53 protein-coding genes and 1 pseudogene (1 of these 54 only partly in view) are annotated in these 55,166 nt (G+C 76.0%); 18 read left to right on the forward strand and 36 right to left on the reverse strand.

Annotated elements, in window-relative coordinates; translation table 11 throughout:
- Positions 1-31: 31 nt before the first annotated feature.
- From H505_RS0110005 to H505_RS0110015, 3 genes are all read right to left on the reverse strand, one after another.
- Positions 32-1,255 (reverse strand): uroporphyrinogen-III synthase, encoded by a 1,224-nt coding sequence (locus tag H505_RS0110005; protein WP_026401862.1) that lies wholly within the window; start codon positions 1,253-1,255, stop codon positions 32-34.
- On the reverse strand, positions 1,239-1,730 hold the full coding sequence (nirD, locus tag H505_RS41015) for a nitrite reductase small subunit NirD (RefSeq protein WP_084550051.1): 492 nt from the start codon (positions 1,728-1,730) through the stop codon (positions 1,239-1,241). Before nirD ends, H505_RS0110005 begins: the two co-directional genes overlap by 17 nt.
- A 101-nt stretch (positions 1,731-1,831) precedes the next feature.
- Positions 1,832-3,949 carry a molybdopterin oxidoreductase family protein gene (locus tag H505_RS0110015; protein ID WP_034517327.1) on the reverse strand — a complete coding sequence of 706 codons (2,118 nt, stop codon included), beginning with the start codon at positions 3,947-3,949 and terminating at the stop codon, positions 1,832-1,834.
- A gap of 293 nt (positions 3,950-4,242) precedes the next feature.
- Here H505_RS0110015 and H505_RS41020 point away from each other — a divergent pair, with 293 nt between their 5' ends.
- Positions 4,243-4,746, forward strand: a complete 504-nt coding sequence (locus H505_RS41020; protein WP_034517329.1) for an NUDIX domain-containing protein — start codon at positions 4,243-4,245, stop codon at positions 4,744-4,746.
- Between the two features lie 14 nt (positions 4,747-4,760).
- Here H505_RS41020 and H505_RS0110025 read toward each other — a convergent pair whose 3' ends face one another.
- The 4 genes from H505_RS0110025 to H505_RS0110040 form a co-directional block, all read right to left on the reverse strand.
- Complete coding sequence (locus H505_RS0110025) at positions 4,761-5,009, reverse strand: hypothetical protein (RefSeq protein WP_026401864.1); 249 nt, start codon at positions 5,007-5,009, stop codon at positions 4,761-4,763.
- A 146-nt stretch (positions 5,010-5,155) separates the two neighbouring features.
- On the reverse strand, positions 5,156-6,577 hold the full coding sequence (locus tag H505_RS0110030; protein ID WP_341849559.1) for an MFS transporter: 1,422 nt from the start codon (positions 6,575-6,577) through the stop codon (positions 5,156-5,158).
- Between the two features lie 101 nt (positions 6,578-6,678).
- On the reverse strand, positions 6,679-7,425 hold the full coding sequence (locus tag H505_RS41025) for a maleylpyruvate isomerase N-terminal domain-containing protein (protein WP_084550053.1): 747 nt from the start codon (positions 7,423-7,425) through the stop codon (positions 6,679-6,681).
- Positions 7,426-7,725: 300 nt separating this feature from the next.
- Positions 7,726-8,163 (reverse strand): plectin, encoded by a 438-nt coding sequence (locus H505_RS0110040; protein WP_233617482.1) that lies wholly within the window; start codon positions 8,161-8,163, stop codon positions 7,726-7,728.
- Positions 8,164-8,413: 250 nt separating this feature from the next.
- Between H505_RS0110040 and H505_RS0110045 the strand changes: the two genes are divergently transcribed.
- Positions 8,414-8,983, forward strand: a complete 570-nt coding sequence (locus H505_RS0110045; RefSeq protein WP_026401867.1) for a TetR/AcrR family transcriptional regulator — start codon at positions 8,414-8,416, stop codon at positions 8,981-8,983.
- 27 nt (positions 8,984-9,010) lie between these two features.
- Here the strand turns inward: H505_RS0110045 and H505_RS0110050 are convergent, their stop codons facing one another.
- The 3 genes from H505_RS0110050 to H505_RS0110060 are packed head-to-tail and all read right to left on the reverse strand — an operon-like array spanning position 9,011 to position 11,864.
- Positions 9,011-9,652 carry a LutC/YkgG family protein gene (locus tag H505_RS0110050; protein ID WP_084550081.1) on the reverse strand — a complete coding sequence of 214 codons (642 nt, stop codon included), beginning with the start codon at positions 9,650-9,652 and terminating at the stop codon, positions 9,011-9,013.
- A complete protein-coding gene (locus H505_RS41030; protein WP_341849560.1) occupies positions 9,649-11,139 on the reverse strand; it encodes a lactate utilization protein B in 1,491 nt (496 codons plus the stop codon). Before H505_RS41030 ends, H505_RS0110050 begins: the two co-directional genes overlap by 4 nt.
- Entirely contained in the window at positions 11,136-11,864 is a 729-nt protein-coding gene (locus H505_RS0110060; RefSeq protein WP_026401869.1) for a (Fe-S)-binding protein, read from the reverse strand. Before H505_RS0110060 ends, H505_RS41030 begins: the two co-directional genes overlap by 4 nt.
- Before the next feature lie 353 nt (positions 11,865-12,217).
- On the opposite strand from H505_RS0110060, the gene H505_RS0110065 reads away from it, so the two are divergent.
- Positions 12,218-12,421: a DUF5999 family protein gene (locus H505_RS0110065; RefSeq protein ID WP_026401870.1), complete on the forward strand. Its 204-nt coding sequence runs from the start codon at positions 12,218-12,220 to the stop codon at positions 12,419-12,421.
- A 140-nt stretch (positions 12,422-12,561) separates the two neighbouring features.
- Here H505_RS0110065 and H505_RS0110070 read toward each other — a convergent pair whose 3' ends face one another.
- Entirely contained in the window at positions 12,562-13,176 is a 615-nt protein-coding gene (locus H505_RS0110070; RefSeq protein WP_026401871.1) for an alpha/beta hydrolase family protein, read from the reverse strand.
- Positions 13,177-13,226: 50 nt separating this feature from the next.
- Between H505_RS0110070 and H505_RS0110075 the strand changes: the two genes are divergently transcribed.
- Complete coding sequence (locus tag H505_RS0110075) at positions 13,227-13,652, forward strand: PPOX class F420-dependent oxidoreductase (protein WP_026401872.1); 426 nt, start codon at positions 13,227-13,229, stop codon at positions 13,650-13,652.
- Positions 13,653-13,746: 94 nt separating this feature from the next.
- Here the strand turns inward: H505_RS0110075 and H505_RS0110080 are convergent, their stop codons facing one another.
- Entirely contained in the window at positions 13,747-14,316 is a 570-nt protein-coding gene (locus tag H505_RS0110080; protein ID WP_026401873.1) for a TetR/AcrR family transcriptional regulator, read from the reverse strand.
- A gap of 82 nt (positions 14,317-14,398) precedes the next feature.
- Between H505_RS0110080 and H505_RS0110085 the strand changes: the two genes are divergently transcribed.
- Positions 14,399-14,794, forward strand: coding sequence for a nuclear transport factor 2 family protein (locus H505_RS0110085; RefSeq protein ID WP_026401874.1), 396 nt, complete (start codon positions 14,399-14,401; stop codon positions 14,792-14,794).
- 26 nt (positions 14,795-14,820) lie between these two features.
- Here H505_RS0110085 and H505_RS0110090 read toward each other — a convergent pair whose 3' ends face one another.
- Positions 14,821-15,615, reverse strand: coding sequence for an MBL fold metallo-hydrolase (locus H505_RS0110090; protein ID WP_233617483.1), 795 nt, complete (start codon positions 15,613-15,615; stop codon positions 14,821-14,823).
- A gap of 69 nt (positions 15,616-15,684) precedes the next feature.
- On the opposite strand from H505_RS0110090, the gene H505_RS0110095 reads away from it, so the two are divergent.
- The gene (locus H505_RS0110095; RefSeq protein ID WP_051300495.1) at positions 15,685-16,437 is read left to right on the forward strand and encodes a maleylpyruvate isomerase family mycothiol-dependent enzyme; all 753 of its coding nucleotides are present in this window, start codon (positions 15,685-15,687) and stop codon (positions 16,435-16,437) included.
- Here the strand turns inward: H505_RS0110095 and H505_RS41035 are convergent.
- The 3 genes from H505_RS41035 to H505_RS0110110 all read right to left on the reverse strand — a co-directional run bounded on the left by H505_RS41035 (position 16,434) and on the right by H505_RS0110110 (position 21,597).
- Positions 16,434-17,129, reverse strand: a complete 696-nt coding sequence (locus tag H505_RS41035; RefSeq protein WP_051300496.1) for a Crp/Fnr family transcriptional regulator — start codon at positions 17,127-17,129, stop codon at positions 16,434-16,436. The genes H505_RS0110095 and H505_RS41035 overlap by 4 nt on opposite strands.
- 82 nt (positions 17,130-17,211) lie before the next feature.
- On the reverse strand, positions 17,212-21,087 hold the full coding sequence (locus tag H505_RS41040; RefSeq protein ID WP_034517331.1) for a tetratricopeptide repeat protein: 3,876 nt from the start codon (positions 21,085-21,087) through the stop codon (positions 17,212-17,214).
- A 3-nt stretch (positions 21,088-21,090) separates the two neighbouring features.
- Complete coding sequence (locus H505_RS0110110; protein ID WP_026401877.1) at positions 21,091-21,597, reverse strand: hypothetical protein; 507 nt, start codon at positions 21,595-21,597, stop codon at positions 21,091-21,093.
- 206 nt (positions 21,598-21,803) lie between these two features.
- Here H505_RS0110110 and H505_RS0110115 point away from each other — a divergent pair, with 206 nt between their 5' ends.
- The gene (locus tag H505_RS0110115; RefSeq protein ID WP_026401878.1) at positions 21,804-22,469 is read left to right on the forward strand and encodes an MBL fold metallo-hydrolase; all 666 of its coding nucleotides are present in this window, start codon (positions 21,804-21,806) and stop codon (positions 22,467-22,469) included.
- Between the two features lie 163 nt (positions 22,470-22,632).
- Positions 22,633-23,163: an ATP-binding protein gene (locus tag H505_RS0110120; RefSeq protein WP_233617484.1), complete on the forward strand. Its 531-nt coding sequence runs from the start codon at positions 22,633-22,635 to the stop codon at positions 23,161-23,163.
- A 32-nt stretch (positions 23,164-23,195) separates the two neighbouring features.
- Here the strand turns inward: H505_RS0110120 and H505_RS41045 are convergent, their stop codons facing one another.
- On the reverse strand, positions 23,196-24,509 hold the full coding sequence (locus H505_RS41045; protein WP_051300497.1) for a hypothetical protein: 1,314 nt from the start codon (positions 24,507-24,509) through the stop codon (positions 23,196-23,198).
- A gap of 237 nt (positions 24,510-24,746) precedes the next feature.
- Here H505_RS41045 and H505_RS0110130 point away from each other — a divergent pair, with 237 nt between their 5' ends.
- Entirely contained in the window at positions 24,747-25,832 is a 1,086-nt protein-coding gene (locus tag H505_RS0110130; protein ID WP_026401880.1) for an S-(hydroxymethyl)mycothiol dehydrogenase, read from the forward strand.
- The gene (locus tag H505_RS0110135) at positions 25,832-26,461 is read left to right on the forward strand and encodes an MBL fold metallo-hydrolase (RefSeq protein ID WP_026401881.1); all 630 of its coding nucleotides are present in this window, start codon (positions 25,832-25,834) and stop codon (positions 26,459-26,461) included. The genes H505_RS0110130 and H505_RS0110135 overlap by 1 nt, the downstream gene beginning before the upstream one ends.
- A 52-nt stretch (positions 26,462-26,513) precedes the next feature.
- Here the strand turns inward: H505_RS0110135 and H505_RS41050 are convergent, their stop codons facing one another.
- Positions 26,514-28,136 carry an adenylate/guanylate cyclase domain-containing protein gene (locus tag H505_RS41050; protein WP_084550056.1) on the reverse strand — a complete coding sequence of 541 codons (1,623 nt, stop codon included), beginning with the start codon at positions 28,134-28,136 and terminating at the stop codon, positions 26,514-26,516.
- 160 nt (positions 28,137-28,296) lie between these two features.
- Here H505_RS41050 and H505_RS0110145 point away from each other — a divergent pair, with 160 nt between their 5' ends.
- Positions 28,297-28,635 carry an SPW repeat protein gene (locus H505_RS0110145; RefSeq protein ID WP_026401882.1) on the forward strand — a complete coding sequence of 113 codons (339 nt, stop codon included), beginning with the start codon at positions 28,297-28,299 and terminating at the stop codon, positions 28,633-28,635.
- Positions 28,636-28,702: 67 nt separating this feature from the next.
- Positions 28,703-29,323, forward strand: a complete 621-nt coding sequence (locus H505_RS0110150) for a TetR/AcrR family transcriptional regulator (RefSeq protein WP_026401883.1) — start codon at positions 28,703-28,705, stop codon at positions 29,321-29,323.
- Positions 29,324-29,333: 10 nt separating this feature from the next.
- Here the strand turns inward: H505_RS0110150 and H505_RS0110155 are convergent, their stop codons facing one another.
- The gene (locus H505_RS0110155; protein ID WP_026401884.1) at positions 29,334-29,828 is read right to left on the reverse strand and encodes a winged helix-turn-helix transcriptional regulator; all 495 of its coding nucleotides are present in this window, start codon (positions 29,826-29,828) and stop codon (positions 29,334-29,336) included.
- A 124-nt stretch (positions 29,829-29,952) separates the two neighbouring features.
- On the opposite strand from H505_RS0110155, the gene H505_RS0110160 reads away from it, so the two are divergent.
- Entirely contained in the window at positions 29,953-31,338 is a 1,386-nt protein-coding gene (locus tag H505_RS0110160; protein WP_026401885.1) for an MFS transporter, read from the forward strand.
- Here H505_RS0110160 and H505_RS0110165 read toward each other — a convergent pair.
- Genes H505_RS0110165 through H505_RS0110175 form a run of 3 tightly spaced genes read right to left on the reverse strand, consistent with a single transcriptional unit; the run spans position 31,335 to position 34,058 of the window.
- A complete protein-coding gene (locus tag H505_RS0110165) occupies positions 31,335-32,726 on the reverse strand; it encodes a vWA domain-containing protein (protein ID WP_026401886.1) in 1,392 nt (463 codons plus the stop codon). The two genes, H505_RS0110160 and H505_RS0110165, sit on opposite strands and share 4 nt — an antisense overlap.
- A 1-nt stretch (position 32,727) precedes the next feature.
- The gene (locus H505_RS0110170) at positions 32,728-33,636 is read right to left on the reverse strand and encodes an AAA family ATPase (RefSeq protein WP_051300498.1); all 909 of its coding nucleotides are present in this window, start codon (positions 33,634-33,636) and stop codon (positions 32,728-32,730) included.
- The gene (locus tag H505_RS0110175) at positions 33,633-34,058 is read right to left on the reverse strand and encodes a hypothetical protein (protein ID WP_026401888.1); all 426 of its coding nucleotides are present in this window, start codon (positions 34,056-34,058) and stop codon (positions 33,633-33,635) included. The genes H505_RS0110170 and H505_RS0110175 overlap by 4 nt, the downstream gene beginning before the upstream one ends.
- A gap of 177 nt (positions 34,059-34,235) precedes the next feature.
- Here H505_RS0110175 and H505_RS0110180 point away from each other — a divergent pair, with 177 nt between their 5' ends.
- Positions 34,236-34,592 carry a hypothetical protein gene (locus tag H505_RS0110180; RefSeq protein WP_026401889.1) on the forward strand — a complete coding sequence of 119 codons (357 nt, stop codon included), beginning with the start codon at positions 34,236-34,238 and terminating at the stop codon, positions 34,590-34,592.
- A 78-nt stretch (positions 34,593-34,670) separates the two neighbouring features.
- Here H505_RS0110180 and H505_RS0110185 read toward each other — a convergent pair whose 3' ends face one another.
- The 11 genes and pseudogenes from H505_RS0110185 to H505_RS0110235 all read right to left on the reverse strand — a co-directional run bounded on the left by H505_RS0110185 (position 34,671) and on the right by H505_RS0110235 (position 48,577).
- Entirely contained in the window at positions 34,671-36,869 is a 2,199-nt protein-coding gene (locus tag H505_RS0110185; protein ID WP_026401890.1) for an acyl-CoA dehydrogenase family protein, read from the reverse strand.
- Between the two features lie 77 nt (positions 36,870-36,946).
- Positions 36,947-37,996, reverse strand: coding sequence for a TerC family protein (locus H505_RS41055; RefSeq protein ID WP_034517334.1), 1,050 nt, complete (start codon positions 37,994-37,996; stop codon positions 36,947-36,949).
- Between the two features lie 235 nt (positions 37,997-38,231).
- Complete coding sequence (locus H505_RS0110195) at positions 38,232-39,473, reverse strand: glycosyltransferase family 4 protein (protein ID WP_211238438.1); 1,242 nt, start codon at positions 39,471-39,473, stop codon at positions 38,232-38,234.
- The gene (gene murJ, locus H505_RS41060; protein WP_034517336.1) at positions 39,463-41,082 is read right to left on the reverse strand and encodes a murein biosynthesis integral membrane protein MurJ; all 1,620 of its coding nucleotides are present in this window, start codon (positions 41,080-41,082) and stop codon (positions 39,463-39,465) included. The genes H505_RS0110195 and murJ overlap by 11 nt, the downstream gene beginning before the upstream one ends.
- Before the next feature lie 51 nt (positions 41,083-41,133).
- A complete protein-coding gene (locus tag H505_RS0110205; protein WP_051300499.1) occupies positions 41,134-42,129 on the reverse strand; it encodes a hypothetical protein in 996 nt (331 codons plus the stop codon).
- Positions 42,130-42,133: 4 nt separating this feature from the next.
- Positions 42,134-43,090 (reverse strand): copper transporter, encoded by a 957-nt coding sequence (locus H505_RS0110210; RefSeq protein ID WP_026401893.1) that lies wholly within the window; start codon positions 43,088-43,090, stop codon positions 42,134-42,136.
- Positions 43,087-44,325 carry a putative cytokinetic ring protein SteA gene (steA, locus tag H505_RS0110215; RefSeq protein WP_084550058.1) on the reverse strand — a complete coding sequence of 413 codons (1,239 nt, stop codon included), beginning with the start codon at positions 44,323-44,325 and terminating at the stop codon, positions 43,087-43,089. The genes H505_RS0110210 and steA overlap by 4 nt, the downstream gene beginning before the upstream one ends.
- Positions 44,326-44,528: 203 nt before the next feature.
- Entirely contained in the window at positions 44,529-46,226 is a 1,698-nt protein-coding gene (gene recN / locus H505_RS0110220) for a DNA repair protein RecN (RefSeq protein WP_026401895.1), read from the reverse strand.
- A gap of 227 nt (positions 46,227-46,453) precedes the next feature.
- A pseudogene (locus H505_RS41065) lies at positions 46,454-47,335 on the reverse strand (NAD kinase); the annotation flags it as partial.
- A 121-nt stretch (positions 47,336-47,456) separates the two neighbouring features.
- A complete protein-coding gene (locus H505_RS0110230; RefSeq protein ID WP_026401896.1) occupies positions 47,457-48,263 on the reverse strand; it encodes a TlyA family RNA methyltransferase in 807 nt (268 codons plus the stop codon).
- A complete protein-coding gene (locus H505_RS0110235) occupies positions 48,260-48,577 on the reverse strand; it encodes a hypothetical protein (RefSeq protein WP_211238440.1) in 318 nt (105 codons plus the stop codon). Before H505_RS0110235 ends, H505_RS0110230 begins: the two co-directional genes overlap by 4 nt.
- Positions 48,578-48,689: 112 nt before the next feature.
- On the opposite strand from H505_RS0110235, the gene H505_RS0110240 reads away from it, so the two are divergent.
- Positions 48,690-49,031: an SCP2 sterol-binding domain-containing protein gene (locus tag H505_RS0110240; protein WP_026401898.1), complete on the forward strand. Its 342-nt coding sequence runs from the start codon at positions 48,690-48,692 to the stop codon at positions 49,029-49,031.
- On the opposite strand, the gene H505_RS0110245 is transcribed toward H505_RS0110240, so the two are convergent.
- Together H505_RS0110245 and H505_RS0110250 are read right to left on the reverse strand one after the other, a co-directional pair.
- Positions 49,028-50,032 (reverse strand): HAD-IIA family hydrolase, encoded by a 1,005-nt coding sequence (locus H505_RS0110245; RefSeq protein WP_026401899.1) that lies wholly within the window; start codon positions 50,030-50,032, stop codon positions 49,028-49,030. The two genes, H505_RS0110240 and H505_RS0110245, sit on opposite strands and share 4 nt — an antisense overlap.
- A 74-nt stretch (positions 50,033-50,106) precedes the next feature.
- Positions 50,107-50,538, reverse strand: a complete 432-nt coding sequence (locus H505_RS0110250; RefSeq protein ID WP_026401900.1) for a tetratricopeptide repeat protein — start codon at positions 50,536-50,538, stop codon at positions 50,107-50,109.
- An 81-nt stretch (positions 50,539-50,619) separates the two neighbouring features.
- On the opposite strand from H505_RS0110250, the gene H505_RS0110255 reads away from it, so the two are divergent.
- Positions 50,620-51,981 carry a DUF1015 family protein gene (locus H505_RS0110255; RefSeq protein ID WP_245592476.1) on the forward strand — a complete coding sequence of 454 codons (1,362 nt, stop codon included), beginning with the start codon at positions 50,620-50,622 and terminating at the stop codon, positions 51,979-51,981.
- Positions 51,982-52,044: 63 nt separating this feature from the next.
- Positions 52,045-52,986 (forward strand): MBL fold metallo-hydrolase, encoded by a 942-nt coding sequence (locus tag H505_RS0110260; protein ID WP_026401902.1) that lies wholly within the window; start codon positions 52,045-52,047, stop codon positions 52,984-52,986.
- A gap of 6 nt (positions 52,987-52,992) precedes the next feature.
- Here H505_RS0110260 and H505_RS0110265 read toward each other — a convergent pair whose 3' ends face one another.
- Positions 52,993-54,156, reverse strand: a complete 1,164-nt coding sequence (locus H505_RS0110265) for an alkaline phosphatase PhoX (RefSeq protein WP_026401903.1) — start codon at positions 54,154-54,156, stop codon at positions 52,993-52,995.
- Between the two features lie 276 nt (positions 54,157-54,432).
- Between H505_RS0110265 and H505_RS0110270 the strand changes: the two genes are divergently transcribed.
- A protein-coding gene (locus H505_RS0110270; protein WP_026401904.1) for a hypothetical protein crosses the window boundary here: on the forward strand, positions 54,433-55,166 show its 5' portion. Its footprint extends 229 nt past the window's final position; the window shows 734 of its 963 coding nt (coding positions 1-734); it begins with the start codon at positions 54,433-54,435; its stop codon lies beyond the right edge, outside the window.

Genomic DNA, 55,166 nt, shown 5'->3' on the forward strand with positions numbered 1-55,166 from the left:
ACGGAGCGGAGGACGGGCGTTCGCGGGCCGCTCAGCCCGCGGGCACCGAGGCGCTCTGGCGGGGGTCGCAGGCGAGCCGGTAGCCGCGCTTGACCACCGTCTCCACGATGCCGGGACGGCCCAGGCCGCGGCGGAGCCGCGCCACCGCCATCTCCACGGCGTGCTCGTCCGCCTGCGGGCGGGCCAGGACGCCCGCGCCGCCGAAACCGGGGACGCCGGCCGCGCCGCCCGCCCCCGAGGCGTCGGCGGCGCGGAGCGGCCGTCCGGGCAGCGCCCCGGACAGCTCCGCCCGCGACACCACGTGCCCGGGGCGCCGCGCGAGCGCCCGCAGGATCGCCATCGGCGCGGGCGCGATCGGGCGCAGCTGCCCGTCCAGGACGACCGCGTGGCCGCGCAGCTCCAGCGCCAGCCCGCGGACCCGCAGCCGGCGCGCCCGCCGGCGGGGCAGGTCCGCGGCCAGGGTCCGCACGAGCGCGCCGAGCCGGGCGCGCTCGGGCTGGACGGTCGGGACGCCGCGGGCGGTCAGCTCCGCCGCCGTGACCGGGCCGACGCACGCCGCGACCAGCGGCCCGCGCATGGCCTCCAGCAGCGGCTCGGCGAGCCCGTCCGCGGCGGCCGCGGCCAGCGTCGCGGCGACCGCCGGGGCGCTGGTGAAGGTGATCGCGTCGACCGTCCCGGCGACGGCCTGCCCGACGAGCCGGTGCAGCGGGGTCGGGTCGTCGGCGGGAGCCCACCGGTACACCGGGACCTCGACGACCTCGGCCCCGGCGGCCCGCAGCGCGCCGGTCAGCTCGGGCTGCGGCTCCCCGTACAGCTGGACGGCGACGCGGGAGCCCGCCAGGTCCTCCGCCAGCAGGTGCCGCAGGACCTCGGCCGTCCCCTCCGACTCGGGCGACCACCGCTCCCGCAGGCCCGCCGACCGGACGGCGCCGCGCGCCTTCGGGCCGCGCGTCAGGAGGGCGGCGCCGCCGAGGCGGGCGACGAGCTCGTCGCGCATCCCCCACCCGTCGGCGGTCTCCAGCCACGCGCGGAACCCGATCCCGGTGGTGACGACGACGTGGTCGAGCGGCGCGGCCAGGCACGCGCGGGTCGCCTCCAGCAGCGCCGTGTCGTCGGCGAGCGGGACCAGCCGGATCGCCGGCGCGAGCACCACCCGGGCCCCGCGCCGCTCCAGCAGCGTCGCGAGCTCCTCCTGGCGGCGGGCCGCGGTCACCCCGACGGCGAACCCGGCCAGCGCGTCACCGACGGTGCTCATCGGGGACCGCCACCTCCACCCGGCCGCCCGCGCGCCGGACGCCGTACGCGGGCAGCGCCACCCGCGGGTCGTCCAGGCAGACGCCGGTGCGCAGGTCGAAGACCTGCTTGTACATCGGCGAGGCCACGGTGGGGACGCCGTCGCGGGTCCCGAGGATGCCGCGCGACAGCACGTGCGCGCCGCTGAACGGGTCCAGGTTCGACAGCGCGTGCAGGTCGCCGTCGAAGGTGCGGAACACCGCCACCTGCGTCCCGCCGACCATCGCGCAGACGCCGCGCTCCGGGATGATGTCGGCGTAGGCGCACACGTCGACCCACCGCCGTTCCGTTCGGGTCTGCGCCGCCGCGTGCTGCGACGACCCGTTGTGCGACGTACCGTTGTGCGACGATCCGTGGTGCGACGTACCGTTCTGTGCCGTGCGGGCGGACTGGGGAGCGCGGGCCTCGGGTGCGAGGGTCGCTTCGGTCGTGCTCATCGTGCGGCAACCTCCTGGCTCTCGATCACTTCCTGGCTCGTGATCGCTTCGATCCTCGGCAGGGGCGGTTTCGCGATTGGGTCCCTTCTGTCACCGGCGTGTTAAAAGACGCTCACGGGGGCCGGGCGGGCGGCGGGCTCCAGCCGCACCGCGCACACCTTGAACTCGGGCATCCTGGACACCGGGTCGAGGGCCGGGTTGGTGAGCAGGTTCGCGCGCCCCTCCCCCGCCCAGTGGAACGGCATGAACACCGTGTCGGCGCGGACCGCCTCGGTGAGCCGCGCGGTCGCGAGCGCCGCGCCGCGGCGGCTGCGGACCCGCACCGCGTCGCCGTCCTCGACGCCCAGGCGTCCGGCCAGGTCGGGGTGCAGTTCGACGAACGGGCCCGGCTCGGCCTCGGCCAGCGCCGGGACGCGCCGGGTCTGCGCGCCCGACTGGTAGTGCGCCAGGACCCGCCCGGTCGTGAGGTACACGGGGTAGTCGGCGTCGACCTCCTCCTCGGGGCCCCGGTGCCCGACCGGGACGAACCGGGCGCGCCCGTCGGGCGTCGGGAACCGGTCCAGGAACGGGCGGGGGGTGCCGGGGTGGTCCGGCGACGGGCACGGCCAGAAGACGCCGCCCTCCCGCTCGATCCGCCCGTAGTCGATGCCGGAGTAGTCGGCGGGGCCGCCCGCGCTCGCGCGGCGCAGCTCGGCGAACACCTCCGCCGGGTCGTCCGGCCAGTCCCCCGGGGCGTCCAGCCGCCGCGCCAGGTCCGCCAGGACGGCCAGGTCGGTGCGGACGCCCTCCGGCGGGGCGAGCGCCCGCCTGCGGCGCAGCACCCGGCCCTCCAGGTTCGTCATCGTCCCGGACTCCTCGGCCCACTGCGCCGCCGGGAGCACCACGTCGGCGCGCGCGGCCGTCTCCGACGGGACGAAGTCGGCGACCACCAGCAGGTCGAGCGCGGCGAGGCGCTCCTCGACGGCCGCGGCGTCCGGGGCCGACACCACCGGGTTCGAGCCGAACAGCAGCAGCGCGCGCGGGCCGGCGGGCCCGCCGAGCGCCGACAGCAGCTCGTGCGCGGACCGTCCGGGGCCGGGCAGGGAGTCGGGATCGACGCCCCACACCCGCGCGACGTGCTCCCGCGCGGCGGGGTCGTCGATGCGCCGGTAGCCGGGGAGCTGGTCGGCCTTCTGCCCGTGCTCGCGGCCGCCCTGCCCGTTGCCCTGCCCGGTGAGGCATCCGTACCCCGACCCGGCGCGGCCCGGCAGCCCGAGCGCCAGCGCGAGGTTGATGAACGCGGTGACGGTGTCGGTGCCGTGGGCGTGCTGCTCGGCGCCCCGCCCGGTGAGGACGTGCGCGCGCTCGGCGCCCGCCAGGAGCCGGACGGCCTCGCGCATCTCCGGGACGGGCACGCCGGTGATCCGCTCGACGCGGTCCGGCCAGTAGGAGTTGACGGCCGTGCGGACGGCGTCGAACCCGGTGGTGCGGGCCGCGATGTAGGCGTGGTCGGCGAGGTTCTCGGCGAGGACCAGGTGCAGCAGCCCGTTGGCGAGCGCCAGGTCGGTGCCCGGGAGCGGCTGCAGGTGCAGGTCGGCCTGCCGGGCGGTGGCGCTGCGGCGCGGATCGACCACGACGAGGGCGCCGCCGCGGTCGCGCATCGCGGTGAGGTGCCGCATGAACGGCGGCATGGTCTCGGCGACGTTCCCGCCGGCCAGCAGGACCGCGCCGGACTCGGCGAGGTCGGTGACCGGACCGGGCAGCCCGCGGTCCATCCCGAACGCGCGCCCGCCCGCCGCCGCGGCCGACGACATGCAGAACCGCCCGTTGTAGTCGATCTGCGAGGTGCCGAGCGCGACCCGGGCGAACTTCCCGAGCGTGTACGCCTTCTCGTTCGTCAGGGACCCGCCGCCGAACACCGCGACGGCGTCCGGCCCGTGCGCGGCCCGCAGCCCGCGCAGCTCCCCCGCGACGCGGTCGAGCGCCTCGTCCCACGTGCACGGCTCCAGCGGCGCGTCCCGTCCCGCGCGCATCAGCGGCGCCGTGAGCCGGTCCGGGACGGTGAGCAGCTCCGCCGACGTCCAGCCCTTGCGGCACAGCCCGCCCTGGTTGGCGGGGACGTCGTCGCGCGGCGTCACCTCGACGGGCGGCGAGGCGGGCGGCGCTCCGGGGGCCGCGAGGCGGAGGGTCATGCCGCACTGCAGGGCGCAGTACGGGCAGTGCGTGGGTGTCCCGATCATGTCGGCGAGCGTGCCCGTGGGCCGTTTCGCGGCCGATTCCCGCAGATGACCGCCGTGTTAAAAGGCATTCACGCAGTGCGCACGGCGGCCGTTCGGCGCCGACCGGAGGCGCGGCGATGGCGGATTCTGACGATCTCGTGTCAAGCGTTGTCGAACGCTGTCATGGCCGTTTCGTCGCCTTTCACCCGATTACCGAACGGATTCGCGGTGACCCCGCGGCGCCCCGGAACGATGCGGCCCCGGCCGCCGACCCCGTCCTGCCGCCCCACCAAGATCGCGCCTAACCTCGGTACATGCCCGACCTTGCCTACTACGCCTCACTGCCGCGCTCCCGCGGCGCCGCGGCGGCCCTGCTCCTGGACGACCTCGGGCGGGTCCTGCTGGTCAAGCCGACCTACAGCGAGGGCTGGTTCCTCCCCGGCGGCGTCATCGAGGCGGACGAGTCCCCCCTGTCGGCCTGCCTGCGCGAATGCGAGGAGGAACTCGGCCTCGTCCCGCGCCTGGACGGCCTGGCCTGCGTCGACTGGGGCTCGCCCCGCGCGGACGGCGTCGACTCGGTCAACGTCTTCGTCTTCGGCGGCTCCATCACCGGCACGGAGGCCGACGCGATCCGGCTGCCGCCCGACGAGCTGTCCGACCACGTCCTGGTCGCGCCGGAGAAGATCCCCGAGCTGGCCCCGCCGCACGTCGCCCGCCGGATGGCGCCCGCGCTGCGCGCCATGGCCGAGGGCCGCGCCGTCTACCTCGAGGACGGCATCGAGCAGCCGTTCGGCACCCCCGCCCTCGGCCGCCGCTGACCGCCGCTCCGGCCTCAGGCCGGAACGGCGTCCTTGATCTGCCTGCCGCGCTCCGGGTCGGCGACCCGCGCGCAGTGGGCGCAGCAGTACCAGTGCCCGTCCACGTCGACGCCGTGCCCCATGATGCGGCACTCGCAGTTCTCGCACACCGGCGCCATCCGGCTCACGGCGCACTCGAACGAGTCGAACGTGTGCACCTGCCCCTGCGCGTGGACCTCGAAGGACATGTCGTAGTCGTTCCCGCAGACCTCGCAGACCGCCATTGCCGTTCCCCTTCCTCCGTCGCGTGGCGTGACGTCCCCCTACCCGCGAACGACGCCCGTACCCGCCGAAGCGCCGGGGGCCGCCCCCCACCCCTGGCGGCGGCCCCCGGCGGGCTCTCAACGGGCCGCGCGCGGCCCCGGCCGGGTCACACCCCGGCCTCCGCCAGGCTCATGTGCCGGTCCCCGAGCCGCACCCGGCGCATGTACACGGCCCAGGTCAGCACCAGGCACAGGCCGTAGAACACCGCGAGCGCGACCAGCGCCGGGGCGATGCCCCCGGTCCGCTCCACCGAGATCCGGAAGGTCTGCTGGATGAGCGCGCCGCCGAGCGCGCCCACGGCGGAGATGAGCCCGATCGCCGCGGCCGCCTCCCGCCGCGCCGCCGCCAGCGCCCGGTCCCGGGCCTCCCGGCCGGCCGCGGCGGTGCGCGCCGCCGCCCGCGTCCGGAAGATCGACGGGATCATCTTGTAGGTCGAGCCGTTCCCGATGCCGGTGGAGGCGAACACCCACAGGAACGCGCCGAGGAACAGCCCCCACGACCCCGTGTTCACGCCGGCCCAGACCGCGACGACGCCCAGCCCCATCCCCAGGAAGTTCCAGAACGTGACGGCCGTCCCGCCGAACCGGTCGGCCATCCAGCCGCCGAGGGGCCGCGCCGCCGACCCGACCAGGGCGCCGATCCAGATGTAGTTGGACGCGTCGACCTCGGGGAACTGGTTCCCGATCAGCACGCCGAACGAGAACGAGTACCCGATGAAAGAGCCGAACGTCGCGATGTACAGCACCGCCATGACGACCGTGTGCGGCCGGGCGGCGATCCGCCCCATCTCCGCCATCGTGTAGGACCGGCTCGCCCCCGCCAGGTTGTCCATGAAGAGGTAGGCCCCGGCGGCCGCCGCCAGGATCAGCGGCATCCACACCCAGCCGACCGCGATGAGGCCGAAGGCGACGATCAGCGGCGGCATCGTCAGCTGCGTGACGCTCACCCCCACGTTGCCGCCCGCCGCGTTCAGCCCCAGCGGCAGCCCCTGCTTCGCCGTCGGGTAGAAGTGCGCGATGTTCGACATCGAGGAGGCGAAGTTGCCGCCGCCGAGCCCGGTCGTCGCGGCGATCAGCAGCAGCGCCCAGAACGGCAGCCCGGGATTGGCGATCGCGAACACGAACAGGCCGCACGGGATCAGCAGCAGCAACCCGCTGACGACCGTCCAGTTGCGCCCGCCGAACCTCGCCGGGCCGAACGTGTACGGGATCCGCAGCAGCGCGCCCACCAGGTTCGGCAGCGTCGTCAGCCAGAGGGTCTGCCCCACCGACAGCGCCGTGCCGTTGTCCGCCAGGTGCAGGACGGCGATGCTCCACAGCAGCCAGACGCAGAACCCGAGGTGCTCGGTGAAGATCGAGAACACCAGGTTGCGGGTGGCGACCCGCCGTCCCGTGCGCTCCCAGAACTCCTCGTCCTCGGGATCCCAGTGATCGATCCACCGGCCGCCCCGCCGCGCCGCCTCCGGCCGCGCGGCGGCCTCGTCGGTCACCGCCGTCATGCTCGGTCCCTCCAGACGTCTCGTGGACACCCGAAGGACGGTAGGAACGGCGGATTACACCGGACGGCGCGGCGCGTGCACGCGCTGCTACATACTCCGCACAACCCCGCCCAGGGGGCTGTGAGGGCGGCTCACCCGGAGCCGGGCCCGCGGGGCGAGCGGACGCGCCGCGCCCGGCCCGGCGCCTGCCGGCCCGTCCGCGCCCGCGCCGCCGCGGCCCCGGGCGTCCCGCCGGTGCGTCCGTCCGGGACGGCGTCGGGCTCCGGCCAGCGCGGCGAGCGGCCCGACGCGCGCAGCACCGCCTCCCACCCCTCGCCCGAGGCCAGCGGCAGGTGCGGGACGCCCCAGTGCCACGCCGACACGAGCAGGTCGGGATCGCGCGGCCGGTAGTCGGTGCCGAGGGCCCGGGCCATGTCCCACGCGTGCAGGTGCCACTCCACGCACGCGGCGCCCGCATGGTCGCCCACGGTGTACTTGGTGCCCCGGTAGATCAGGTGGGTGCGGTCCCACATGTCGGGCATCAGGTCGGCGTACGCGCCCGCCGACACACCGAACGCCATGATCCGGTCGGGGCCCGAGTCGGGCGGCAGCACCGCCAGCTCGGCCGCGTTCTGCCGCGCCTGCTGCCGGATCAGCACGGCCGTCGCGGCCTCCTGGGCGAACAGCTTCGCGAGCCGGCTGTCCGGCGCGTCCTGCAGGTACTCCAGGAAGTTCTCGGCGACGCACCGCAGATGGCCGGCGAGGTCGATCAGCTGCCAGTCCGAGCACGGCGTCGGGACGTCCCAGTCGCCGGCCCGGCCCGCCAGCTCCCGGATCGCCCGCACCCCGTCCTGGTAGGACTCGAGTACGCGGCACCGGTCCGGCGGCGTGCGCTCCACGTGACTTCCCCCCGCGTCCAGAGCACCTGTGCCCTCTCCACCGGGACGTCCTCCCGCCCGCGAACGCGCGGCGGCGGGCGGGTCGCCCCGGTGCTCCCCGAGAGGGCAGACTCTCAAAGTTCGGTGGCCGGTGCCACCCGGTGACGCTGTGTCGCCCCACGTCCGGGCCCCGTCGCCCGCCCCTCCCCCGGGGCGGGCGCCTCCGGACGCGGGCCGACCGCGACCGTGAAAATCTCGACCGTCAGGCCGTACCCGTCAGGCCCGTGCCCGTCAGACCCGTGCCCGTCAGACCCGTGCCCGTCAGACCGCGGCGGTCGGCTGCGTGCGGAAGCCCAGCCGGTGCGCCTCGCGCGCCGTGCGGAGCCGGTCGACCTCGTCGGTCCACGGGCGGACGGACGGCGTCGCCTTCGCCTTCCGCGCCGCGATCTCGGCGGCGCGCTGGGCCTTGGCGTCCTGCGGGTCGGGCGCGTACACCTTCGGGCCCATCGCGGCGCGCTCGGCGGCCTCCGCGGCGGTGAGCGCCTCGGTCAGCGCCCGGTCGAACGCGACGGTCAGCTCCCGCAGCTCCTCCGGCGGGACCGCGCCGCCCTGCGCCTCGCGCAGCGCCCGCTCCGCCTCGTTGGCCGCGGCGAGCCGCTCGGTGTACCCGGCGGCCAACTCCCGGTCGGCCTCGTGCAACTCCGCGACGTCCTTGCTGACCCGGCGGCCCAGCGGCATGGTGCTCTCCCTCAAGCTCACGGTCTTCTGGATCGGTCCGGCCGTCCGGTCCCGCCGATCCGGCCCGTCCGATCGAGGCAAGCGTACGCGGGTGGCGGGCCCGTTGTGACGGGGGACACCGAAGTTCGGTCCTTTACGCAGTAAGGTCAGGGCGGTGGCCGAGGCCGGCACGACAGGGGGACGGCCCCGGGGCGGACATGATCGCCCGACTTTAGGCGCGCCCTGCGGCGTTTCGCCGCCGGGCCGGGCCTTTACGCAGTAAGGTCTGGCCATGGTCCGGCAACCTGCGATCAACGCGCGGAACCGCGCGCCGCTGTCCATCGAGCGCATCATCGAGGCCGCCCTGCACATCGTCGACGGGCAGGGGCTCGGCCGCCTCACCATGCGCCGCCTCGGCGACGCGCTGGAGGTGGAGGCGATGGCGATCTACCACCACCTCCCCCGCGGCAAGGAGCAGCTCCTCGACGGCCTCGTCGCCCACGTCGCCGCCGCGCCCGTCTCGGCGGACGTCCCGGACGGGCGCGCCGGGGACGTCCTGCGCGGCTGGGCGCGCGACTACCGCGCCCGGCTGCTCGAGCACGCCGGCGTCCTGCCCCTGGTCGTCACGCGCCGCAATCCCGCCGCGCTGACCGCGACCGTCGCGTCCCTGCGGGAGGCGCTGCGGCTCGGCGGCACCGCCGAGGACGCCGCCGCCGTCACCGCGCACACCCTGCTCGGCTACGTCATCGGGCACGCCGCGCTCGAGGTGCGCGGCACCGCCGAGGACGGCGCCGACCGCGCGGTGGACTGGGACGCCCGCTTCGACGCGGGACTCGGCGTCGTCCTGGCGGGCGTCCGGTAGGGGTCCGCGGGGGTCCCGGCCGCCGGTTCAGTCCTCGACGACGAGGATCTCCAGGTGGCGGGGGCCGTGCGGCCCCGGCACCCGCACCGACTCGACGTCGCGGGTGGCCGACGGGCCGCTGATCCAGGTCAGCGGGCGCGCCGGGTCGAGCCGCGCGACGACCTCCGGGACCGTCCCGGCGATCTGGTCGGCGTGAACGACGCACAGGTGGTAGTCGGGCACGAGGGTCAGCGCGCGCCGCCCCTGCGCGCGGCCGCCGTCCAGCACGACCGTCCCGGTCCGCGCGACGGCCGCCGCGCAGCCCGTCACGACGCCGTCGGCCGCCGCGAGCGCCTCGGCGTCCAGGGCGGGCGCGTCGGCCAGCGCCCGCACCCCCTCCAGTTCGGCCAGCCACCCGAACGGCAGGTCGGCCGGGACGACGATCTGCTTCGCCTCCCGCCCCCACAGCGCGGCGGCGACGGCGGTGCCGACGTCGTCGGCGGCGACGTGCCGGACCGCGGCGCGGTTCTCGGCGACCCGCTCGGTGAACAGCGCGAGGACGTCCGCGCGGGACGCGGCCTCCTCCCCGGTGAGCCGCCGGTCGTAGCCGCGCGGCACCGGCGGGGCGGTGCCGCGCTCCCCGCCGAGGGCGTCGCGGCCCCGCCGCAGGATCTCGTCGCGGGCGCTCACCGGCGCGCCCACCAGTCGCGGAAGCTCTGCGCGGGCGGCGCCGGCACGTCGCGGGCCTCGGTCCACTTGCCGAGCAGCCCGGGCAGCCGCCGGATGCGGCCGCCGCGCGACAGCAGCCGCGCCCACCGGGTGCCGCGGCGGACCGCGAGGCGGTGGCGGCGGGGGTCCGCCATCGTCCAGGCCAGGCCCCGCATCAGCACCAGCTCCGGCGTGGGGACGGGACGGGCGCGGCGCGACTCCACGACCGCGCCGCGCAGGTGCACCAGGACCTCCGGGATGTCGATCTTCACGGGGCACACGTCGGTGCAGGCGCCGCAGAGCGTGGACGCGAAGGGCAGCGACGCGTTCGCGGCGCTCTCGACGCCGCGCAGCTGCGGGGTGAGCATCGCGCCGACGGGCCCCGGGTACACCGGCCCGTACGGGCCGCCCCCGGTCCGCTCGTAGACGGGGCACACGTCCAGGCACGCCGCGCAGCGGATGCAGCGCAGCGCCGCCCGGCCGACCTCGTCGGCGAGCGCGCCGGTGCGCCCGTTGTCGAGCAGGACGAGGTGGAACGCGCGGGGCCCGTCGCCCGGGTGCACGCCCGTCCACGCCGACACGTACGGGGTCATGCGGTCGCCCGCCGAGGCGCGCGGCAGGAGCTGCAGCAGCACCTCGAGGTCGGTCCAGGACGGGACGACCTTGTCGATGCCCGCGACGGTGATCAGCGTGTCGGGGAGGGTGACGCACATCCGCCCCTCGCCGCCCGACTCGACGAGCACGGCCGTCCCGGTGTCGGCGGCGAGGAACGCCGCGCCGGTGACGGCGGCGCGGGCGCCGGCGAACCGGTCGCGCAGGTGCGTGCGGGCGGCGCCGGCGAGGGCCGCCGGGTCGTCGGACAGCTCCGGCGGGACGCCCGGCAGCGCCCGCAGGAACAGCTCCCGCACCTGCGCGCGGTCGCGGTGCAGCGCCGGGGAGGCCAGGTGCGCCGGAGCCTCCTCCCCCAGCCGGACGATCAGGTCGCCGAGGCCGGTCGCGCGGACGGTGACGCCCGCGCGGGCGAGCGCGTCGGGCAGGCCCGCCTCCCGGACGGTCGCCGACGGGGCCTGCAGGACCTCGCGGGCGCCCGTCTCCCGCACCAGCCCGGTGACGATCCGGCGGGCCTCGGCGGCGTCCACGGCCCAGTGGACCGTGCCACCCGCCTCGGTGACGGCGCGTTCGAGGCGTTCCAGGTGCGTGTCGAGGTCGAGGAGCGCCGCGTCCCGCAGGGCGCGGCCGGCGTCGCGCAGGGCCTCCCAGTCGGCGGGCTCGGCGGCGGCCGCGGCGGCGCGGGCGCGGCCGGCGGCGACCGCCGCGCCCAGGTTGCGCCGCAGCCGGGTGTCGGCGAGCGCGGGCCGCGCCGCGTCGGCGAACCGCGACGCCCGCGCCCCGGCCGCGGGAGCGGCGGGCGCGCCGTGCGCGATCGCCGACGCCAGGGCGTCCGGCGGCTCGGTGCCGGGGGCCGTCACGCGGGCCCCGTCCCGGCGAGGATCTCGGCCAGGTGGGCGACGCGGACGCCGCCGCGCAGCCGCGACAGCGCCCCGCCGATGTGCGCGAGGCAGGAGTTGTCGACGGCGCACACGACGTCGGCGCCGGTGTCGCGGATGTGCCGGATCTTGTCGGCGACCATCGCGACGGACACGTCGGCGTTCTTCATCGCGAACGCGCCCCCGAACCCGCAGCACTCGTCGGCGGCGGGCAGGTCGACCAGTTCCAGGCCGCGCACGGCGCGCAGCAGCCGCTCCGGGCGGTCGGCGACGCCGAGGGCCCGCGCGGACTGGCACGTCGGGTGGTAGGTGACCCGGTGCGGATAGTAGGCGCCGACGTCGGTGACGTCCAGGACGTCCACCAGGAACTCGGTGAGCTCGTACACGGCGAGGGCTTCCGCGGCGTCCGCCAGGCCCGGGTCGCGGACGGTCCGCGCGATCCGGGGGTAGGCGTCCCGGACGGCGGCCGCGCACGAGGCCGACGGCGCGACGACCGCGTCCGCGCCGGCGAAGACCCGGGTGAAGGCGCGGGCGAGGCCGGCGGCCTCCCGCCGGTACCCGGTCGTCCAGTGGAACTGCCCGCAGCAGGTCTGCCCCGGCGGGTGGACGACCTCGTGCCCGAGCCGCTCGAGCAGCACCGTCGCGGCCTTCCCCGTGCCGGGGAACCACGCGTCGTCGTAGCACGCGACGAACAGCGCGACGCGCATACCCGGCCTCCCCCCTCCTTCGGCCCGCTCCCCGGGGGACATCGTAGGGCGCGCGGAGGCCGCCTCCGGCTGAAACGTTCGCATCCGGTGGCCGGAACCGGGCGGGCCGGTGACGGGCGACGGACCTTTTGAAACGTTTGCCGATCTTCGGCGTGTCGTTCTTCATCCGTTATCGAGCGCGGGGGACGCTATGCACGGCACCTCAGGGTGAGGCGGGTCACAAAATGCCCCTGCCCCGGTACCAGAGGACAATCGTCCCAACGGGCTATAGGCGGCAAGGGCGAACCGTTCCACACTGGGGTGCGTCAATTAAGGAAAGTCCACCGACCAGTAGTTGAGACCGGAGGCACGCCATGTGCCCGCACCAGCCGCCCTGTCCCTCGCACGACGCGCCCGACCGCGACGCCGCCCGCACGCTGGCCGCCCACCCCGAGCAGGGGTGGAGCCTGCTGTGCAACGGCGTCGTGCTCTTCGAGGACACCGGTGAGCTGCTGCCCGACGGGGGAGTCATCGCACCGCACCGGCCGACGGACCTGCAGGCATCGCCCGCGGCCTAGGCCGTCCGAGGGCCGGTCGCCACGGGGGGACCGGCCGCACCGATGATCGCTCCGCGGGGGCCCGCGCCACCGCACCGGCCTCTGGGCCCGCCCTCCGGGCCCAGAGGGAACCCTCGCATCCGCCCGAACACCGATTCCGTTCACGGGGAGACGGCGGCCCGCGACGCCGCCCAGCGCCGCAGCCACGGGACCGCCGCCGCCGCGACCGCGGCGGGGTCCTTCTTCAGCTCGTGCCGCTCCCCCGGCAGCACCACCACCCGCGCCGCGTCGGCCGGGTCCGGGACGCCGAACGGGTCCCGGTCGCCGTTCACCACGAGCACCTCCGCGCCCGCCGACCGCAGCTCGTCCGCCCGCGACCGTTCCGGCCTGCGCGGCGGGCGCAGCGGGAACGCGAGCGCCAGCACCCCGGCCGCCCCGGCCGCCCGCGCCGTCCGGCACGCCACCCGGGCGCCGTTGCTGCGGCCGCCCTGCACCAGCGGGACGTCCCCGAACCGCTCCCGCAGCGCCGCGACGATCTCCAGCCACGCCTCGTCCTGCTTCACCGCCGACCCTGGCGCCCGGCGGCCCGCGAGCCGGAACGGCTGCGTCACCCGCGCCACCGCGCCGCCGAGCCCCAGCGCCGCGTCCCGCACCGCCAGCAGGTCCGGGGCGTCCACTCCCCCGTTCGACCCGTGCGTCAGGACCAGCAGGAACGCGGGGCCCGCGGGCTCGTCGAGCGCGGCCTCCGCGGGACCGTGCGCGGTCGTGATCTGCATGCCGCCACCGTAGCGACCGTCCCGATGATCTTGTGAGGCAGACTGGGCGCATGGAGAAGATGACCGACGACGAGTGGCGCGCGTTCGTCACCGCGGGCACCCGCACGGGCAAGTGCGCCGTCACCCGCAAGGACGGCGCCCCGCACGTGACGCCGATCTGGTTCGTGCTCGACGGCGACGACCTGCTGTTCAACACCGGCGCGTCCACCGTCAAGGGGCGCGCGCTGGCCCGCGACCCGCGCCTGTCGGTGTGCGTCGACGACCAGGAGCCGCCGTACTCGTTCGTGCTGCTGCGGGCGGTGGCGACGCTCGTCGAGGATCTGGACGAGATGCGCCGCTGGGCCACCGCGATCGGCGCCCGCTACATGGGCGCGGACCGGGCCGAGGAGTTCGGCGCCCGCAACGCCGTCCCCGGCGAGTACCTCGTGCGCGCCCGGATCACCGGCGTCGTCGCCGAACGCGACGTCGCCCACTAGACCCGCCGGGCCGCCGCCGGCGCGCGGGCCCGCGGGGCGTTCGTCCGGGACGTCCGGTTCCCGGTGGAGAGCGGTGGGGGCGCGGACGCGGCGGTCACTCGGCGGCCGCGGTGCGCGGGCGCAGCGCGTCGACGACCAGGCCCCGGGTGCGGAGCCGGAGTCCGTCGGGCCAGGCGCCGGTGAGGGCGCCCTGCGCGGTGGCCGTCACCAGGGCCATCACCTCGGGCGGCCGGACGTCCGCGCGGACGGCGCCCGCGCGCTGGGCGGCGTCCAGGAGGGCGCCGAACGCGTCCCCGAGGGACGCGATCTGCTCGCCGGGATCGACGGGGACGCCCTCGGCGGCGAGCAGGCCCAGGACGTCGCCGGTCTCGGACGCCGAGTCGACCAGGTACGCGATGTAGTCGAACAGGGCGGTGGCGGGGTCGCCCTCGGCCAGGAGCGCGTCGGCGCGGGCGACCAGCCGGGCGCGGACCTCCTTCATGATCGCGGCGAGCAGGTCGCGCTTGGTCGGGAAGTGGCGGAACACCGTGCCGACGGCGACGCCGGCGCGGGCGGCGACCTCCTCGGTGGAGGCCGCGGCGCCGTGCTCGGCGAACACCGCCTCGGCGGCGGCGAGGATGCGGGCTCGGTTGCGCCGGGCGTCGGCGCGCAGGGGCTTGTCCATGTGCGTGCGGTCCCGTTGACAAGATGAGTGGCGACTCATATTTTCCAAGATGAGTAGCAACTCATCTTAATGGAGGCGGCCCATGACGCCGAGGGATCTGTTCGCGCGGTTCCAGGACAACGTGCTCGCCGGGCGGCCGGGCCTGGACGAGGGCATGCTCGGGGACGGCATCGTGGTCGAGACGCCGTTCTCGCCCGAGGGTCACCGCCGGTTCGAGGGGCGGGACGCGGTGGCGGCCATGCTCGAGGCGGGCCGCGGCCTCCCCGTGGAGTTCGAGGCGTTCCGGCGGGTGGTCGTGCACGAGACCGCCGATCCGGACGTGATCGTCGCCGAGTACGAGCTGGTCGCGCGGATCCCCGCGACGGGACGGCGGGCGGCGGGCGCGTTCGTCCTCGTCCTGCGGGCGCGGGACGGGCGGGTCGCGCACTGGCGCGAGTACCAGGACGTCGGGGCGATGGCCCGGGCCTTCGCCGCCTAGGGCGCCCGGGCCCCCGCCGCCCGGGGTCACTCGTCGTCGAGGGCGTACTCGAGGTAGCGGTCGGCGGAGCGGCGCACGGCGTTCTTGCCGTCGGCGTAGACGATCTTGCGCCACCAGGCCCCGTAGACGCGGTCGAAGTCGTAGGGCTCGAGGAGGCGCAGCGCGCGCCGGACGGTCCGGGGGCGCTCGGGGATGAAGTTCGGGTAGCTGTACATGAAGCTCACCCAGTCGCGGTCGTTGACGACCTGCAGGATGTCGCCGGAGAACAGCGCGCGGGCGTCGCGCCAGTGCAGGACCTGGCCGCCGTCGAAGTGCACGCCCGCGTTGATCAGGGTGACGCCTTCGGCGATCTCGCACGTGTCGCCCGTCCAGAAGACGACGGCGTCGTCGGGGCGGGCGACCCAGCGGCGGTCGGCCTCGTGGATGTACACGGGGGCGCCGAACGCGTGCGCCCACTCGACCATCGTGCCGTAGTAGTGCGGGTGGCTGATCGCGATCGCGTCGACGCCGCCGAGGTCGTTCACCTCGCGGATCACGTCGTTGTCGATGTACGTGACCATGTCCCAGAGCACGTTCCCGGCGGGCGTGCGCAGCAGCAGCGCCCGCTGGCCGATCGCGATGGACGGCTCGGTGCCGATGCCGACGACGTCCAGGCCCTCGTCCTCGATCCGCGCGCGGTGCCCGGCCGCCCCCAGCTCCTCCAGGCTCGTCCAGCGCTGCCCCTCCCAGCCGACGTACTGCCGCTCGTCCTCGCAGATCGGGCAGTCGGGGCGGGGAGCGCCGTACTGGACGCCGCAGGTGACGCAGATCGGGAATTCCATGATCGGCATTGTGAACGGGAGGCGGCCGGGGGTGCAACGCGGCGTGCGGGTGGGCCAGGATGGACGGTCGTGAGCACCTCGGAATTCGCCTTCGACGCCATCGACGCCCTCGACGCGGGCGCGGCGCGCCTCGTCGCCACCCTGTCCGCGCTGGACGAGGCCGGCCTGCGCGCCCCCTCGGCGCTGCCGGGATGGAGCCGCGCGCACGTCGCCACGCACATCGCCCGCAACGCCGACTCGCTCTGCAACCTGCTGGAATGGGCGCGCACCGGCACGGAGATCCCGCAGTACCCCAGCGTGGAGCAGCGCAACGCCGACATCGAAGCCGGCGTCAGGCGGGGGCGCGACGAGATCGTCGAGGACGTGCGCGCCAGTGCCGCCCGGTTCACCGGGCTGGCCCGCGCGCTCCCGGTGGACGCCCGGGACGCGCGGGTGCGGGCGATGGCGGGGTTCGAGCACCCGGCCTGGTACCTGATCCTGCGGCGCTGGCACGAGGTCGAGGCCCACCACGTCGACCTCGCCGCCGGGTACGGGCCCGCCGACTGGCCCGACCGGTACGTCGGGTGGGCGCTGCGCAGCACGCTGGCCGACATGGCGGTGCTGCCCGCCGAGCGGCTCCCCGGCCTGGCCGGGCACCGGATCGTCGTGACGGACCTCGGCGAGGAGGCGGTGCTCGGCGAGGCGACCGGCGCCGAGGCGTCCGGGACGGCCCGCGCGCTGCTCGGCTGGCTGAGCGGGCGGTCGGACGGCGCGGGCGTGGCGGCCCGCGGGGCGCTCCCGGAGCCGCCGCCGTGGCCGCACGCCCCCGCCGGGTTCCGCTAGTCGCGGTCCGCCAGCCGGCGCAGCGCGTCGGCCGACCGGACGACGATCACGTTGCGGGCGACGTCGAGGCCGCCGCGGACGGACTCCGCGGTGAGGATCTGCGCGACCTTGCGGCGGCCCATCCCGGCCCACCGCCCGAGGTCCTGCTGGGACACCGGGAGCCGTACCTCGACGCCCGCGGCGGCCCCGTCCCCGGGGCCGCCGTCCTCGGCGAGCGGGGAGCCGAACCGCGACGTCAGGCGCAGCAGCCGGCCGGCGAGGCGGCGCTCGGGGTCGTCGGGGAAGTGCGCGACGCGGAGCTCGTCGGCGTCGCGGAGCCGTTCGGCGAGGACGGCCGCGACCGCCCAGACCGTCCCGGGGTGGGCGTCCAGGACGCGGCGGAACCGGTCGGCGGTCAGCCTGGTCGCCTCCACCGCGGTGAGCGCCTCGGCGTTGGCGTGCCGGACGCCGCCGTCGACGGCCTCCAGCTCGCCGACGAGGTCGCCCGGCCCGAGCACGTCCAGGATCGCGACGTCGCCCGCGCGGTCCACCCACACCTTCACGGCGCCGCGGTGCAGGACGAAGACCTGGGACGTGTGGGTGTGCTCGCGCACGAGGAACGCCCCCGGCTTCATCATCACGGTCGTCCCCTCGCGCCGCAGCGCCTCCCGGGCGCGCTCGGGCAGCGCGTCCCAGAAGCGGGTGAGCTCCATGTCGCCTCCTCGCGGGACCCGGCGGGGTCACGGGTCCCGGACCCAGTCAACGCCGCGATGCGGCACGAGTCAGCGTCTTCCGTCACATCTCCAGGGATCGGTCCGATTCGAGCCACTTGTCGAGGGCGCGGACGCGGCGGGCGCAGTCGGCGGCGGCGTCCGCGTCGCCGAGCGCCCGGTACGACGCGGCCTGCAGCCGGAGCGCCTCGCGCCGCCCCGGATGGTCGTCCATGTCGCGGCGGATGGCGATCTCGGCGTCGAAGTGCGCGGCCGCCCGCGCGTGCTCGCCGCGCAGCTGCGACGCGCGCGCCATCGCGTGCAGCGCGTACGCCTGCTCGCGGGCGTCGCCGAGCTCGGCCGCGAGGTCCAGCGCCCGCCGCGCCGTCTCGAGGGCGTCGTCGGCGCGGCCGAGGTCCAGGTGGACGGCGGCGAGGTGCACCAGCGCGGTTCCCTCGGCGTACCGGTCGCCCGCCTCGCCGATGAGCCGCAGCGCCTCCAGGCCGACGCGCAGGGCGTCGTGCGGGCGGCCGCTGCGGCGCAGCACCAGCGCGAGGGTGTCGGTGCCGACGCCGAGCCCGTGCCGGTCGCCGGCGGCGCGGCGGATGCCCAGCGCCTGCTGCGCGGCCCGCTCGGCGTCCTCCGGCAGCCCGAGCCGCAGGTAGGTGCGGGCGAGGCTGCCGAGCGTGCCGGCCAGCCTGCCGCGGGCGCCGAGCCGGTGCCACAGGTCGAGGGCCTCCAGGCCGAGGACGAACGCCTCCTGCGGGCGCCCGAGGCGGCGCATCACCACCGACAGCTGCTCCAGGTCGTTGGCCTCGCCGTGCCGGTCGCCGATCTCCCGGCGCACCTCGAGCGCGTGCAGCAGGTGCTCGCGGGCCTCCCGGTGGCGGCCGTGCCGCAGGTGGACGACGCCGATCTGCGCGAGCGTCTCGGCCTCGCCGTGCCGGTCGCCGACGTCGCGGTGCAGGCGCAGGGCGTCCCCGCAGTAGGTGAACGCCTCCGCGAACCGCGCCGCGTCGCACGTCAGCATCCCGAGGGTGGTGAGCGCGCGCGCCTCCCCGTGGCGCGCGCCCAGTGCGCGGTACGTGCGCAGGGCCTGTTCGGCGTCCTGCATGGCCAGGTCGCGCTGGCCGAGGGAGGCGTGCATGCGCGCCAGGAGGGTGAGCGCCTGCGCCGCGCCGAGCTGGTCGGCTTGTTCTTGGCGGATGTAAAGGGCCTCCAGGGCGTACAGGACGGCGTCCCGGACGTTCCCCCAGCGGCGGTGGACCCTCGCCAGGGTGAACAGGGTTCCCGCCACGCCGGGCATGTCGCCGATGCGCCTGCGTATGGCGAGCGCCCGGTCCGCGTGTTCGAGGGCCCGTTCGTGGTCGGAAAGCCCCACGTGCGCGCGGGCGAGCGTGTCGTGCGCCTGGGCGACGCCCGCGTCGTCTCCGAGCTCGCCGTGGGCGGCGAGGGCGCAGCGGGCGTGGTCGATGGCGGTCGGGTACCGGCCCAGGGCGGCGTGCACGTCGGCGAGCGTCGCCAGGGTCGCGGCCTCCCCGTACCGGTCGGGCGGGTCGACGGCGCGGAACCCGCGCCGCGCGTCCTCCCCGTACCCGACGGCCTGCTGGGCGCGGTCGAGCTCGACGTGCGCGACGGCGAGGTCGTGCAGCATGACGGCGGCGGCCGCCCAGTCCTCCTCGGCGCGCGCCGCGCGCAGGCCGGCCTGCAGGACCGCGACGTTGTCCTCGCCGTACCGACGGAGACGCTGGAAGTCGAACAGGGCGTCGGCGAGTTCCCAGCACGTCCGGTGCAGGCCGAGCCGGGCCGCCTGGTGCACGGCCGCGACGAGGTTGCGCCGCTCGGCCTCGAACCAGGCGAGCCCGGCGGCCCGCGCGTCCCGGTCGGGAGCCGGTCGGGACGCCCGCACCCGGGCGCCCGCGGCCGGGCCCGGCGCCGCGGCGGGGCGGGCGGGGGCCCCGAGCCGCCCCCCCGCCGCCCGCGCCCCCGCCAGGTACGCGGCCAGCAGCCGCCGCTGCGCGGCCTGCAGGTCGCTGTCGTCGTCCTCGACGAGCGCGCGCCCCCGCGCGAACTCGCGGAGCAGGTCGTGCATCCGGTAGCGGCCGGGCGCGGTGTCCCGGACCAGGTACGCCTGCCGCAGGCCCTCCAGGCAGTCGCGCGCCCCGTCCTCGGTCCGGCCCATGAGGGCGGCGAGGGCCGCGGCGGTGAAGTCGGGCCCGGCGACGAGCCCGAGCCTGCGGAACGCCTCCCGCTGGTCGGGGCCCAGCCCCCGGTAGGCCACCTCGAAGGTCGGGCTCAGGACGCCCTGGAGCGCGCCGCCCGGAGCCGCCGGGCCCCGGACGCCGTCCCGGGCGCCCCCGCCGGACGTGCCGGGCGCGGTCTCCTCGTCGTGCGCCGTCAGCTCCCGGACCGTCTCCGCGATGGACTCGTCCGGGTTCTCGGCGAGCCGGCCCGCCATCACCGCCAGGGCCAGCGGCAGCCGGCCGCACTCGCGGGCCAGCCGGGCGAGCGGCCGCCGCTCCCCCCGCACCCGCGGGTCGTCCGGCCCGAGCACGCCCGCGATCAGGTCCTCGGCCTCCTGCGCCGCCAGTTCCCGCAGCTCCAGCGTGCGGACGTCCGTGCCGCGCAGCAGCGGCGGGAGCCGGCGGCGGCTCGTCACGATCACCAGGCCGGACGCCGCCGCCGACAGCAGCGGGCCCACCTGCTCGGGACCGGCGGCGTTGTCGAGGATCAGCAGCATCCGGCGGTCGGCCAGCAGCGACCGGCACTGCGCCGCCAGGCCCGCCTCGGTGCGCGGCAGTTGGTCGCCGGGGACGCCCGCCGCGCGCAGCACCTGCCCCATCGCCTCACCGGGCGTGGCGGGGGCGCGGGACGTCCCGCGCAGATCGGTGAACAGGATCCCGTCGGGGAACCGCCCGGCCGTCCGGTGCGCCCAGTGCAGCGCCAGCGCCGTCTTGCCGACCCCGGCCATGCCCTGGACGACGACCGCGCGCGGCCACTCGGCCTGCGCGACGAGCATGTCGAGCTTGCGCAGGCTGACGTCGCGGCCGGTGAAGAAGGGGTTGTCCGCGGGGAGCCCCGCCAGGTCGGGCCGCGCACCGGACGGCTCCAGCCGCACGGGTTCGCGCGCGGCGAGCCCGCCGGGCTCCGGCGGCGCGGGGGCGTGCTCGACGGCCGGCCACTCGTCGCCCCAGGGGCTGGCGGCGCGGCGCAGCCGCTCCGGATCCAGGACGATCAGCGGGCGGGGGCGCCGGTCCAGGATGCCCTTGGCGCGCCACAGCCGGAACCAGCGGACGAGCGTCTCGCGGGAGATCCCCGCCCAGTTCGCCAGCTCGGCCTGGCTGAGCCGCAGCGGGACCTCCAGCCCGCGCGAGGTGCGCTCCCCGAACCGGTGGACCAGCTCGAGCAGGTGGTAGGCGAGGCGCTGCGGATGGTCGGCGGCGCGCACGGCGTGCCGGCGGCCGCCGTAGGTGACGGTCTGCGAGACGGCGTGCATCATCGCCTCGGCGACCCGCGGGTTGGCGGCCAGCAGGCGGCGGAACGTGCGGCGCTCCACCCGGAGCGCCACGACGTGGTCGAGCGCGGCGACCGTCCCGCGCTGGGGGTGCCCCCACGGGCCGAGGACGCCGACGAGGTCGCCGGGCCCGAACAGGTCGATGATCGACTGGTCGCCCTCGCTGGAGTCGACGAACTCCTTGGCGACGGCGTTGCCCGCCGCCCGCGGCACCTCCTTGAACAGGACGTACACCGCGGGGGCCGCCACGCCCTGGTGGCACAGCGTCCCCCGCGGCGGGACGGTCGTGGTGCGGCCCATCGCCCGCAGGGCCTGCCGGTCCGCGGGCGCGAGCCGCGCCCAGAAGCTGCCCGGGCGCACGCCGTGCCCCGGATCATGGCCCGGGTCCGGGTCCGCGCCGTGATCCGGGCCGGGCGCGAGCGGGTGCTCGAGAGGATGCTCCAGCACGGGTCACCCGCCGCCCGCCGCCGCCGCGAGCGACCAGAACAGGAACAGCACCGCGGTCGTCACGGCCCATGCGACCGCCCGCCAGGACAGCTCGCCGCAGCGGTGCGCGGCCGACAGCAGCCGCCGCAGCTCCCGGTCGCGGACCGCCGCGTCGAGCGCGGCGGCCGACGCGAACGTCGTCCACGGCACCGCCGGGTCGACCGGCGCGCCGGTGCGGCCGCGGACCTCGCCGAGCACCGCCACCAGCGTCCGGCGGGACCGGACGGTGAACGCCGCCGAGGCCGCGAACGCCCCGGCGAGCACGGGGAGCAGCGCCAGCGCGGCGGGGCCGGGCGGCCCGGCCGTCAGGCGCGTGGCGGTGCCGACCAGCACCAGGGTGAGCAGCACCGCCGCGATCGCGGCGTCCTGCCCGCAGAGCCGGACCAGCGCGCACGCCTGCCCGAGGAGGTCCTCGGGCGGCTCCGGGCGCGGTCCGGGACGTGACGCGGCGACCCGCCGATCCACCTGCATCGTCCCACCGTCCTCGCGGTCGAACCTGATCTGCCAATCACCATGGTGCGGCCGCGGCCGGAACTTTTCCGCCCACCGGCGCACACTGCGGCTGAGTCACGTGACGCAGACCCGCCGCGCCCGCGCGGCCCGGCCGGACCGCGCCCGCCGCGCCCGATGGTGGAAGATGGTCGTCCGGCATCGAACGCGGCCATCGAGGAGGACCCATGACCTACACGGGGAACGTCGAGCCCGGCGGGCGGCCCGACGTCCGGGAACTGCCGGGCCTGACGGTCACGAAGGTCTCGGTGGGCCCGTACGACAACAACGCCTACCTGCTGCGCTGCACCGCCACGGGCGAGCGGCTGCTGATCGACGCGGCCAACGAGGCGTCCCGGCTGCTGGAGCTGGTCGGCGACGGCCCGCTCGCCCGGATCGTCACCACCCACCGGCACCAGGACCACTGGATGGCGCTGAGCGAGGTGGCGCGGGCGACCGGCGCGCCCGTCGCCGCGCACCCCCGCGACGCCGAGGCGCTGCCCGAGCCCGTCGCCGAGCCCGTCGAGGACGGCGACACCGTCCGGGTCGGACGCGCCGCGCTCGAGGTGATCCACCTGCGCGGGCACACGCCCGGCTCGATCGCGCTGCTGTACGACGCGGGCGGGGAGCTCGCCGACCGGCCGCACCTGTTCACCGGGGACAGCCTGTTCCCCGGCGGCGTCGGCAACACCTGGGGCGACCCGACGCTGTTCGAGCAGCTCCTCGGCGACGTGGAGGAGCGGCTGTTCGCGCGGCTCCCGGACGCCACCTGGTTCTATCCGGGGCACGGCAAGGACTCGACGCTCGGCCGCGAGCGCCCCGCGCTGCCGGAGTGGCGCGCCCGCGGCTGGTGACCGCCCCCGCGCGCACGGCCGCACCCGGCCGCCGTCCCGTCCGGAACAACCGGCGGGGAGTGTTCGTTTCTCAAGGCACACTTCCGGCGGCCAGGAGAACGACATCCACGACATCGACGAGGTCGATCCGGGCCCGGCGCTGCACTACCCGGCCGGTTCCCTCGTGCTCGTCGCCGGCCTGCCCGGCGCCGGCAAGAGCACGCTGCTGAACCGGCTCTACGGCCTGCGCGGAGACGAGACCGCACCGGTGCCCGCGGGTGACGTGCTGGTGATCGACTCGGGGCAGGCCCGCAACTGGTGGGCGCGTCGGCTGCGTCCGCTGCCCGCGGTCCTGCGCACCCCGCTGATCCACACCACGCACGTGTGGCGGATCGGCCGGGCCGTGCTGCGCGGCCGCGGCGTCGTCGCGCACACCCGCGGCACCTGGCCGCACATCCTGCACCTGTTCGCGTGGATGGCGCGGCTGCACGGCGGCGGCGTCCACCTGATCCTCATCGACGTCGACCCGGAGACGGCGCGGGCCGGGCAGTTCGCCCGCGGCCGCGTGGTCACCCGCACGACGTTCCAGCGGCACTGCCGCCGCTGGCGGCCGCTGCTCGACAGCGCCCGCGGCGGCACGGTCCCGCCCGCCGCCGGGGTCACCGTCCTCGACCGCGACACCGCCGACAAGCTGCAGGTCATCCGCTTCCACTGAGCCCGCGCCCCGGCGCCCCCCCGGGCCCGGGGTCACCGCAGGCCGGCGAACCAGCGGACCGTCCGGCCCGTCGCCGCCACGTTCGACCCGAGGTGCCGCGACCCCTCGTGGAGCCGGTCGTCCAGATCGACGACGGACACCGGCGCGCCGCGCTCCCGCAAGGACGCCGCGCAGGCCGCGGTGTTCGCGGTGACCGCCTGCTCGTCGCCGTCCATCCGGTACAGCCGGACGGGCGCGCGCGGCGTCCAGGCCGTGCAGACCTCGGCGTCCACGCGGAGCCCCTCGGCGAACGTCCCCGACGGGTGCCGCAGCAGGTCCATGCCCCGCGGGGTGAGCAGCTCCTCGAGGGTCCCGGGGAGTCCCCGGAGCATGACGGGGCCGGGCGTGGTCCCGTCGAAGTACTTCTCGACGCGGGCGGCGTAGGGCGTCCGGAAAAGCTCCGACGGCTCGCGGTAGACGCCGCCGTAGACCCGGTTCCAGGACGTGAGCAGGTACGCGGCGTAGGCGACGCCCATCCTGGGGTCGATCTCGCCGTTCAGCAGCGCGGGCAGCTCCGCGCCGCGGAAGTCGTAGGCGCCGCTGACCGGCGCCACCGCGCGGACCCGGAACCGCCGGTCGGCGCCCTCCTGGAGCGCCCGCGCCAGCCCCAGCGCGGACGAGGCGCCCTGCGAGAACCCGGTGACCAGGACGTCCCGCTCGAGCGCGCGGCCGCGGCGCGGCGCGAACGCGCGGGCCGCCCGCAGCATGTCCAGCGCCGCCGACGTCTCGGACGGCACGTGCTTCCACGGGTGGACGCCCGGTCCCTCGCCGAGGCCCAGGTAGTCGGGGGCGACGGCGGCGAACCCGGCGGCGCCGAAGGCGACGGCCGGGCCGCGCGCCCACGCGTCGTCCGCGACCGAGGGCGCGTCCGGCTTGTAGCTCGTCGTCCCGTGCGTGTAGGAGACCGTGCGCAGCCGCCGCTCGGCGCTCCGCGGGAGCACCAGCAGGCCGCTCGCGACGGTCGGCCGGCCGTGCGCGTCGATCGTCCGGTAGACGAGCCGGTAGGCGTCCGTTCCGTACCGGACGGACGCGGTGTCGAAGCCGGCGCCCGCCAGCCACGGGCGGATCTCGGCGGCGGTCATGCCGCCGAGGTGCCGTGCCGACACCGGGCTCCCCCGGCGCGCGTCGGTGTGCCCGGGCGCGGCGGCCGCGGCCGCGGCGGCGTCCGCGCGGGGCGGGGTGTCGGCGGCCAGCGCGCCGGCGGTGACGGCGCCGGCGACGAGGGCTCCCGCGGCGAGGCCGGCGGCGACGCGGGCGGCCGGGCGGGCGGTCGGGCGGGCGGTGGTGCGGGCGGTGGTGCGGGGCATCGGTTTCCCTTCCGTGTTCGGTCCCCCCAGCCTTCAGGCGCCGCCGCCGCGCCCTCCACACCCGCGCTGGTGATCTTCGGACCGCTACCTGAGCGGGTGCGGTGTCCCCGCGTGGTCGTGCCTCGCCGCCCCCGGCCCGGGCGGAAGCACTTTTTCCGGTCGATGAAAGTGGCGTGTGACGGGCGGGGCGGGGATTAATAGGGTCGTCGGACACCGCTACGACGAGGAGACACGAGCATGGCGCAGCAGGTACGCGGGGTCGTCGCACCCGGCAAGGGGGAGCCGGTGCGGATCGAGACGATCACGATCCCCGACCCCGGCCCGGGGGAGGCGGTGGTGGACGTCCAGGCGTGCGGGGTCTGCCACACCGACCTGCACTACCGGGAGGGCGGGATCAACGACGAGTTCCCGTTCCTGCTCGGGCACGAGGCCGCCGGGTTGGTCGAGTCGGTCGGCGAGGGCGTCACCGAGGTCGCGCCGGGCGACTTCGTGGTGCTGAACTGGCGGGCCGTGTGCGGGCAGTGCCGGGCGTGCCTGCGGGGACGCCCGTGGTACTGCTTCGACACCCACAACGCGTCGCAGAAGATGACGCTGGCGGACGGCACGGAGCTGACGCCGGCCCTCGGCATCGGCGCGTTCGCCGACAAGACGCTGGTGGCCGCCGGGCAGTGCACGAAGGTCGACCCGGCGGCGAAGCCGGAGGTCGCGGGGCTGCTGGGCTGCGGCGTGATGGCGGGCCTCGGCGCGGCCATCAACACCGGGAACGTCGGCCGGGGCGACTCGGTCGCGGTCATCGGCTGCGGCGGGGTCGGCGCGGCGTCGGTGCTCGGCGCGCGGCTGGCCGGCGCCGCGAAGATCATCGCGATCGACCTGGACGAGCGCAAGCTCGCCACCGCGACGTCGCTCGGGGCCACGCACACGGTCCACGCGAAGGACGCCGACGTCGTCGAGTCCGTCCGGGAGCTGACCGGCGGGTTCGGCGCGGACGTCGTGATCGAGGCGGTCGGCCGCCCGGAGACCTACGAGCAGGCGTTCTACGCCCGCGACCTCGCCGGGACGGTCGTGCTGGTCGGCGTGCCGACGCCGGAGATGAAGCTCGAGCTGCCGCTGCTGGACGTGTTCGGCCGCGGCGGGTCGCTGAAGTCGTCCTGGTACGGCGACTGCCTGCCCTCGCGCGACTTCCCGATGCTGATCGACCTGTACCTGCAGGGACGCCTCGACCTGGAGGCGTTCGTCACCGAGACGATCGGGCTCGGCGACGTCGAGGCGGCGTTCGACAAGATGCACCGCGGCGACGTCCTGCGCTCGGTGGTGATGCTCTGATGGCGGCCCGCATCGACCACCTGGTCACGTCCGGGACGTTCTCGCTGGACGGCGGCACCTGGGACGTCGACAACAACGTGTGGATCGTCGGGGACGACGCCGAGGCGGTCGTCATCGACGCGGCGCACGACGACGCGGCGATCCGGCGGGCGCTGGACGGCCGCAGGCTGGTGGCGATCGTGTCGACGCACGGGCACGACGACCACATCGACGCGGCCCCCGCCCTCGCCGACGCGACGGGCGCGCCCGTCCTGCTGCACCCGGACGACCTGATGCTGTGGAAGCAGCGGCACCCCGACCGCGACCCGGACGGCGTCCTGGCGGACGGCCAGGTCGTCACGGTCGCCGGAACGGACCTGACGGTCCTGCACACTCCGGGTCACAGCCCCGGCGCCGTCTGCCTGCACGCGCCGGAGCTGGGCACGGTGTTCTCGGGCGACACCCTGTTCCAGGGCGGTCCCGGGGCGACCGGGCGGTCGTTCTCCGACTTCCCGACGATCATCACGTCCATCCGGGAGCGGCTGCTGACGCTGCCGGAGGACACCGTCGTCCGCACCGGCCACGGCGACTCGACCACGATCGGCGCCGAGGCCCCGCACCTCGAGGAGTGGATCGCCCGCGGCCACTGACGCCGCTCGCTGCGCCCCGACCCGCGCCCGCCCCGCCCGCCCGGTCCCGTCCCTAGGACGGGTCGCCGGCGGGCGCGGCGAGGCGGGTGGGGCTCGTGCGGCCGCGCAGGACGACCTCGTCGCCGAGGGCCCACCGCGCGGCCTCGTCCGGTCCGGCGGCGTCGAGGAGCGGACCGGCGGCGAGGACGCGCGCGGGCGTGGTCTTCGCCAGGTCGGTGAGCCGCGCGGCCTCGTTCACCGGGTCGCCGATCACGGTGTACTCGAAGCGCTCCTCGGCGCCGATGTGCCCGGCGACGGCCTCGCCGGCGGAGACCCCGACGGCCGCCTCGACCCCGCGGACCTCGGCGCGCAGCCGGGCCGCCAGCTCGCGGCCCGCCGCGAGCGCGCGGGCGGGCGCGTCCGGCAGGCCGACCGGCGCCCCGAAGATCGCCAGGGCGGCGTCGCCCTCGAACTTGTTGATCCAGCCGCCGTGCGCGCCGACGACCTCGACGACGACGGCGAAGAAGTCGTTGAGCAGCTTGACGACCTCGGCGGGCGGGCGGTCCGCGGCGAGCCGGGTGGACCCGATGATGTCGACGAACAGCACCGCGACCTCGCGCAGCTCGCCGCCGAGGTCGACGCCGCGCTCGACGGCGACGCGGGCGGCGTCCGCGCCGACCTGCCGGCCGAACAGGTCCCGGAGGCGCTCGTGCTCGCGCAGGCCGGCGGCCATGTGGTTGAACCCGGCCTGCAGGAGGCCGACCTCGCTCCCGTCGTAGACGGGCACTTCGACGTCGAGGTCGCCGTGCTGGACGCGGGCGAGGCCGTGCCGGACGGACTCGACGGGGTCGGCGATCGCGCGGGCCGCGCCGTAGGTGACGAGGAAGCCGACGACCAGGGCGACGCCGCCGAGGGTGAGGACCGCGACGGCGAAGTCCCGGACGGTGATCCGCGCGATGAGGAACGAGCCGACGGCCAGGGTGATCAGGCCGAGGATCGGGACGGCGGTGCCGAGCGCCCACGCGAGGACGGACCGGGCGACGACGCCGGGCAGGCCGGTGCGGCGCGGCAGCTCGCTGCGCAGCGCGGTGGTCACCGCGCGGCGGAGCAGCCGCTCGGTGAGCAGGTAGACGATCGTGCAGGTGGTGAGGCCGCCGAGCAGGCTGGTCAGGCCGAGCTTCACGGCGAGCAGCCAGGAGAACGGCAGGTTGATCAGGACCCAGCCGACCGTCCCGATGCCCCACAGGGTCAGGTGCAGGGCCATCAGCCGCAGCGGCCCGTACAGCAGGAGGGAGCGTTCCCGGCGCCGCGGCTCGTCGTGCCGTTCGACCAGGCGGTGGACGCGGCGGAAGAACCGTTCGCCGAGGACGAGCCCGGCCGGCACCGCTGCGGCCACGTAGACGGTGAACACGACCAGGTTGATCAGCTTGATGCGTTCGGAGAAGTCGCCGACCGGGTCGGGGACGACGACGGCGAACAGCAGCACGACGAGCGCGCCGCCGAGGTTGGCCAGACCGGTGGCGACCGTGACCAGGATCCGGGCGCGCCGCGCGACGGCGGCCCGCGAGTCGCCGGGGCGCCCGTCGATCAGCCGCCACAGGGGGCCGAGCAGGGTCCGCCGGGGCCGCGGCGCGGTCGCGGGGGCGAGCGCCGCGCCGGGCCCCGAGGACGGATCGTCCGCCGTATCGGTCTCCATGGGCGTGCAGGGTAGCCGGTCGGCCGGACTGTCCGTCGGTACCGGCCATGTCACCCGAAAGAGGGATAGGTCCGCCCTTTCAGTCAGATTGACCGGTCGGTCAATCAGGGCACCCTCTCCGGTACCGGACCTGACGGAGCACGACCCCCGGAGGTGGCACATGGACAAGTTCGCGTGGCAGGACGGGGTGGCCTTCGCGGCCGGGCTCGTCGCGCTGCTGGCCCCCAACCTGTGGGCCGACGACGCGGGCGAGCAGCCGCTCATGGTGCTCGGCGCCCTGCTCGCGCTCGCGGGCCTGTACGCGCTGCTCGGCGCGCCCGGCCCGACGGCGTGGACGACGACCGCGTTCGCGCTGCTGATCTTCGTGTCGCCGTGGGCGTTCGGGTTCACCGGCGCCGACGCGGCGGCCTGGACGGCATGGATCGTCGGCGCCGTCGCGACTATCGTCGGCCTGTGGGGAGCCACCCAGGCGCGCGGCCGGACGCCCGCCGCGACCTGAACCTGAACCCGAAGCGGTCCCGGACGCCCGCGCGTCCGGGGCCGTCCGGCATGTGGGGGGAGCGCCGATGAGAACGCGGCCGTCCGGGAAGCACGAGCCCGATATCGAGCCGGCGGCGGGCGGCGGGGAGGTCTCGTCCCGCACCCGCATCCTGGACGCGGCCGAGGCGCTGTTCGCCGAGCGCGGCTACGAGGCCACGTCGACGGCGCGCATCGCGCGCCGTGCGAAGGTCCCGAAGGGGCTCGTGTTCCACTACTTCCCGCAGAAGATGGACGTCCTGGTGGCGCTGATCGACGAGCGGACGTTCGTCGAGGAACTCGACGCGTCCGGCGGCGCCGGGATGGACGACGCGGTGCCGGGCGACCCGGCGGGCACCCTCTCGCGGCTGGCCCGCAAGCTGCCGCTGCGGGCGTCCCCCGCGATGCGCCGCATCCTGTTCCGCGAGGCCGATACGCACACGTCCGTCCGGGAGCGGCTCGGGCGGCTGAACGGCGAGGTGTTCCTGCGGGCGCGGCACGCGCTGGAGCTCGCGCTGCCCGGCGCGCGCGGCGACCAGGCGCGGCTGGAGGTCGCGGCCGCGACGTTCACGGCGGTGCTGATCTACCAGGAGAACCTGGCGAGCGTCACCGGCCAGCACCTCGACCCGGACGCCGTCGCCGAGCTCATCGCGCGCGCCCTGGGCGCCTGAGGGCGGCCGGTCAGGTCCGGATGGGCTCCAGCAGCCGGTGCGGGGAGCGCAGGACCCGGCTGACGGGGTCGTCGCGGTGCCGGACGCCGGGCCCGGCGTGGATCTCCAGGTCCTCCATCGGGACGGTCGCGCCGCAGGACGGGCACGTCCCGTCGGGCCGCACGCGGCCGCCGCAGCCGACGTGGACGAACAGCCGGCAGGGCTCGGCGGACAGGTGCTCCTCGCTCCACCGGGCGAGCCCGTGCACGACCGGCCACAGGTCGCGGCCCCTCCCGGTGAGCACGTAGTCCTGCCCGTCCTTGGCGAGCACGCCCGCCTCGACGAGGGACTGCAGCCGCGCCGACAGCACCGCGCGCGGGATGTCCAGATGGACGAGGAAGTCGCTGAACCGCCGGACGCCGTACATGGCGTCACGGATGATCAGCAGCGTCCAGCGCTCCCCCACGACCTCCAGGGCGCGGGCCAGCGAGCAGTCCTGCGCCGCGTAGTCCTTGCCGAGTGCCATGCGCCCACACTAGCCGAGTCGAGGTTCAATGAACGAACCATGGCGTGCTACGGTCGCCGAGTTCAATGAACGAACCGACCGGCGGCCAGGCCGGTCCGTTCGCCGGACCACCTCGGGAGTGCGCATGACCACCCTGGCGACACCCGCGGCGCGCGGGCGCCGCGCGGAGGGCCCCTCCGCCGCGCTGGCGCTGCCCGCCGCCGCGACCCTGCTGGCGCTCATGAACTACTGCGCCCCGGCGGCGACGCTCGCCGACACCGCCCGCGGCCTGCACGCGGGGGCGACCGCGCAGATCTGGCTGATGAGCTCCATCAGCCTCGGGCTGGCGGCGGCGCTGCTCGCCGTGGGCAGCCTCGCCGACGACCACGGACGCAAGCGGATGTTCGTCCTGGGCGCGGCTCTCCTCGCCGTCTCCAGCGTCGCGTGCGCCCTGGCGCCGGACGCCCTCACCTTCGTCGCCGGCCGGATCGTGCAGGGCGCCGCGAGCGCCGCGCTGCTGGCCACCGGCCTCGGCATCGTCGCCGCCTCCTTCGGGCCGGGCCCGCGCCGCGCCCGCGCCACCGGCACCTGGGGCGCGATGGTCGGGCTCGGCATCGCCCTCGGGCCGATCGCCGCCGCCGGGCTGACCGTGCTGGGCGGCTGGCGGCTCTGGTACTGGGCGACGGTCGCCGCGGCGGCGCTGCTCGCCGTGGTGGCGGCCCGCGCGCTGGAGGAGTCCCGCGCCGAGCGCCCGCGCGGCCTGGACCTCCCCGGCCTGGCCGCCATGAGCCTCGGCGTGGGCGCGCTGGTCGCGGCGATCACCTGGGGGCGCGCCGGCTGGACGAGCCCCGGCGTCCTCGCCCTGTTCGCCGCGGCGGCCGCGCTGCTGGCCGCGTTCGTCGCGGTCCAGGCGCGGCGCCGCGACCCGATGGTCGACCTCGCGCTGTTCCGGCGCCCCGCGTTCCTGCTGTCGGTGACGGGCGCGCTGGTCACCGGGCTCGCGATCATCGGCGTCATGACGTACTCGGCGACGATGATGAGCCTGGTGATGGGCCTGTCGCCGCTCGCGGCGGCGCTCGTCCTCGCGATCTGGTCGGGGCTGTCGTTCCTCGTGGCGCTGCAGGCGCACCGCCTCCCGGCCCGGCTGCCCGTCCGCCGGCTGCTGGCCGCCGGGTTCGCGCTGGCCGGGGCGGGCGAGCTGGCGATGGCGGTGTTCGCGCCGGGGGCGCCGTGGTGGCGCCTCGCGCCGGGCCTCGCCGTCGCGGGCGTCGCGAGCGGGCTGACGAACGCGATGCTCGCGCGGCTCGCCGTCGACAGCGTGCCCGCCGACCGCGCGAGCATGGGGTCGGGCGCGAACAACACCGCCCGCTACATCGGCGCGTCCGTCGGCGTCGCGATCGTCGGGGCGGTCGCGACCGGCTCCGGGCACGACCCGGCCGCCCTCGCGCACGGGACGAACGTCGCGCTCGTCGTCTCGGCCGCCGCGGCGCTCGCGTACGCCGCCCTGGCCCTCGCCATCCGGGAGCGCTAGGCCAGGTCCTCGACGAAGGCGGCGAGCTGGACCAGGTTGCGGCACTCGTGCATCTCCACGATCTCGCCGTAGCGGGACGCCGCGGAGTCGCCGGTGTCCCACAGCCGGCGGGGCTCGGGGTTCAGCCAGTGCGCGTGGCGGGCGCGGTCCGCCAGGTCCCGCAGGACCGGCAGGGACAGCTCCCCGTAGTTGGACCGCGCGTCGCCGAGGATCAGCAGCGACGTCTTCGGCCCCACCGCGTCCCCGTACCGGTCCGCGAACACCTTGATCGCGTGCCCGTAGTTGGAGCGGCCGGTGATCCAGACGAGGTCGGCCTCCTCGGCCATGCGGGTCATCGCGTCGGCGACGTCCGCACCGGGCCGGAAGTACTTGGTGATCTCGTCGGTGGCGTCGATGAACGCGAACGCCCGCACCTTGCTGAACTGCTCGCGCAGCGCGAACGTCAGCAGCAGCGTGAAGTGCGCGAACGCCGACACCGAGTCGCTGGCGTCGCACAGCACGACCAGCTCCGGCTTGTGCGGGCGCCGCGGCCGGTAGTGGGTGGCCAGCGGCACTCCCCCGCTGCCCAGGGACGCGCGGACGGTGCGGCGGAAGTCGAGCCTCCCGCGGTCGCCGCGCCGCTGCTTCTGGACGAGCCGGGTGGCGAGGCGCCGCGCCAGCGGGTACACCTCGCGGCGCAGTGCGTCCAGCTCGGCACGTCCCGCACTGGAGAAGTCGAGGCGCTCCAGCGGCGGCCGCACGGTCAGCCGCGCCGTCCGCTCGACGCCGGTGTCCTCGGCGATGCGGCGGCGCACCTCCCCGGCGACGAGGTCCTCGAACCGGGCGATGCGGTCGCCGAACGTGCGGCGCGCGATCCGCTCGGCCATCCCGCCGCGCTCCCGCCCCTGCAGCACGGCGTTCAGCAGCCCCGCCATGAGCGTCTCGGGCGACAGGGCCCGCAGGACCCCGGAGGAGAACCAGGCGTCCTGCCCCTCGGGCCGCCCGTACTCGGCGACGGCCGTGCGGGCGAACTGCCGCAGGCCCGCGTCGTCCCCGGTCAGCAGCAGGTCCGCGAGCTCCTCGCGGCGCAGCCGCACCCGGGGGTCCAGCGGCGCCGGGACGGGGCGCCCGTCGGCGCCGAGCGTCCGCGCGGCGCGCTCGGGCGGGGCGCCCGCGCCGTCCCCGACGGCGGCCGGGAACCACAGGTCGAACAGCCGGTCGAACGCGAGCCGGTGCGCGGGCCGCTTGACCACCGTGGCGGCGTACGCGGCGCGCAGCGCCGCCCGGTCGAGCAGGTCGACCGCCTGCACGGCGCGGACCGCGTCCAGGCCCTCGGCGACCGACACCGGCAGCCCGGCCTCGCGCAGCGCCGCCACGAACCCGGTGTGCCGGTCGACGAGCGACGCCATGTCAGCCCAGCCCCAGTTCCTTCGCCGCGCGCTCCTGGTCGGACGCGTGCTTGAGCACGACGCCGAGCGTGCGGGCGACGGCCGCCTCGTCCAGGTCGTCCAGCCCGAGGGCGAGCAGGGTGCGCGCCCAGTCGACGGTCTCGGCGATCGACGGCGCCTTCTTGACCTCGAGCGCCCGCAGCGTCCCGACCGTCCGGACGAGCTGCTCGGCCAGTTCCGCCTCGATGCCGGGGACCTGCGCGAGGACGATCTCGCGCTCCCGCTCGGGCGCCGGGTAGTCGAGGTGCAGGTAGAGGCAGCGGCGCTTGAGCGCCTCCGACAGCTCCCGGGCCGCGTTCGAGGTGATCAGCACGAACGGGCGGCGGACGGCCTCGACGGTGCCGAGCTCGGGGATCGTGACCTGGAAGTCCGACAGGACCTCCAGCAGCATCCCCTCCACCTCGACGTCGGCCTTGTCGGCCTCGTCGATGAGCAGGACGGTCGGGCCGGTGCGGCGGATCGCCGCCAGCAGCGGCCGCTCGAGGAGGAACTCCTCGGAGAAGATGTCGTCGTGGGTCTCCTGCCAGGCCCGGTCCTCCGGCGCCGCCTGGATGGCGAGGAGCTGCTTCTTGTAGTTGAACTCGTACAGGGCGCGGGCCTCGTCCAGGCCCTCGTAGCACTGCAGCCGGATCAGCTCGGACCCGGTGGCCGCCGCGACGGCCTTCGCCAGCTCGGTCTTCCCGACGCCCGCGGGCCCCTCCACCAGCAGCGGCTTGCCCAGCGCCTGCGCGAGGTAGACGGTCGTGGCGATCGCCTCGTCGGTCAGGTACCGGACGGCCGCCAGCCGCGCGGCCGCGTCGGCGGGCGAGGCGAACGCGCCGTCCCCCGCCGGCCCGCCGGACGCGGCCTCGGACACCGTGCTCTCGCTCATCCCTTGACCTTCGTGTACGTCTGCTTCGTCCCGCCGAACGTCAACTCGTCCCCCTTCTCACTGAGGGTGACACCCCAGTTGGACTCGGTCTCCGGGTCGCCGCCGTTCCAGGAGAACCGGAACGCGCGCCCGCCCTCGTGGATCACGCTGCCGCTCCACAGCTCGTGGCGGCCCTTCTTCCACACGCCCCTGCCGTCCGCGGCGAACTGGAAGTAGTCCTTGGTCTTGCCGACCCAGCGCCCGACGAGCGGCTCGACCGCCGCCGGCGACACCCGCGGCAGCGGCGCCACCGCGGTGGGCGGCGCGGACGCGGCCGCGCCCGTCCCGCCGTGGCCGCCCTCCCCGCCCCCGCCGCAGCCGGTGAGGACGAGCGCGGCGGCCGCGCACCCGGTCAGAGCGGTCGTTCGGGTCCGCAGTCCCACGGGAACCTCCGGAGCGTCTCGGCGGCGAAAGCGGCAGTGTACCGGCGGGTAGCGGCCGGGGGGCGGCCCCGCCCGGGGGCCGGCCGGCGGGGCCGCCGACCCGCTCCCTGCGGGGGACCCGGAGGTTACCTCCTCCGGGTGACGCGCCCCGAGGGCGCGCCCGCGTATAACCGGAGCATGACGAGCCCACGCCTGCCCCGCGAGGACCTGACCGCGGCGCTGGCCGCCCGGCGGGAACTGGGTCCCGACTACGACGACGCCTTCATCGAGACGGTCGTGGACCGCATCCAGGAGGCGCTCGACGCCCGCGCCGCGCACGCCCCGGCGCCCGCCAAGCGGGCCCGCCCCGCCCGGGCGCACGCGCCGGTGACGTCCGAGCGGGACCACGGCCTCGCCCTCGCGGTGCTGTCGCTGCTCGCCGCGATCCCGCTGACCGCGATCACGGCGATCAACGCCGGGCTTCCGGGACTGGTGTTCACCCTGGCGGCGATCGTCCTGCTGAACGTCACCTACAACTTCCGCCCGCGCCGCTAGCCGGGCGCCCCCGCGCGGTCCCGGACGCGCGGGGCGTCCGGGACCGCGCGGGGCTAGCCGGCGACCGCGGATCGCCGGCTACTTGCCGGGCTCGGGGTCGCGGGGCAGGCCGAGGAGGCGCTCGCCGATGATGTTCAGCTGCACCTCGGTGGTGCCGCCGTAGATCGTCATCGAGCGGCTGAACAGCATCGCGCGGGCCACGATGCCGCCCTCGGTCATCGGGACCTCGGTGGTGGCGGCCGCGCCCTGCGACGCCCAGCAGTAGTCGGCGACGTCCTGGTTGAACTGGACGCCGAGGAGCTTGCGGACGCTCGCCTCCGCGCCCGGCTCCACGCCGTTGAGCTGCTTCAGCGTCGTGCGCAGGCCGAGCAGGTCGATCGACTGGCCCTGCGCGATGAGCTTGCCGACCTCGCCGGCCGCGACGGCGTCCAGCTCCTTGCCCCGGAAGAACTTCAGCAGCTCGGGGACGCCCATGCCGAGGCCGCCGCCGGTGGACAGCGACACCCGCTCGTTGGACAGGGTGTTGCGGGCGACCTGCCAGCCCTTGTTCACCTCGCCGACGACCTGGTCGTCGGGGACGAACACGCCGTCGAGGAAGACCTCGTTGAACAGGGCGTCGCCGGTCAGCTCGCGGAGCGGGCGGACGTCCACGCCCGGGGCCTTCATGTCGACGAGGAAGTACGTGATCCCGTCGTGCTTGGCGGCGTCGGGGTCGGTGCGGGCGATGCAGAAGCCCCACTGGGCGTGCTGCGCCATCGACGTCCAGATCTTCTGGCCGGTGAGCTTCCAGCCGCCCTCGACCCGCTCGGCCTTCATCGACAGGGAGGCCAGGTCGGAGCCGGCGCCGGGCTCGGAGAACAGCTGGCACCAGACCATCTGCCCGCGCAGCGTCGGGCGCAGGAACCGCTCCTTCTGCTCCTCGGTCCCGTAGCGGACGAGCGAGGGCACCAGCCACGCGCCGATGACCAGGTTCGGGGCCTTGACCCCGGCGGCCTTCAGCTCCTGCTGGATGAGGACCTGCTCGACCGGCCCGGCCGCGCGGCCCCACGGCTTCGGGAAGTGCGGGACGGTCCAGCCCTCGTCGCCCATCCGGGTGTTGCGCTCGGTCTTGTCCTCGATCTCCGCCAGCGCGGCGATCTCGGCCTGGATCCGCTCGCGGGTCGGCTGCGCGTCCTCGTCGAGCTCCAGGACCACCTCGCGGCGGCCGCCGGCGAGGGCGGTCGCGGCGACCTCGGCGGCCCAGTCCTTCGCGGGGCCGAGCAGCGCGCGCAGGGTGAGCGTCCGGCGCAGGTACACGTGCGCGTCGTGCTCCCACGTGAAGCCGATGCCGCCGAGGATCTGGATGGCGTCGCGGGCCGTCCGGACGCCCGCGTCGGCGGCGATCACCGCGGCGACCGCGGCGGCGAACCCGGCGTCGGGCGAGGCGTCGTCGAGCGCGCGGGCCGCGTCCCAGGCGGCGGCGCGGGCCTGCTCGAGCGCGATGAGCATCCGGGCGGCCTTGTGCTTGACGCCCTGGAACTGCCCGATCGGGCGGCCGAACTGCTCGCGCACCTTCGCGTACTCGGCGGCGGTGGTGACCAGCCAGTCGGCGGCGCCCGCCGCCTCGGCGCCGAACAGCGCCGCCGCGAGGTTCCGGACGGCCCCGGCGGTGATGTCGTCCAGCAGCCGGTCGCCGGTGACCGTGACCCCGGACGCCTCGACCTTCGCGACCCGCCGGACCCGGTCCAGGCTCTCGACGGGCGTCACGGTGACGTCGGCGGCGTCCACCGCGACCCAGTGCTCGGCGCCGTCCTCCGCCGTCACCGGCAGGACCAGCACGTCCGCGAGGGACGCGCCGAGCACCGTGGCGGCCTCCCCGGACACGACGAGCGCGTCGCCGTCGCGGCGCGCGGTGAGCGCGCCCTCGAGGGCGACCGCCGCCGTGCGGGACCCGTCCGCCAGGACCGGCAGCAGCTCCGCGCACGCCTTGGCGTTGCCGGACGCGTCGATCACCGCGCTGGCGAGCACCGTGGGGAGGAACGGGCCGGGCGCGGCGGCCCGGCCCAGCTCCTCCAGCACGATCGCCAGCTCGAGCAGGCCGTAGCCCTGCCCGCCGTGCTTCTCGTCGAGGTGCAGGCCCAGCAGGCCCTGCTCGGCCAGGGCCGACCAGAAGGCGGGCCTCGTCTCTTCGTCCGCGTCCAGCGCGGCCCGTACGACCGTCGCCGGGATGTTGCGCTCGGCGAAGCCGCGCACCGATTCGGCGAGCGCCTCGTGCTCCTCGGTCAGCCCGATGGCCATGCGTCCAACCCTTCTGAGACCGCTTTTCGCGCGATTCTAGAACAGAGTTCTGTTCTGGCGGGACGGCGGCCCGGGTCTCAGTCGAGCGCGGTCCGCGCGTCCCGCTCCTCGCCGGCCGCCGCGGCGGCCTCGACCTGCGCGCCCTTCTCCCGGTCCGGCGCCGCGCCCGCCGTCGCGGCCTTCTTCGCGGCCTTCTTCGGCGGGGCCACGAGGCTGACCACGGTGACCGCGACGAGGGTGCCGGCGATGACCGAGAGCGACAGCCAGATCGGGATGTCCGGGGCCCAGTGGAAGCCGTACTCGTGCAGCGCGTGCAGCACCAGCTTGACGCCGATGAACCCGAGGATGAACGCCAGCCCGTGGCTGAGGTAGGCGAGCCGCTCCGCGAGGCCGCCCAGCAGGAAGTACAGCTGCACCAGGCCCATCAGGGCGAACGCGTTGGCGGTGAACACCAGGTACGGCTCGGTGGTCAGACCGAAGATCGCCGGGATGGAGTCGAGCGCGAACAGCACGTCGGTGGTGCCGATCGCGATCATGACGATCAGCAGCGGGGTGGCGAGGCGGCGGCCGTTCTCCCGGGTGAGGAACCGGTTGCCGTCGTAGGCGTCGGCCGTCGGGATGACCCGCTTGGCCCAGCGCAGGATGCCGTTCTCCCCGACCTCGTCGTCGTCCTCGCCGCGGACGAGCCCGAAGGCCGTCCAGATGAGGATCGCGCCGAAGATGAAGAACACCCAGGTGAAGGCGGCCAGCGCCGCCGCGCCGACCGCGATGAAGATGCCGCGCAGCACCAGCGCGATGATGATCCCGGCCATCAGCACGGTGTGCTCCGACCGCTTCGGCACGGCGAACCGCGCCAGGATCACCATGAACACGAAGAGGTTGTCGACGCTGAGGCTCTTCTCGGTGACGAAGCCGCCGAAGTACTGCGCGGCGTACTCGCCTCCGGAGAACGCCCAGACGCCGAGGCCGAACACCACGGCGAGGCCGATGTAGACCGACGACCAGAACGCGGCGCGCCGGGTGGTGAACTCCCGGGTGTCGTTCCGGTGGATGAGGAACAGGTCGGCGAGGATGACGGCGAGGATTCCGACGAGCGTCAGAACCCACACCCAGGGGGCGACGGACAAGGTGAACTCTCCTCCGGCGGACATGTTTGAGCGCCGGAGGTCTCTCCCGCCCTGCAGGGAACGGGCCGCGGAACCCGAGCCGGTACGGACCGGCCGTGCTGACGAGAACCGCGCGCAGGGATACTCCCCTCCACTGCCTCCTTAAACGCGGTCCCCCAACGGCCGGTTCCCGCATCGCCAAGATTTTTTGACGTCTTCCCGAACCCGGACCCGCCGGAGAGCGTCTAAGGTCCTGTCACTCGCCGCTCCCGCGCCGGGCCCGCCCCTCCCGCAGCTCCCGGTAGAGGCGGACGAGCTGGTCGACGGCGTCGTCCTCGCCCGGCAGCAGCGCCGCCCGCGCGGCGGCGGCCGACGCCAGCCGCGCCGCGAGCGCCGGGTCGTCCAGCACCCGGCTCACCGCGCGCTCCAGCGCCCCGGCGTCCCCCGGCGGGACGAGCAGCGCCGCCTCGCTCTCGGGGCCCTGCAGCAGCCCGCCGCCCGTCCGGTCGGCGGCGCCCACCAGCCTCGGGATCCCGCCGACGCGGGTCGCGACCAGCGGCCGCCCCGCCCGCAGGATCTCCTGCACGATCAGCGGCTGCCCCTCCCACACGCTCGGGACGGCCGCGACGTCGGCGGCCGCCAGCAGCTCGGGCACGTCCCGGCGGCGGCCCAGCAGCACCACCGGCAGCCCCTCGCGGTCGATGCGGGCGCGCAGCCCGTCCTCCAGCGGCCCGTCGCCCGCGATCGCGACGAGGGGCCGCGGCTCCCGGGCCGCCCACCCGCGGGCGGCGTCCAGCAGCGTCGGGAAGCCCTTCTGGTCGGCGAGCCGCCCCACCGCGAGGACCAGCGGGCGCTCCCCCACCCCCAGCTCCGCGCGCCGGTCGGCGCGGGCGGCCGGGCCGGGCTGGGCGCGCGGCGCGGGCGACGGGACGAGCGCGTGGCCCGTCGAGCGGGCGCCGAGGTCGCGCATCCGCTCCTCCAGGTCCGGCGACACCCCGAGCACGACGTCGGCGCCGCGCGCCACGACGCGTTCCAGCGCCCCGTAGACCGCGGCGGTCCGGCCCCCGGCGATGACGGCGTTGTGCAGGGTGACCGCCAGCGGCGGCCCGCCGCGCGCGATCCGCAGCGGCCCGGGCGCGGGCCGCGCGCACGCCGCCGCCGCGAACGCGCCCGCCCGCAGACCGTGCGCGTGGACGACGTCCGCGCCGCGCAGCAGCGTCCGCAGCCGCGCGACGGCCTTCGCGTCCCGCAGCGGGCGGGGCCGGTCGGCCAGGTCCACGGCGGCGAACCGGACGCCGGACCGCGCGAACCCGAACCTGGCGTCGGTGTCGGCGGGCCCGCACACCACGACCCGCGCGCCGCGCTCGGCCAGCCCGGCCGCGACCGACCGCACGTGCCGCCCGACACCGCCCGCGGCCGTCCCGAGGACGAGCGCGACCCGCAGCCCGTCCACCCGGTCCACCCCTGCCAGCCCCTTCGGCTCCGGCTCATCCGGCATCTCGCGCGACCTTCCTGGTGAGGACGGCCCGCAGGTCCCGGCCGTCGATGGCGAACACGATGATCACGAACACGGCGGCGGCGACGGCGGCCGCCAGGATCCCGGTGCCGATGGCCGTCGCCTGACCGTCCGCGCCGGCCAGGGCGGACACGGCGTACCCGGCGGCGCCTCCCCCGGCGCCGCCCGCCAGGCCCGCCGCCAGCACCCGCGGGACGCCCTCCAGCGCCGCCCGTCCGCGCGCCCGCAGCAGCACGGCCAGCAGCAGCGCCCCGGCCACCGTCATCCCGATCGCGTTGCCGGCGCCGAGCGCGGCGACGACGGACCCGCGGTCCACGAGCGCGACCAGGACCAGGTCGGCGGCCATCACCGTCACCCACCCCGCGACGACCGCCAGGGCGGCGGCCCGGCCCCGGTGGCAGGCGTACAGCACGCGCTGCCCGAGGTGGGCGACGAGCCCGTAGCCGAGCAGCCCCGGCGCGAACGCCAGGACGGCGCGGGACAGCACGTCCTGCTGGGCCGGGGCGCCCGGGTTGAACACCACCGACACCGGGAGCGCGACGGCGAGCAGGACGGCGGCGCCGGCGCACGTCACGAGGATCACCGCGCGGGTCGTCGCGGCGGTGATCCGGTCGAACCGCTCCCGGTCCTCCTCGCCGGCGCGGGCCGACAGCATCGGGAACGCGCTGGTGGCGATCGGCACCGCGAGGATCGCCCACGGCAGCAGGTACAGCGCCCAGGCGTACTGGTAGTTGGCGAGCGCGCCGCCGGTGCCCTGGTAGCTGAGCCGCACGACGAGCAGCGCCGCGACCTGCTGCGCCGCGACGGTCGCGATGCCCGCGAGGGCCAGCCGCCGGACCCGCCGCGCCACCCCGTCGGGGAAGCGCAGCGCGGGCCGCAGCCCGAGCCGCAGCCGCCAGGCGGCGATCCCGGCCGTGACCGCCATGGCGACGCCGCCGAGCGCGGTGCCGACGGCGAGGGTCAGCTCGGCCGAGCGCGGCAGCTCCGCCAGGTCGTTCTCGTAGCCCCGGCCGAGCGGCGCGTACGCGACGTAGGCGCCGATCACCACCAGGCTCGACATCAGCGGCGCCAGCGCGGGCGCGACGAACCGTCGGTGCGACTGCAGCAGCCCGTACAGCACGACCGCGATGCCGTACATCAGCATCTGCGGCGCCATGATCGCGAGCATGGTGGAGGCGACGTCGGTGAGGGGCCCGCGCTCGCACCCCTGCAGGTCGCCGCCCACCATCAGCTCCACGATGGGGCCGGACGCCAGCGCCATCAGCGCCGACAGCGGCACCATCAGCACGACGACCCAGGTCAGCAGCGCCGACCCGATGCGGCGCACCTCGGCGCGGTCGCCGCGGTCGGCCGCGGCGGCGAGCACCGGCACCACCATGCTCGTCAGGGCGCCGCCCGCGACGATCTCGTAGACGATGAGCGGGAGCTGCGTCGAGGTGAAGTACGCCTGGCTGAGGCAGGACGTGGTGACGGTCTGCGAGAAGGCGTAGGTGCGGCCGAATCCGGCGAGCCGGGACAGCACCGTGATGATCGCGATGACGAGGGCGGCCCCGGCGATGCCGCCGGTCAGGCGGCGCAGGGACGGGGGCATGCTCGGAGTTCTCTGGAAGGGTTCACGGTGGGATGCAGGGGGGACTTCCGCCTACACGGGGTCGGGGGCCGACGCGCCGTCCTCCGCGGGACCGGCCTGCGGCGGCACGGCCGCGGCCCGCGCGGCGGCTCCGGGGGCCTGCTCGGGGACGGGGCGGCGGCCGAGCATGTCGATGCGGTGCAGCACCGGCGTGTCGCGGATGACCTTGGTGAAGCTGACCTTCTCGCTGGCGGCGTTCAGCCCGACGACGGCGGCGAGCACGGCGAGGCGCGGGCCCCGGCCGAGGCGGGTGGCGGCCAGGCCGAGCAGCGCGCCGAGGGCGTTGGCGCCGGTGTCGCCGAGCATCGCCCGTTCGGCGAGGTCCTCGGGGAGGAGCGCGGCGGCGGCGCCGAGCGGCGCGGCGGCCACCGCGGACCCGGCGGACGTCAGCGCCAGCGGCGCCCCGGTGATCAGACCGACCTTCACGGCACGGCCCGGGCGCAGGTCGAACAGGTTCATCAGGTTGGCGCTCCCTGCGACGAGCGCGCCGTTGACGGCGGTGTCGAACGCGCGGCCCGTGCGGGTGGGCGCCGGCGACCCGGCGATCGCGGCGGCGGCCAGCCCGGTCGCGCCGATCCCGAGGATCTTCACGGCGCCGCTGGTGACCTCGCCGCGGGCGAGGGCGCCGAGGTGCCCCTTGAAGCCGCGGGACGCGCCCGAGCCGGTCAGGTCGTCGTAGCCGCCGAGGACGCCCGACCCGGCGCCCGCGAGCAGCGCGGCGGCCCGCAGCCGGCCGCCCGGCCCGGCCCCGAGGCCGGGGGCGAGCAGGCCGCCCGCGACGGCGCCCGCGGCGAACGCGGGGCCCTCCAGCAGGGTGACGGGCTCGCCGCGGTGGTTCGTGCGGCCCCAGACCTCCCGGCCCGGGACGCCGTTCAGGCCCGGCGGGCGGCGGGTCAGCGCCGTGTAGGCGGCGCGGGCGGCGACGGCGCCGAGCACCGCGCCGGCCGCCGTCCGCAGGGCGCGGGCGCCCGCCCCCGCGCGTCCCGCCGTGCCCGCCGTACCGCTCATCAGGTCACCCGCTCTTCCCCGCCGTGGGCGCGGGCGAGGGCAGGTAGCCGCTCACTCCGGCGCCCGTCCCGTACTGCCCGGACTCGCCGCTCAGCTCCTTCTGCAGCGCCAGGATCGCCACGACCTGACCGGAGGCGGTGTCCACGATGTCGACGGTGGAGACCGACTCGGCGGCGTCGGAGTCGCGCAGCGCCGCGATCAGCCCGCCGTCGCTCGCGGCGGGCGGCGGGCCGCCCACGACGGTACCGCTTCCGGCGCCGTCGAGGGCGGACGCCAGCGAGATCAGCGCCTCGTTGGCGTCGTCACCGCCCTCGTAGGCGTAGGCGGCGGCCGGGGCGACCATGACGGCGAGGGTCGCGCGGCGGCCCGGCTCGCCGGTCGTGGTCACGTACCCGGCTTCGGTGAACGCGCCGAGGACCGCGCCGGTCGCGGCGTCCTCGCGGCCGGCCTCGGCCGGTTCGCGGGTGACGAGCGCGCTCGCGAGCACGGCGCCGGCCTTGTCGTAGGTGCCCGCGTCCGCGGGGAACTCGACCCCCTCGGCCTTCAGCCGCCCGGCGAGCGCGTCGACGGTGGCGCGCTGGTCGCCGTCCAGCAGCTTCTTCTGGACGGTGACGCGGCCGGTGACGGCGGCGCCGGCGTTCTTCACCAGCTCGCCGACCCGCTCGATGCTGTCGTCGCCCGCGCCGGGCGTCTCGACCAGGACCACGGACTGGCCCTTGAGGCGGTTCTCGACGATCTGCGGGGCGAGCACCCCGGCGAACTGCTCTTCGCCGTTGACCCGGTGCTGCAGGTCGCGCTGCGCCTCCCGGGCCTGCTGGGCGCTGTCGGCGGCGGAGTTGGCCTGTTCGCGCAGGGTCTCGCTGACCGAGTTCGACAGGGTGGTGGAGCCCAGCACGATGCCGAGCGCGAGCGCGAGGAAGATCGCGACGATGGAGACGAGGTGGTATCGGAAATCGATCACGAGAAGAGTCCGGTGAGCCAGAAGACGAAGGCGTGCCAGCGATCGGCCAGCAGGGGGCCGATGACGCCTCCCGCCGGCGACGTGGCGACGGCGGTGACGATGGCGACGAGCGCGCCGAGGACGAGGAACAGCAGCGACCAGGTGGAGATGCGGCTGCGGTAGAGCCGGCTGACGCCCTTGGCGTCGACGAGCTTGCTGCCGACCCGCAGCCGGGTGAGGAACGTGCTCGCCATGCCCGCACGGCCCTTGTCGAGGAACTCCTCCATGTTGGCGTGCGTGCCGACCGCGACGATGAGCGAGGCGCCCTTCTCGTCGGCGAGCAGCATCGCGCAGTCCTCGCTGGTGGCCGTGGCCGGGAAGGTGATCGCGTCCTGCCCGAGCTCCTGCACCCGCTTGAGGCCGGGCGCGCGGCCGTCCCGGTAGGCGTGCACGACGATCTCCGCGCCGCAGGTCAGCGCGTCGTCGGAGACCGAGTCCATGTCCCCGACGATCATGTCGGGGCGGTAGCCGGCCTCCAGCAGCGCGTCGGCGCCGCCGTCCACGCCGATCAGCACCGGCCGGTACTCGCGGATGTAGGGCCGCAGGGTGGCGATGTCCTCGCGGTAGTGGTAGCCGCGGACGACGATCAGCGCGTGCCGCCCGTTCAGCTTCGTCCGCACCTCGGGGACGCCGACGCCGTCGATGAGCAGGTCGCGCTCGCGCTTGACGTACTCCATCGTGTTGGCGACGAACGCCTCGAGCTGGGTGGACAGCCCGGCCTTGGCCTCGACGAGCGCCGCCTCGACGGTCTCGGCGGTCTGCGCCATGCCCTTGGTGACGACCTCGTCGCCGCGGAAGACGGTGCACTCCTCGACGCGGACCTGGTCGCCCTCCTGCAGCTTGGTGAAGATCTCCGGGCCGACGTCGTCGACCAGCGGGATCCCGGCCTCGACCAGGATCTGGGGGCCGAGGTTGGGGTAGCGGCCGGAGATGCTCGGCGCGACGTTGACGACGGCGCCGACCTGGCAGGACACCAGCGCCTCCGCGCTGACCCGGTCGAGGTCGACGTGGTCGATGACGGCGACGTCGCCGGCCTGGAGCCGCTTGGTGAGGTTCTTGGTGCGGCGGTCGAGCCGGACGGTGGCGCTGACCCCCTGCCGGCCGTCGTCGCGGCCGCGGCCCAGCGCGAGCACGCGGCGCGGCAGCCGCTGGGCGAGGCCGGCGCGGCGCTCGGTGGTGGGTGACGGGTCGTTCATCGCTTGCCATCCTGCCAGAGCACGGGCGCGAACAACGGTAAGGACGACCGTCCAGGCGTGTCCGTTCCCGCACCCTCTGTAGTCTTTGGGGCTTCGACGAGGCGCGTACCGCGCCCCCGATTACTTTGACGCCGCCCGGGACGTCCGGGTTCGATCACCGTTCGGTCACCGTCCGCCCGGCCCGGCGGCGGGGGCGCGCGCCGTCACCGCTCGTCCGCGGCCATCGCCAGAAGCTCCTCGGCGTGGGCGCGGCCGAGCTCGGAGTCCTCCAGCCCGGCGAGCATCCGGGACAGCTCCCGCACCCGGCCCTCGCGGTCCAGGGCGGTGACGCCGCTGCTGGTGACGGTGCCGTCGTCGGACTTCTCCACCAGCAGGTGCTGGTCGGCGAACGCGGCGACCTGCGGCAGGTGCGTGACGACGATCACCTGCGCGTTGCGGGCCAGCCGGGCCAGCCGGCGGCCGATCTCCACGGCGGCCTTGCCGCCGACGCCGGCGTCGACCTCGTCGAACACGAACGTGGGGACCGGGTCGGCGCCCGCGAACACCACCTCGATCGCCAGCATGACCCGCGACAGCTCGCCGCCCGAGGCGCCCTTGTGCAGCGGCAGCGGCCGCGACCCCGGGTGCGGCGCGAGCCGCACCTCGACCTCGTCCACGCCGTGCGGGCCGTAGTCGCCGGTCGCGGTGACGGTCACCTCGACGCGGGCGTGCGGCATCGCCAGGGCGGTCAGCTCGTCGGTGACGGCGGCGGAGAACCGCTCGGCGGCGCGGGCCCGGACGGCGGTCAGCTCGGCGGCCTCGGCGGCGAGCCGCTCGGTGAGCTCGGCGTGCTCGGCCGTCAGCTCCTCGATCCGGTCGTCGTCGCCCTCCAGCTCGGTGAGCCGCGCCGCCGACCGCCGCGACCACTCCATCACCTCGGCGAGGTTCTCCCCGTACTTGCGGGTCAGCGCGGTCAGCTCGGCGCGCCGCTCCTGGACGGCGGCGAGCCGCGCCGGGTCCGCGTCGACGGACTCGGCGTAGGCGGCGAGGTCGGTGCCGACGTCGGAGATCAGGTAGCCGGCCTCGGCGAGCCGGTCGGCGAGCGCCGCCAGTTCCGGGTCGTGCTCGCGGACGGCGTCCAGCGCGTTGCGGGCCTGCCCGAGCAGGCTCGTGACGTTCGCGGCCTCGAACGCGGCCGCCGGGTCGCCGAGCAGCGCCTCGTGGGCGGTGTCGGCGGCGCCGCGCAGCGCGTCGGCGTGCCCGAGGCGCTCCTCCTCGGCGGCCAGCTCGACGTCCTCGCCCTCGCGGGGGTCGGCCTTCTCGATCTCCTCCAGGCCGAACCGGAGCATCTCGGCCTCCTGCGCGCGCTCCCGCGCCCGCGTGGTGATCTCCTCGAGCAGCGCCGCGACCTTACGGTGCCGCTGGTAGGTCTTCGTGTAGGCGCGCATCGGCTTGGTGAGCGACCCGCCCGCGTACCGGTCCAGGGCGGCGCGCTGCCGCGCGGTCTGCAGCAGCCGCTGCTGGTCGGACTGCCCGTGCACGGCGACCAGGTCGTCGGCGAGGTTGATCAGCAGGCTGACGGGGACGGACCGGCCGCCGAGGAACGCCCGGGAGCGGCCCTCCGCCGACACCGACCGGGTGACGATCAGCGCGTCGTCGTCCAGCTCGCCGCCGGCCTCCTCGACGCGCTCGACGACCCGGCCGCCGGGGTCGACGACGATCCGGCCCTCGATGGTGGCCCGGTCGGCGCCCGGCCGGACCCGCTGCGGGTCGGCCCGTCCCCCGAACAGCAGCCCCAGGCTGGTGACCACCATCGTCTTGCCGGCCCCGGTCTCCCCGGTGACGACGTTGAAACCCGGCGACAGATCGAGCACGGCCTCGTCGATCACCCCGAGGCCCTGAATCCGCACCTCATCGACCATCGGACGCACCAGCGTCACAACCCTCCGCAAACGTTTCCCCGATCCGGCGCCTGTGGAGATTATCCCTTCTGCTCCCCCGCCGCCTCCCCGGGCGCTCCGCCGGCGCCGTCCGCGCCGCCGCCGCGCGGCGCGTCGCCGGGCTCGCCGGACGGGCCGTTCCCGCACCCGTCCGGGACCCGCATGACCTGCCGGTCCTCGGTCGGGGGCGTCGGGTGCATGGGCTGCCGGACGCGGCCGCGCCAGCCCGTCACCGGCAGGCCGAACTTGGTGACCAGCCGGTCGGTGAAGGGGGTCAGGTGGAGGCGGGCCAGCCGCACCGGCTCGGCGCCGCGCCGCACCTCCACCCGCGCGCCGGGCGGCAGGTCGAGGGTGCGGCGCCCGTCGCACCACAGGACCGCGCCGGGCGTGTCGGCCAGCACCTCCACCGCGACCGACGAGCGGGGCGACACCACCAGCGGGCGGGCGAACAGCGAGTGCGCGCTGATCGGCACGACGAGCATCGCCTCGACCTCCGGCCACACGACGGGCCCGCCCGCCGAGAACGCGTACGCCGTCGACCCGGTGGGTGTGGCGCACACCACGCCGTCGCAGCCCCAGTTCGACAGCGGGCGGCCGTCGATCTCGGCGACGACCTCCAGCATCCGCTCCCGCTCGGACTTCTCGATGCTCGCCTCGTTGAGCGCCCACGTGGTGCCCATCACGGTGCCGTTGCGGCGGACGGTGACGTCGATCGTCATCCGCTCCTCGACCTCGTACTGGCGGGTGCACACCCGGTCGACGGTGGCGGCGAGGTCCTCGCGCTCCGCCTCCGCGAGGAAGCCCACGTGGCCCAGGTTGACGCCGAGCAGCGGCGTCCCGGACGCCCGGGTCAGGTCGGCGGCGCGCAGCAGCGTGCCGTCCCCGCCCAGCACCACGACGACCTCGGCGCCCTCGGCGGCCGCGGCGTGCGGCATCACCCGCACGTCGCGGCAGCCGATGTCGTCGGCCTCGTCCGCCAGCACCCGCACCGCGATGCCGGCCTGCGACAGCCGCTCGATCACCAGCTGGGCGCTGCGGACCGCCTCGGGCCGCCCGGTGTGCGCCACGACCAGCACCGACCTCGTGCTCATGCTCTCGCCCCACTCCCCGCCGCGCCGCGATGTACCGACGTGTTGACGAACGTGTCCGTACCAGGCGTTCCCGGATCGGCCGAACGTACCGATTCCGTGACGTCCCGCCCGGCCGGGGCGCTCACTGCGGGCCCTCCGCGACGGCCTTGGCGAGGGCGTCCTCGTCCAGGGCGGGAGCGCCCGCCCGCAGCCACAGGAAGTACTCGACGTTGCCGGACGGACCGGGCAGCGGGCTCGCGGTCACGCCGCGCACGCCCAGCCCGAGCGTGGCCGCGTGCGCCGCGACGCCGCGCACCGCCTCGGCGCGCAGCTCCGGGTCGCGCACGACGCCGCCCGCGCCGACGCGGTCCTTGCCGACCTCGAACTGCGGCTTCACCATGACGGCGTAGTCCGCGTCGGGCGCGACGCAGCGCCGCACCGGGTCCAGGACCAGCTTGAGGGAGATGAACGACAGGTCGCCGACCACGAGGTCGGGCGGCGGCCCGTCCCCCAGCATCCCCGGCTCCAGGTCGCGGATGTTCACCCGCTCGAGCACGGTGACGCGGTCGTCGGTGCGCAGCGGCCACGCGATCTGCCCGTACCCGACGTCCACGGCGAACACGTGCGCGGCGCCGGCGCGCAGCAGCACGTCGGTGAACCCGCCCGTGGAGGCGCCGGCGTCCAGGCAGCGGCGGCCCGCGACCGCGAGGCCGGGGAACGCCGCCAGCGCGCCCGCGAGCTTGTGCCCGCCGCGCGAGACGTACACGGGCCCGGTGTCGGCCTCGTCCACCACGATCGCGGCGCCGGCCTCCACCTGCGTCGCGGGCTTGGCGGCCCGCTGCCCGCCGACCCGCACCCGCCCGTCGCCGATGAGCTCCGTCGCGTGCTCCCGCGACCGCGCGAGGCCGCGCCGCACCAGCTCGGCGTCCAGCCGCCGGCGTGCGCTCATGCGCGGGGGCGCAGCGCGTCGGGGAACGCGGAGCGGGGCCGCGGCGGCACGGGGGCCCCCGCGGGGTCGGGGCCGCCGGCCCCGCCGTCCGGGGCGCTCTCGGCGGAGATGAGCAGCTCCTGGAGGTTGCGGTGGACGTCCTCGAACACCTCGACGTGCTCGGAGACGGGCCGTCCGGCCAGGTCGCCGAGCCGGGCGAGGACGGCGTCCACGCGCGGGTCGCCGGTGGGCTCGGGCGGCGGCGCCGCCGGGTACTCCGGCTCCGGCGGCCGCTCCGCCGCCTCGACGGCCTCCGCGGCCTCGTCCGACATCACCTTTACCTCCCTGCAACTTCCCCGGCGCGCCTCGAGTCGCCTCGGGCTCGGTCAGAACGCTACCGTCCCACTGGACGGATCGTTGCGGACGGAAACGGGGAACGGCCTGACCATGGCGAACGACCAGGACTGCCGGGCGGCGCTGGACAAGATCGTCGCGCGGCTCGCGGAGGTGGACGCCGACCGGTTCGCCGAGCACGTCGTCGAGCGGACGATCAGCTGCCGCGTCCCCGACCTCGGGCTGGCCTACCGGACCCGCCTGCACGCGGACGGCCTGGACCCGGTCCGCCCGGACGACGACCCGGGCGCCGCCCAGGTCAGGCTGACGGTCGGCAGCGACGACCTGGTCGCCCTCGCGGACGACGACCTGAACCCCGCGAGGGCATGGGCGACCGGCCGCCTCAAGATCGAGGCGAGCATCGGCGACCTGCTGCGGCTCCGCAAGCTGCTCTAGCCGAGGCCGATCGCGCGCAGCGCCCCGGCGAGGCCGTCCGCGGGCGGGGGCCCGGGGGCGCTCCAGGCGGCGGACGCCAGCGCGCGGAGGCCGTCGTAGGGGTCGCCGGAGCCGGTGACGGCGAACGCGCCGCCGTCCCGCCGCACCGTCCAGCCGCCGCAGCGGTGCCCGTCCGCGGACGCCGCCGCCGCGGGGTGCGGGACGAGCAGGCCCGTCAGGTCGGGCGCCAGGTAGGTCGGGCGGTGGTGCGGCGGCGCGGTCAGGACGCCGAGGGGGTCGGTCACCCCGGTGAACACGAGCATGCTGTCGGCGCCGCCGTTGTGCGCGCCCTCGATGTCGGTGTCGAGCCGGTCGCCGACGACGAGGGGCCGCCGCGCGCCCGTCCGGCGGATCGTCTCGCGGTGCAGCGGCCGTTCCGGCTTGCCCGTGACGATCGGCGCGACGCCGGTGGCGCCCTCGATCACCCGCAGCAGCGACCCGTTCCCCGGATGCGGCGGGCCGTCCCCGCCCGGGATCGTCAGGTCGCCGTTCGACCCGACGAACAGCGCCCCGCGCGCGACGGCCGTGCCGCCCTGCGCGAGCAGCCCGTACCCGAGCCCGGGGTCGTAGCCCTGCACCACGGCGGCCGTCCGCTCCGAGGCGACCGACACCGGGCGCAGGCCCTCGCCGTACAGGGCGTGCCGCAGCCCCATGCCGCCGACGACGAGCACCTCCGCGCCCGCCGGGAGCCGTTCGGCCAGCAGCCGCGCCGCCGCCTGCGCCGACGTCACCACGTCCTCCGGCGCGGCCGGCACGCCGACCTCGGTGAGGAGCGCCGCCACCGCGGACGGCGTCCGGGAGGCGTTGTTGGTGACGAACGCCGCGCGCTGCCCCGCCGCGCGGGCCTTCGCCACCGCCTCGGCCGCCGCCGGGACGGGCCGGCGGCCGATGTAGACGACGCCGTCCAGGTCCAGCAGGGCGACGTCGTACGCCTCGCACAGCGGACGGTCACTGCCCTTCATCGCACTCCCTCAGATCGCACACCCGGACGATCGTACGGTGCGGTCGTACGGTGCGGCGCGCCGCCCGCGGGCGGTCAGCGTCTGGCCTGGAGGGTGGCCCGGGCGTGCTTCAGCTCCCGCTCGTAGTCCTTGTTCCCCGGCCGCATCGCCGCGGCCAGCGCCAGCTGCTGCACCGCGCCCTCGAAGTCGCCCATCCGGCTGAGCGACAGCCCGAGCCCGAACCGCGCGTAGTCCTCGGCGGGTTCCTCCTCCACGATGCTCTGGAAGCTCTCGGCCGCCGCCCCGAACTGCCGCGCCCCGAACTGCGCCCGTCCCAGCGCCTCCCGGATGCTGTGCGACCCGGGCTCGGCCTCGGCCGCCCGCATCAGCAGCTGCAGCGCCGCGCCCGCGCTGCCCGCCCGCAGCAGCTCCAGCCCTCGCGTGTACCACTCGTAGACGCCGCCCGCCGGGGCGGCGGGATCCTCGCCGGGGGAATCGTCCGGCCTGCCCGGTCCTTGAACACTCACGTGGACCTCCCCTCGCACATACGCCTCTTTGAACGTACCCACTGGAATGCAGACCGCCTCCAGGCGATTAGCATGCAACCGGTGGACGACACCGTGGACGAACCCTTGGGCGACATCCCGGGCATCCCCGACGACATCGGGCCCGAGGAGTTCAGCGCCCGCGTCTTCGGCTCGGCGGGGTTCGCCTCCGGCCCGTCCGGCGGCCTCGAACTCGCGCCGTTCCGCGGCGTCCGGTTCGTCCCGGAGGTCGCCGGCGACCTCGCCGCCGTCACCACCCCGCCCTACGACCTGATCGACGACGCGGCCGTCCGGCGGCTGCTGGCGAGCGGCGGGCACAACATCGTCCGGCTGAACATGCCGCGCGCCACCGGGGAGAGCTACGCCGACGCCCGCCGCACCCTCCGCCGCTGGCTCGACGACGGCGCGCTCGCCGTCGACCCCGAACCGGCCCTGTACGTCTACGAGGCCGCCCGGGGCGGGACGGTCCTGCAGCGCGGCCTCATCGGCGGCCTCGGCGTCCGCGCGGAGGCCGACCGCACCGTGCTGCCCCACGAGAACGTCTTCCCCGGCCCGGTCCGCGACCGCCTCGCCCTGATGGAGGCCACCGGCGCCAACCTGGAGCCGATCTTCCTGGTCTACGAGGGCGGCGCGGACGCCGCGGACGTCGTCGACGGCGCCGCGCGCGCCGACCCCCTCCTGGAGATCGCCGCGGACGGCCTCACGCACCGGCTGTGGCGCGTCGCCGACCCGTCCCTGCACGCCCGCGTCGCCGCCGACCTGCGCGGGCGCCGCGCGCTCATCGCCGACGGCCACCACCGCTACGCCACCTACCGCGCCCTCCAGGCCCGCCGCCGCGCCGCCGGCCGCGGCCCGGGCCCGTGGGACCGCGGCCTCGCCCTCCTCGTCGACTCCACCCGCTACCCGCCGCACCTGGGCGCGATCCACCGCGTCCTGCCCGGCCTCCGCCCCGACGACGCCGCCGAACGCGCCCGCGCGGTCTTCCGCGTCACCGACCTGCCCGGCGAAGCCGCCGCCGTCCGCGCCCTCGCCGCCGCGCCCCGCCCCGCGTTCCTGCTCGGCGGCGGCGACGTCCCGCGTCTGCTCACCGACCCCGACCCGCGCGCGCTCGCCCGCGTCATGCCGTCCGACCACTCCCGGCAGTGGCGCGGCCTCGACACGGCCGTCCTCGACCACCTGCTGATCGAGGACGCCTGGCACGTGCCCGCGAACGAGAACGCGATCGAGGTCGTGCACGACGACCCGTCCGCCGCGATCGACCGCGCCCGCCGGACGGGCGGCACCGCGGTCGTCCTCAACCCGCTGCGCGTGGAGGACGTCCTCGCGGTCGCGGACCGCGGCGAACGCGTCCCCCGCAAGTCCACGTCGTTCGGCCCGAAGCCCCGCACCGGCCTCGTTCTCCGCCTCCTGGGCACGGAGGACTGACCCCCGGCCGGTGATCGCGGAGAGAACTGGCCACGGGCGGGGCCGCGGAGCGATGATCGACGGATGGACGACACCACGACCACGATCACGCCGCTCGGCGGCGACGTGTACGAGATAGACACGCGGATGGCGGGCTACAGCGGCATCACCGCCGGATACCTGATCCTGGGCGACCGGCCGTGCCTGGTGGAGCCCGGCACGTCCGGCTCCGCCCCGGTCGTCGAGGCCGCGCTGCGGAAGCTCGGCGTGGGCGCGGACGACCTGGCGACCGTCGTCGTCACGCACATCCACCTCGACCACGCGGGCGGCGTCGGCGACATCGCGCGGATGTACCCGCGCGCCGAAGTCGTCGTCCACGAGAAGGGCGCCCGCCACCTGGCGGACCCGTCGCGCCTCATGCGCAGCGCCCGGATGGTGTACGGCGACAGCCTCGACACGCTGTTCGGCGAGCTGAAGCCGACGGACGCCGCGCGGATCCGCGCCGTCGAGGAGACCGGGACCATCGACCTCGGCGGCGGGCGGCGCCTCGAGTCGCACTACTCCCCCGGCCACGCCAAGCACCACGTCGGGCTGATGGACTCGCAGACGGGCGACCTCTACGTCGGCGACGCCGCGGGCGTGTACATCCCCGAGACGGCCGACGTGCGCCCCGCGACGCCGCCGCCGGACTTCGACCTCGACACCACGCTGGCGTCCCTCGGCAAGTTCCGGGCGCTGGGCCCGCAGCGGCTGCTGTTCGCGCACTACGGGCCCGTCACCGAGGTCGAGGACACGCTGGAGCGCTCCGCCGAGGAGCTGCGCGTCTGGGTCGACCACGTCAAGGACGCCCGGGACCGGGGCCTCGACCTCGACCACGCCGTCGCGATGGTCGTCGAGCGCACCCGCGACCGCTACGCCGTGTCCCGCCCGGACGCCGACCCGGACATCGCCGCCAAGTACGAGGTGCTCAGCAGCGCCGAGAGCAACGTCGCCGGGATCATGCACGCCCTCGACCGGCGCGCGTGACGGCCGTCAGCGGCGGAACGGGCCGGTGACCTCGTACGTCCGCCCGTCCGTTCCGCCGATGAACCCGCTCTCGCCCCGCTGCGACGAGAAGTACAGGCGCGTCCCGTCCGGGCTGAACGCCGGCCCCGTGATCTCCGACTCCGCGTGCCCGGCGACCCGCAGCACCGGCGCGACGATCCCGTCCGGCGTGATGATGTTGATCTCCATGTTGCCGCCGTCCTCGGCGACGTACAGGTCGCCGGACGCCGACGCCGTCACGTTGTCGACGCCCGTCAGCGGGGCCTCGCCGGTCACGAGGTCGTCGTCGTAGACGATGTCGAGGCGTTCGGCCGCCGCCCGGTACGCCCACACGCGCCCGTCGCCCTTCGTCGTGAAATAGCAGGTCCCGCCGCTGTAGTGGCAGCCCTCGCCGCCGTCGAACCGCATCGCGCCCGCGACCTGGTCCCGCGTCGGCGTCCACCAGAACTCCGGCTGCGGCACGTCCGCCCACCGGACGGCCCCGGGCCCGGAGCCGACGAGCACCTGCAGCGTCCCGGCGGACAGGTCGCCCCACGACGCGGGGACGAACCGGTAGAAGCAGCCGTCCCCCTGGTCCTCGGTGAGGTACACGACGCGCCGGTCCGGGTCGCACGCCGCGGCCTCGTGCTTGAACCGCCCCATCGCGGGACGCGCCACCGCGGCGTCCTCGCCGCGCGGATCGGTCTCGAACACCAGGCCCCAGTCGTGCTCCTCGCACGACAGCCACGTGTTCCACGGCGTCCCGCCGCCCGCGCAGTTCAGCGTCGTCCCGTTCAGGATCCGGTACGCCGACGTCACCCGCCCGGACGCCTCGAACCGCACGGCGGACGCGCCGCCCACGACGGGGACCTCCGAGTTGCTCACGTAGATCCAGCCGTCCCCGTCGGGGAAGCACGCGCCCCCGTCCGGCGCCGGGTGCCACGTGTACCGCGTGCCCTCCACCCGCTGCAGCGACCGCGCCACGACCCGGCTGCCGAACCCCTCCGGGAGCTCCAGCCCGTTCGCGTCCGCCGCCCGGAGCGGCCCGTACGGGCTCGGGCCGGGCTGCGCGGGGCCGTCGGCGAACGCCCGGCGCCACAGCGCACCCGGGAGCGCCGCCGCGCCGCCGGCCGCGGCGGCGGCGTACAGGAACTTGCGTCGATCAAGGGACATGATGCTCCCAAGGAGTCGGAAACGCCGGGAACATATCCCGACGAATCCCCCCGAACGGCAACGGTCCCGTGACTATCGAATGAAAGATCACGCCCGTCAATACCGGCCGCGCACGAAGCCTCGGTGGACGCGGGCGCGGCGGCCCCGAGACCGACCGGACGACGGGTCCGGCACCGGAGCCCGCGGGAAAAGGGCTTCAGCCGCCGAAGCCCCGCCGGGTACTCTCCGGTCCTGCCCGCTCGCGGCCCGGCCGCCGCACCCCCGAACGGAGAGCGCATGACCGAAGTCGACGGCACGCGCGTCGACGCCGCGGAACTCCTGGCGCTCGCGCTTCGTCGCCTCGACGGCGCCGACACCCGCCGTCCGTTCACCGAGATCCCGACTCTCGACGCGTCGAGTCCCGGGCCTTTCCGACCGTTCCCCGCCCTGGCGATCGCCATGGCCGGGCACGTCCTCTCCGCCTGGGAGGTGAGGACGTTCGAGGTCGAACGCGCCCGGCGGGACGAGCGCGTGCGGTTCTTCACCGCGGCCGGCGGCAGGCCCAAGCGGGTTTTCCGAGCGTGCACACTGTTCGTCCCCGAGTCGGGCACGCAGCAAGTCCTTGAGCTGTGCGGGCACTCCTTCTGCGGCAACGAGGCGCCCGCCGGCCCGGGGAGCCGCTGCGCCGACCACCTCGGCGATCCGGTGCCGGACACCTGCGCCCCCGGCCACTGGCTGCGCGTGGCGGGCGAATCCGCCAGGTCGGCCGATCGCCGCCGCGGCGGTCTCACCGAGACGGAGGCTCTGGCCGCGGGCGCGGCCCGCGCCGGTGTCCCCGCGGCCGACATCCGCCGCGCCACCGGGATAGGCGAATGGAGGGTGGACGCGCTCGGCGGGCGGTCCCCCGAGGTTCCCGAGGACATCGACGACTCCGACGACCCGGCGCGCTGGCCGCTCGTGCTCGCCCCCGTGCGCGACATCACCGCGGCGGATGTCCACGGCGTCTACAGCATCCTGGGAGGCGGCCCCGC

This window comes from Actinomadura rifamycini DSM 43936 (assembly GCF_000425065.1).
GTDB lineage: Bacteria > Actinomycetota > Actinomycetes > Streptosporangiales > Streptosporangiaceae > Spirillospora > Spirillospora rifamycini.

Coding starts and splice junctions, on each gene's coding strand:
- H505_RS0110005 (WP_026401862.1), bottom strand. CDS start 1,255: ATGAGCACCGTCGGTGACGCGCTGGCCGGGTTCGCCGTCGGGGTGACC.
- nirD (WP_084550051.1), bottom strand. CDS start 1,730: ATGAGCACGACCGAAGCGACCCTCGCACCCGAGGCCCGCGCTCCCCAG.
- H505_RS0110015 (WP_034517327.1), bottom strand. CDS start 3,949: ATGATCGGGACACCCACGCACTGCCCGTACTGCGCCCTGCAGTGCGGC.
- H505_RS41020 (WP_034517329.1), top strand. CDS start 4,243: ATGCCCGACCTTGCCTACTACGCCTCACTGCCGCGCTCCCGCGGCGCC.
- H505_RS0110025 (WP_026401864.1), bottom strand. CDS start 5,009: ATGGCGGTCTGCGAGGTCTGCGGGAACGACTACGACATGTCCTTCGAG.
- H505_RS0110045 (WP_026401867.1), top strand. CDS start 8,414: ATGGTCCGGCAACCTGCGATCAACGCGCGGAACCGCGCGCCGCTGTCC.
- H505_RS0110060 (WP_026401869.1), bottom strand. CDS start 11,864: ATGCGCGTCGCGCTGTTCGTCGCGTGCTACGACGACGCGTGGTTCCCC.
- H505_RS0110065 (WP_026401870.1), top strand. CDS start 12,218: ATGTGCCCGCACCAGCCGCCCTGTCCCTCGCACGACGCGCCCGACCGC.
- H505_RS0110070 (WP_026401871.1), bottom strand. CDS start 13,176: ATGCAGATCACGACCGCGCACGGTCCCGCGGAGGCCGCGCTCGACGAG.
- H505_RS0110075 (WP_026401872.1), top strand. CDS start 13,227: ATGGAGAAGATGACCGACGACGAGTGGCGCGCGTTCGTCACCGCGGGC.
- H505_RS0110080 (WP_026401873.1), bottom strand. CDS start 14,316: ATGGACAAGCCCCTGCGCGCCGACGCCCGGCGCAACCGAGCCCGCATC.
- H505_RS0110085 (WP_026401874.1), top strand. CDS start 14,399: ATGACGCCGAGGGATCTGTTCGCGCGGTTCCAGGACAACGTGCTCGCC.
- H505_RS0110090 (WP_233617483.1), bottom strand. CDS start 15,615: ATGGAATTCCCGATCTGCGTCACCTGCGGCGTCCAGTACGGCGCTCCC.
- H505_RS41035 (WP_051300496.1), bottom strand. CDS start 17,129: ATGGAGCTCACCCGCTTCTGGGACGCGCTGCCCGAGCGCGCCCGGGAG.
- H505_RS0110110 (WP_026401877.1), bottom strand. CDS start 21,597: ATGCAGGTGGATCGGCGGGTCGCCGCGTCACGTCCCGGACCGCGCCCG.
- H505_RS0110115 (WP_026401878.1), top strand. CDS start 21,804: ATGACCTACACGGGGAACGTCGAGCCCGGCGGGCGGCCCGACGTCCGG.
- H505_RS41045 (WP_051300497.1), bottom strand. CDS start 24,509: ATGCCCCGCACCACCGCCCGCACCACCGCCCGCCCGACCGCCCGCCCG.
- H505_RS0110130 (WP_026401880.1), top strand. CDS start 24,747: ATGGCGCAGCAGGTACGCGGGGTCGTCGCACCCGGCAAGGGGGAGCCG.
- H505_RS0110135 (WP_026401881.1), top strand. CDS start 25,832: ATGGCGGCCCGCATCGACCACCTGGTCACGTCCGGGACGTTCTCGCTG.
- H505_RS41050 (WP_084550056.1), bottom strand. CDS start 28,136: ATGGAGACCGATACGGCGGACGATCCGTCCTCGGGGCCCGGCGCGGCG.
- H505_RS0110145 (WP_026401882.1), top strand. CDS start 28,297: ATGGACAAGTTCGCGTGGCAGGACGGGGTGGCCTTCGCGGCCGGGCTC.
- H505_RS0110150 (WP_026401883.1), top strand. CDS start 28,703: ATGAGAACGCGGCCGTCCGGGAAGCACGAGCCCGATATCGAGCCGGCG.
- H505_RS0110155 (WP_026401884.1), bottom strand. CDS start 29,828: ATGGCACTCGGCAAGGACTACGCGGCGCAGGACTGCTCGCTGGCCCGC.
- H505_RS0110160 (WP_026401885.1), top strand. CDS start 29,953: ATGACCACCCTGGCGACACCCGCGGCGCGCGGGCGCCGCGCGGAGGGC.
- H505_RS0110165 (WP_026401886.1), bottom strand. CDS start 32,726: ATGGCGTCGCTCGTCGACCGGCACACCGGGTTCGTGGCGGCGCTGCGC.
- H505_RS0110170 (WP_051300498.1), bottom strand. CDS start 33,636: ATGAGCGAGAGCACGGTGTCCGAGGCCGCGTCCGGCGGGCCGGCGGGG.
- H505_RS0110180 (WP_026401889.1), top strand. CDS start 34,236: ATGACGAGCCCACGCCTGCCCCGCGAGGACCTGACCGCGGCGCTGGCC.
- H505_RS0110185 (WP_026401890.1), bottom strand. CDS start 36,869: ATGGCCATCGGGCTGACCGAGGAGCACGAGGCGCTCGCCGAATCGGTG.
- H505_RS0110195 (WP_211238438.1), bottom strand. CDS start 39,473: ATGCCGGATGAGCCGGAGCCGAAGGGGCTGGCAGGGGTGGACCGGGTG.
- murJ (WP_034517336.1), bottom strand. CDS start 41,082: ATGCCCCCGTCCCTGCGCCGCCTGACCGGCGGCATCGCCGGGGCCGCC.
- H505_RS0110205 (WP_051300499.1), bottom strand. CDS start 42,129: ATGAGCGGTACGGCGGGCACGGCGGGACGCGCGGGGGCGGGCGCCCGC.
- steA (WP_084550058.1), bottom strand. CDS start 44,325: ATGAACGACCCGTCACCCACCACCGAGCGCCGCGCCGGCCTCGCCCAG.
- recN (WP_026401895.1), bottom strand. CDS start 46,226: ATGGTCGATGAGGTGCGGATTCAGGGCCTCGGGGTGATCGACGAGGCC.
- H505_RS0110230 (WP_026401896.1), bottom strand. CDS start 48,263: ATGAGCGCACGCCGGCGGCTGGACGCCGAGCTGGTGCGGCGCGGCCTC.
- H505_RS0110240 (WP_026401898.1), top strand. CDS start 48,690: ATGGCGAACGACCAGGACTGCCGGGCGGCGCTGGACAAGATCGTCGCG.
- H505_RS0110245 (WP_026401899.1), bottom strand. CDS start 50,032: ATGAAGGGCAGTGACCGTCCGCTGTGCGAGGCGTACGACGTCGCCCTG.
- H505_RS0110260 (WP_026401902.1), top strand. CDS start 52,045: ATGGACGACACCACGACCACGATCACGCCGCTCGGCGGCGACGTGTAC.
- H505_RS0110265 (WP_026401903.1), bottom strand. CDS start 54,156: ATGTCCCTTGATCGACGCAAGTTCCTGTACGCCGCCGCCGCGGCCGGC.